Source organism: Corynebacterium sp. p3-SID1761, assembly GCF_055862885.1.
The window spans coordinates 1-57,209 of sequence record NZ_JBSQBJ010000012.1 but is presented as its reverse complement, the minus strand read 5'-3'; the positions used below and the strand labels follow the sequence as shown (position 1 = coordinate 57,209).

51 protein-coding genes (1 of these 51 running past the window's edge) are annotated in these 57,209 nt (G+C 59.9%); 21 read left to right on the top strand and 30 right to left on the bottom strand.

The features are described from left to right. The 7 genes from ACWXWJ_RS07275 to ACWXWJ_RS07245 all read left to right on the top strand — a co-directional run. A protein-coding gene (locus ACWXWJ_RS07275; protein WP_473963998.1) for a lysylphosphatidylglycerol synthase transmembrane domain-containing protein crosses the window boundary here: on the top strand, window positions 1-129 show its end. It extends 942 nt beyond the left edge of the window; only the last 129 of its 1,071 coding nucleotides appear in the window; the start codon falls outside the window, past its left edge; its stop codon occupies window positions 127-129. Between the two features lie 71 nt (window positions 130-200). Further along, window positions 201-629, top strand: coding sequence for a DUF3054 domain-containing protein (locus ACWXWJ_RS07270; RefSeq protein WP_473964009.1), 429 nt, complete (start codon window positions 201-203; stop codon window positions 627-629). Between the two features lie 274 nt (window positions 630-903). Further along, window positions 904-3,009, top strand: coding sequence for a PhoX family protein (locus tag ACWXWJ_RS07265; RefSeq protein WP_473963997.1), 2,106 nt, complete (start codon window positions 904-906; stop codon window positions 3,007-3,009). 150 nt (window positions 3,010-3,159) lie between these two features. Continuing rightward, window positions 3,160-4,422: an MFS transporter gene (locus tag ACWXWJ_RS07260; RefSeq protein ID WP_473963996.1), complete on the top strand. Its 1,263-nt coding sequence runs from the start codon at window positions 3,160-3,162 to the stop codon at window positions 4,420-4,422. 159 nt (window positions 4,423-4,581) lie between these two features. Beyond that, a complete protein-coding gene (locus tag ACWXWJ_RS07255) occupies window positions 4,582-5,151 on the top strand; it encodes a DUF6230 family protein (protein ID WP_473963995.1) in 570 nt (189 codons plus the stop codon). Beyond that, on the top strand, window positions 5,138-5,698 hold the full coding sequence (locus ACWXWJ_RS07250) for a DUF6114 domain-containing protein (protein WP_473963994.1): 561 nt from the start codon (window positions 5,138-5,140) through the stop codon (window positions 5,696-5,698). Before ACWXWJ_RS07255 ends, ACWXWJ_RS07250 begins: the two co-directional genes overlap by 14 nt. Continuing rightward, entirely contained in the window at window positions 5,682-6,434 is a 753-nt protein-coding gene (locus ACWXWJ_RS07245; RefSeq protein ID WP_448306849.1) for a hypothetical protein, read from the top strand. The genes ACWXWJ_RS07250 and ACWXWJ_RS07245 overlap by 17 nt, the downstream gene beginning before the upstream one ends. Window positions 6,435-6,455: 21 nt before the next feature. Here the strand turns inward: ACWXWJ_RS07245 and ACWXWJ_RS07240 are convergent, their stop codons facing one another. The 12 genes from ACWXWJ_RS07240 to ACWXWJ_RS07185 form a co-directional block, all read right to left on the bottom strand. After that, complete coding sequence (locus ACWXWJ_RS07240; RefSeq protein ID WP_473963993.1) at window positions 6,456-8,015, bottom strand: acyl-CoA carboxylase subunit beta; 1,560 nt, start codon at window positions 8,013-8,015, stop codon at window positions 6,456-6,458. Between the two features lie 47 nt (window positions 8,016-8,062). Next, complete coding sequence (gene pks13 / locus ACWXWJ_RS07235; protein ID WP_473963992.1) at window positions 8,063-13,150, bottom strand: polyketide synthase Pks13; 5,088 nt, start codon at window positions 13,148-13,150, stop codon at window positions 8,063-8,065. A gap of 111 nt (window positions 13,151-13,261) precedes the next feature. Then, on the bottom strand, window positions 13,262-15,157 hold the full coding sequence (locus ACWXWJ_RS07230) for a FadD32-like long-chain-fatty-acid--AMP ligase (protein WP_473963991.1): 1,896 nt from the start codon (window positions 15,155-15,157) through the stop codon (window positions 13,262-13,264). A 249-nt stretch (window positions 15,158-15,406) separates the two neighbouring features. Next, window positions 15,407-16,342: a cutinase family protein gene (locus ACWXWJ_RS07225; protein ID WP_473963990.1), complete on the bottom strand. Its 936-nt coding sequence runs from the start codon at window positions 16,340-16,342 to the stop codon at window positions 15,407-15,409. Between the two features lie 47 nt (window positions 16,343-16,389). Further along, window positions 16,390-16,986, bottom strand: a complete 597-nt coding sequence (locus tag ACWXWJ_RS07220; protein WP_473963989.1) for a hypothetical protein — start codon at window positions 16,984-16,986, stop codon at window positions 16,390-16,392. Between the two features lie 2 nt (window positions 16,987-16,988). After that, window positions 16,989-18,974, bottom strand: a complete 1,986-nt coding sequence (locus ACWXWJ_RS07215) for an alpha/beta hydrolase-fold protein (RefSeq protein ID WP_473963988.1) — start codon at window positions 18,972-18,974, stop codon at window positions 16,989-16,991. Window positions 18,975-19,669: 695 nt separating this feature from the next. Then, window positions 19,670-20,683 (bottom strand): alpha/beta hydrolase, encoded by a 1,014-nt coding sequence (locus ACWXWJ_RS07210; protein ID WP_293790481.1) that lies wholly within the window; start codon window positions 20,681-20,683, stop codon window positions 19,670-19,672. A 302-nt stretch (window positions 20,684-20,985) separates the two neighbouring features. Then, window positions 20,986-22,014, bottom strand: coding sequence for a decaprenyl-phosphate phosphoribosyltransferase (locus ACWXWJ_RS07205; protein ID WP_293790478.1), 1,029 nt, complete (start codon window positions 22,012-22,014; stop codon window positions 20,986-20,988). Then, the gene (locus ACWXWJ_RS07200) at window positions 22,011-22,613 is read right to left on the bottom strand and encodes a phosphatase PAP2 family protein (protein ID WP_473963987.1); all 603 of its coding nucleotides are present in this window, start codon (window positions 22,611-22,613) and stop codon (window positions 22,011-22,013) included. Before ACWXWJ_RS07200 ends, ACWXWJ_RS07205 begins: the two co-directional genes overlap by 4 nt. A gap of 69 nt (window positions 22,614-22,682) precedes the next feature. Then, complete coding sequence (locus ACWXWJ_RS07195) at window positions 22,683-24,752, bottom strand: glycosyltransferase (protein WP_293790473.1); 2,070 nt, start codon at window positions 24,750-24,752, stop codon at window positions 22,683-22,685. Between the two features lie 102 nt (window positions 24,753-24,854). Further along, window positions 24,855-25,793 carry an EamA family transporter gene (locus tag ACWXWJ_RS07190; protein ID WP_473963986.1) on the bottom strand — a complete coding sequence of 313 codons (939 nt, stop codon included), beginning with the start codon at window positions 25,791-25,793 and terminating at the stop codon, window positions 24,855-24,857. A 52-nt stretch (window positions 25,794-25,845) separates the two neighbouring features. After that, entirely contained in the window at window positions 25,846-26,418 is a 573-nt protein-coding gene (locus ACWXWJ_RS07185; RefSeq protein WP_448306831.1) for a TetR/AcrR family transcriptional regulator, read from the bottom strand. Between the two features lie 72 nt (window positions 26,419-26,490). Here ACWXWJ_RS07185 and ACWXWJ_RS07180 point away from each other — a divergent pair, with 72 nt between their 5' ends. Then, window positions 26,491-27,171, top strand: a complete 681-nt coding sequence (locus ACWXWJ_RS07180) for a GAP family protein (protein WP_448306829.1) — start codon at window positions 26,491-26,493, stop codon at window positions 27,169-27,171. 43 nt (window positions 27,172-27,214) lie between these two features. Here the strand turns inward: ACWXWJ_RS07180 and glf are convergent, their stop codons facing one another. The 5 genes from glf to serS form a co-directional block, all read right to left on the bottom strand. Then, complete coding sequence (glf, locus tag ACWXWJ_RS07175; protein WP_473963985.1) at window positions 27,215-28,432, bottom strand: UDP-galactopyranose mutase; 1,218 nt, start codon at window positions 28,430-28,432, stop codon at window positions 27,215-27,217. Window positions 28,433-28,512: 80 nt separating this feature from the next. Then, window positions 28,513-28,968, bottom strand: coding sequence for a TIGR02611 family protein (locus tag ACWXWJ_RS07170; RefSeq protein WP_473963984.1), 456 nt, complete (start codon window positions 28,966-28,968; stop codon window positions 28,513-28,515). A gap of 4 nt (window positions 28,969-28,972) precedes the next feature. After that, entirely contained in the window at window positions 28,973-29,791 is an 819-nt protein-coding gene (locus ACWXWJ_RS07165) for an HAD family hydrolase (RefSeq protein WP_293790448.1), read from the bottom strand. Between the two features lie 9 nt (window positions 29,792-29,800). Further along, window positions 29,801-30,751, bottom strand: coding sequence for a lysophospholipid acyltransferase family protein (locus tag ACWXWJ_RS07160; RefSeq protein WP_473963983.1), 951 nt, complete (start codon window positions 30,749-30,751; stop codon window positions 29,801-29,803). A gap of 36 nt (window positions 30,752-30,787) precedes the next feature. Continuing rightward, the gene (gene serS / locus ACWXWJ_RS07155; RefSeq protein WP_473963982.1) at window positions 30,788-32,071 is read right to left on the bottom strand and encodes a serine--tRNA ligase; all 1,284 of its coding nucleotides are present in this window, start codon (window positions 32,069-32,071) and stop codon (window positions 30,788-30,790) included. A 135-nt stretch (window positions 32,072-32,206) separates the two neighbouring features. On the opposite strand from serS, the gene ACWXWJ_RS07150 reads away from it, so the two are divergent. Beyond that, the gene (locus ACWXWJ_RS07150) at window positions 32,207-33,262 is read left to right on the top strand and encodes a septum formation family protein (protein WP_293790439.1); all 1,056 of its coding nucleotides are present in this window, start codon (window positions 32,207-32,209) and stop codon (window positions 33,260-33,262) included. A gap of 14 nt (window positions 33,263-33,276) precedes the next feature. Continuing rightward, window positions 33,277-33,627, top strand: a complete 351-nt coding sequence (locus ACWXWJ_RS07145) for a metallopeptidase family protein (protein ID WP_293790437.1) — start codon at window positions 33,277-33,279, stop codon at window positions 33,625-33,627. 17 nt (window positions 33,628-33,644) lie between these two features. Here the strand turns inward: ACWXWJ_RS07145 and ACWXWJ_RS07140 are convergent, their stop codons facing one another. Together ACWXWJ_RS07140 and pheA are read right to left on the bottom strand one after the other, a co-directional pair. Further along, a complete protein-coding gene (locus ACWXWJ_RS07140; protein ID WP_293790435.1) occupies window positions 33,645-34,499 on the bottom strand; it encodes a histidine phosphatase family protein in 855 nt (284 codons plus the stop codon). A 3-nt stretch (window positions 34,500-34,502) separates the two neighbouring features. Continuing rightward, complete coding sequence (gene pheA / locus ACWXWJ_RS07135) at window positions 34,503-35,498, bottom strand: prephenate dehydratase (RefSeq protein ID WP_473963981.1); 996 nt, start codon at window positions 35,496-35,498, stop codon at window positions 34,503-34,505. Between the two features lie 96 nt (window positions 35,499-35,594). Between pheA and ACWXWJ_RS07130 the strand changes: the two genes are divergently transcribed. Genes ACWXWJ_RS07130 through ACWXWJ_RS07120 form a run of 3 tightly spaced genes read left to right on the top strand, consistent with a single transcriptional unit; the run spans window position 35,595 to window position 39,122 of the window. Continuing rightward, window positions 35,595-36,995 carry an amidase family protein gene (locus ACWXWJ_RS07130; RefSeq protein WP_473963980.1) on the top strand — a complete coding sequence of 467 codons (1,401 nt, stop codon included), beginning with the start codon at window positions 35,595-35,597 and terminating at the stop codon, window positions 36,993-36,995. After that, window positions 36,985-37,722, top strand: coding sequence for a CPBP family intramembrane glutamic endopeptidase (locus tag ACWXWJ_RS07125; RefSeq protein ID WP_473963979.1), 738 nt, complete (start codon window positions 36,985-36,987; stop codon window positions 37,720-37,722). Before ACWXWJ_RS07130 ends, ACWXWJ_RS07125 begins: the two co-directional genes overlap by 11 nt. A 38-nt stretch (window positions 37,723-37,760) precedes the next feature. Continuing rightward, window positions 37,761-39,122, top strand: a complete 1,362-nt coding sequence (locus ACWXWJ_RS07120) for an LCP family protein (RefSeq protein ID WP_473963978.1) — start codon at window positions 37,761-37,763, stop codon at window positions 39,120-39,122. 18 nt (window positions 39,123-39,140) lie between these two features. Here ACWXWJ_RS07120 and ACWXWJ_RS07115 read toward each other — a convergent pair whose 3' ends face one another. The 3 genes from ACWXWJ_RS07115 to ACWXWJ_RS07105 form a co-directional block, all read right to left on the bottom strand. After that, the gene (locus ACWXWJ_RS07115; protein WP_473964008.1) at window positions 39,141-40,013 is read right to left on the bottom strand and encodes a DUF5926 family protein; all 873 of its coding nucleotides are present in this window, start codon (window positions 40,011-40,013) and stop codon (window positions 39,141-39,143) included. Window positions 40,014-40,081: 68 nt separating this feature from the next. Beyond that, the gene (locus ACWXWJ_RS07110) at window positions 40,082-40,993 is read right to left on the bottom strand and encodes a glycerophosphodiester phosphodiesterase (RefSeq protein ID WP_448306809.1); all 912 of its coding nucleotides are present in this window, start codon (window positions 40,991-40,993) and stop codon (window positions 40,082-40,084) included. A 146-nt stretch (window positions 40,994-41,139) separates the two neighbouring features. Beyond that, entirely contained in the window at window positions 41,140-42,144 is a 1,005-nt protein-coding gene (locus ACWXWJ_RS07105; protein WP_473963977.1) for an L-lactate dehydrogenase, read from the bottom strand. 248 nt (window positions 42,145-42,392) lie between these two features. Between ACWXWJ_RS07105 and ACWXWJ_RS07100 the strand changes: the two genes are divergently transcribed. Then, window positions 42,393-42,995, top strand: coding sequence for a superoxide dismutase (locus ACWXWJ_RS07100; protein WP_293790415.1), 603 nt, complete (start codon window positions 42,393-42,395; stop codon window positions 42,993-42,995). Window positions 42,996-43,270: 275 nt separating this feature from the next. Continuing rightward, window positions 43,271-43,912, top strand: coding sequence for an LppP/LprE family lipoprotein (locus ACWXWJ_RS07095; protein WP_473963976.1), 642 nt, complete (start codon window positions 43,271-43,273; stop codon window positions 43,910-43,912). Between the two features lie 24 nt (window positions 43,913-43,936). Here the strand turns inward: ACWXWJ_RS07095 and msrA are convergent, their stop codons facing one another. Both msrA and ACWXWJ_RS07085 read right to left on the bottom strand, forming a co-directional pair. Further along, window positions 43,937-44,659: a peptide-methionine (S)-S-oxide reductase MsrA gene (gene msrA, locus ACWXWJ_RS07090; RefSeq protein WP_473963975.1), complete on the bottom strand. Its 723-nt coding sequence runs from the start codon at window positions 44,657-44,659 to the stop codon at window positions 43,937-43,939. A 32-nt stretch (window positions 44,660-44,691) separates the two neighbouring features. Beyond that, window positions 44,692-46,371: a TM0106 family RecB-like putative nuclease gene (locus ACWXWJ_RS07085; RefSeq protein WP_473963974.1), complete on the bottom strand. Its 1,680-nt coding sequence runs from the start codon at window positions 46,369-46,371 to the stop codon at window positions 44,692-44,694. 142 nt (window positions 46,372-46,513) lie between these two features. Between ACWXWJ_RS07085 and ACWXWJ_RS07080 the strand changes: the two genes are divergently transcribed. The 4 genes from ACWXWJ_RS07080 (at window position 46,514) to ACWXWJ_RS07065 (ending at window position 50,169) form a co-directional block, all read left to right on the top strand. Further along, a complete protein-coding gene (locus ACWXWJ_RS07080; protein ID WP_448306799.1) occupies window positions 46,514-47,140 on the top strand; it encodes a DUF6474 family protein in 627 nt (208 codons plus the stop codon). 58 nt (window positions 47,141-47,198) lie between these two features. Then, on the top strand, window positions 47,199-48,971 hold the full coding sequence (locus tag ACWXWJ_RS07075) for an alkaline phosphatase D family protein (RefSeq protein WP_473963973.1): 1,773 nt from the start codon (window positions 47,199-47,201) through the stop codon (window positions 48,969-48,971). A gap of 213 nt (window positions 48,972-49,184) precedes the next feature. After that, window positions 49,185-49,532: a histone-like nucleoid-structuring protein Lsr2 gene (locus ACWXWJ_RS07070; RefSeq protein ID WP_473963972.1), complete on the top strand. Its 348-nt coding sequence runs from the start codon at window positions 49,185-49,187 to the stop codon at window positions 49,530-49,532. 40 nt (window positions 49,533-49,572) lie between these two features. Then, a complete protein-coding gene (locus ACWXWJ_RS07065) occupies window positions 49,573-50,169 on the top strand; it encodes a DUF2020 domain-containing protein (RefSeq protein WP_473963971.1) in 597 nt (198 codons plus the stop codon). Window positions 50,170-50,207: 38 nt separating this feature from the next. On the opposite strand, the gene ACWXWJ_RS07060 is transcribed toward ACWXWJ_RS07065, so the two are convergent. Beyond that, on the bottom strand, window positions 50,208-50,393 hold the full coding sequence (locus ACWXWJ_RS07060) for a hypothetical protein (protein ID WP_293790394.1): 186 nt from the start codon (window positions 50,391-50,393) through the stop codon (window positions 50,208-50,210). Then, the gene (locus ACWXWJ_RS07055; RefSeq protein WP_473963970.1) at window positions 50,394-51,191 is read right to left on the bottom strand and encodes a class E sortase; all 798 of its coding nucleotides are present in this window, start codon (window positions 51,189-51,191) and stop codon (window positions 50,394-50,396) included. Window positions 51,192-51,329: 138 nt separating this feature from the next. Here ACWXWJ_RS07055 and yidC point away from each other — a divergent pair, with 138 nt between their 5' ends. Continuing rightward, window positions 51,330-52,310, top strand: coding sequence for a membrane protein insertase YidC (yidC, locus tag ACWXWJ_RS07050; protein ID WP_473963969.1), 981 nt, complete (start codon window positions 51,330-51,332; stop codon window positions 52,308-52,310). On the opposite strand, the gene ACWXWJ_RS07045 is transcribed toward yidC, so the two are convergent. The 3 genes from ACWXWJ_RS07045 to ACWXWJ_RS07035 form a co-directional block, all read right to left on the bottom strand. Continuing rightward, the gene (locus ACWXWJ_RS07045) at window positions 52,307-53,071 is read right to left on the bottom strand and encodes a TetR/AcrR family transcriptional regulator (protein ID WP_473963968.1); all 765 of its coding nucleotides are present in this window, start codon (window positions 53,069-53,071) and stop codon (window positions 52,307-52,309) included. The genes yidC and ACWXWJ_RS07045 overlap by 4 nt on opposite strands. A 145-nt stretch (window positions 53,072-53,216) precedes the next feature. After that, window positions 53,217-54,128, bottom strand: a complete 912-nt coding sequence (locus ACWXWJ_RS07040; protein ID WP_293790382.1) for a universal stress protein — start codon at window positions 54,126-54,128, stop codon at window positions 53,217-53,219. A 219-nt stretch (window positions 54,129-54,347) separates the two neighbouring features. Further along, a complete protein-coding gene (locus ACWXWJ_RS07035) occupies window positions 54,348-54,503 on the bottom strand; it encodes a hypothetical protein (RefSeq protein ID WP_448306787.1) in 156 nt (51 codons plus the stop codon). Between the two features lie 21 nt (window positions 54,504-54,524). Here ACWXWJ_RS07035 and ACWXWJ_RS07030 point away from each other — a divergent pair, with 21 nt between their 5' ends. Continuing rightward, window positions 54,525-55,541, top strand: coding sequence for a pseudouridine synthase (locus tag ACWXWJ_RS07030; protein WP_473963967.1), 1,017 nt, complete (start codon window positions 54,525-54,527; stop codon window positions 55,539-55,541). Between the two features lie 15 nt (window positions 55,542-55,556). Here the strand turns inward: ACWXWJ_RS07030 and ACWXWJ_RS07025 are convergent, their stop codons facing one another. Further along, entirely contained in the window at window positions 55,557-57,068 is a 1,512-nt protein-coding gene (locus ACWXWJ_RS07025) for an MFS transporter (RefSeq protein WP_473963966.1), read from the bottom strand. Window positions 57,069-57,209 lie beyond the last annotated feature (141 nt).

Sequence of the window (57,209 nt, the reverse complement as noted above, 5' to 3'; positions counted from 1 at the left end):
ACCCTCGTGGGCTGGATCGTCTTTTTCGCCACCAAGATGGTTAACCCCAAAGGTGCCGATGAAAAGAAAACCGCGGAGACTGGGCGTCAAACAGAAAAGCAAGAAGAACCCGTCGGCCCGGCACAGTAGGATACGAAGCTATGACCACCAACCGCACCTCCACAGGCGATACTCCCGGCACCGTCCAGCGCGCCCCGGGGATGGCGCTGTGCTTCGACGTGCTCGCTGTTCTTTTGTTTGCGCTGCTGGCGCGCATTGCTCATAACACTCCCGAGATGCCGCTGAGCTTCACGGGCTGGCTGGATACCGCCTGGCCATTCCTGATTGGTGTGGCGATCGTATGGGCACTGCTGTGGATTGGTGTGGTACGACCGCGCAGTGGGCACAGTGGACGCAGTGGCTTTGAATTCTCTACGGGCGCGTTGGTGTGGATCGTCAATGTGATCGTCGGCCTGGGCATTTGGGGTGTCCGGCACGGGGAGGTTCCGCATTGGTCGTTCATGATTGTCGCGACGGTGATGAGCGGCCTGCTCCTATTCGGATGGCGCGGAATGTTTCGTCTGGGGAGGATGCGCAGGCTGGGGAGGCTCTCCCGCATGAAGCGCATGGGTCGGATCTTCGGCAAGTGAAGTAGATTTCAGTTGATTTAACCTGGCGTACACCTTTGCGCCACATGGGGTTCGTTCGCATTCCTTAGAGTTTTGCAAGAAGTCCGTACACGCTCATTAGACATCCGGCAGTGACTGGCCGGGCGCGATGAGACGACATGACGAAATGGCATGGCAAAACCAGCGTGTGCAGATGACGATAAAACTCAACAAAAGTTATAGGCCGGCAGCAAAACCGCGGATAAGCACCGTATTTGCGGCTCGGCCGACTACGAACATCGAGGAGAGATCCCCCATGGGCCTTAAGGGTCGTAACCTGCTGAAGAAGATGGACTTCACGTCCAGCCGCTCCCACCGCACCTGCGTTTACAAGTGCGGTGACGCTTGCTCCAAGCCAGTCAACAACAAGTCCGACAACAACTACTTCATGGACTTGATCCAGGGAACCTTCTCCCGTCGTACTGCACTGCGCGCCGGTGGCGCAGCAGTCGTTACCGTCGGTGGCGCTTCTTTCCTGGCAGCCTGCAGCGACGACAATGGCAAGGACGGCGAGGCCAAGGGTGGCAACGGTGAGAACAAGGGCGGCGGCTCCAACGGCGACGTTGATGCACCGGACGGCCTGAAGTTCGAGATGGTCGAGCCGAACACCAAGGACGAGGTCGTTGTTCCGGCTGGCTACAAGTCCGAGGTTGTTATCCGCTGGGGCGACCCGGTTGTCGAGGGCGCTCCTGAGTTCGATGTAGACAAGCAGACCGCCGAGGCCGCCGCAAAGCAGTACGGCTTTAACTGCGACTTCGCAGCCCTGCTACCGATCGAGGGTCAGGACAACCGCTTCCTGCTGGTTTCCAACCACGAGTACACCACCCCGCAGCAGATGATCCCGGACTACGACCTGGAGAACCCCTCCAAGGAGCACGTGGACATCGAGCTGGCCAACCACGGCATGTCCATTGTTGAGGTTGAGGGCAATAGCAAGGATGGCAAGCTGAAGCCTGTTATGGGCAAGTACAACCGCCGCCTGACCGGCACCACCGAGTTCGAGCTGCGCGGTCCGATCGTTGGCCACAAGCTGGTGAAGACCTCTGACGATAAGGAAGGCAAGATCGTCAAGGGCACCTTCAACAACTGCTCCGGTGGCGTCACCCCGTGGGGCACCATCCTCTCCGGTGAGGAGAACGTTGACCAGTACTTCGCAGGTGGCGAGAACGTCAAGGACGAGAAGGTGCGCGAGCGCCTGAGCCGCTACGGCATCGAGGATGCCAAGACTGCGCGTCAGTGGGAGAAGCACTACGACCGCTTCGACGTAACCAAGGAGCCGAACGAGCCACACCGCTTCAACTACGTGGTTGAGGTTAACCCGTGGGATCCGAAGTCCACCCCGGTCAAGCACACCGCTCTGGGTCGCTTCAAGCACGAGGGCTCCAACATTCACGTCACCGACGACGGCACCGTAGTTGCTTACTCCGGCGACGACTCTCGCTTCGAGTACATCTACAAGTTCGTCTCTTCCCGCAAGATCCGCAGCGGTAACTCCGACAAGGATCGCGAAGAGAACATGAAGATCCTGGACGAGGGCACCCTGTACGTTGCTACCTTCGAGGGCAACAACAAGGACTTCGACTCCGAGAACCCGCCGAAGGGCGAGAAGTGCGACGGCACCGGCAAGTGGATCAAGCTGGTTACCGTCAAGGAGGACGGCTCCGCAGAATCCCACGTGGACGGCATGTCTGCTGAAGAGGTCATCGTCTTCACCCGCGAGGCAGGCGACAAAGTCGGCGCTACCAAGATGGACCGCCCAGAGGATGTCGAGCCGCACCCGACCACCGGCAAGATCTACGCTTCGCTGACCAACAACAAGTACCGCGGCGTGCAGGAAGAGGGCAAGGACTACGAAGAGGTCAAGGAGTACGCCCCGGTCAAGGAAAACAAGAACGGCATGGTCATCGAAATCGAGGATGACTTCACCGGCGAGGAACTCAAGTGGAACCTGCTGCTGGTCTGCGGTGACCCAGATGAGGCCGAGACCTACTTCGGCGGTTTCGACAAGTCCAAGGTGTCCCCTATCTCCTGCCCGGACAACGTCACCTTCGACTCCTTCGGCAACCTGTGGGTTTCCACCGACGGCAATGCTCTGGAGTCCAACGACGGCCTGTTCGCTGTAGCCCTGGAGGGCGACTCCCGTGGCCTGACCAAGCAGTTCCTGACCGTACCGGCAGGCGCTGAGACCTGTGGCCCACTGGTCTTCGATAAGCGCGTTATTGTCAACGTTCAGCACCCGGGTGAGGACGAGGAAGCTACCGTCAAGACCTCCAAGTCCCACTGGCCAGACGGCAGCGACTCCATCGCCCGCCCGGCCACCGTGGTGGCTTGGAAGGATGACTTCGGCACCATCGGCGCCTAAGCAGTTTCCTAGGGCTTGAGCCAGCTCCCTCTCGCGTTTCGTCGAGAGGGAGCATTTTTATGCCCGAAATTACCCAGCTTCGGACCCCATCGGTGGCCGGGAGCAAGCTTGCTTATTGAATGTAGCCAATTAGCGTGGGTGTATAACGCTATGTGTGACAGGGTGCCATCAAACAACACGCGACCGAAGAGCAGCCGCAGAAAGGAGCCAACAGCGGTGACCACCGACGTCCGCCCCCTTACTCCGGAGGACTCGGGCTACAAGAAGGCGCTGATTGCCTCCCTTTGTTCCGGTCTGGCTTCGTACAACGCTCTGTACGCCACCCAGGCTGTCCTCCCGGCTCTGTCAGAGGATTTCGGCATCTCCCCTTCCTTGGCGGCACTCACCGTCTCGGCCACCACGGGCGGGCTAGCTCTCATGGTCATCCCGCTAAGCATCGTTTCGGAGCGCTTCGGCCGTCGCCACGTCATCCAAGCTTCCGTCCTGGCGGCTACCATTCTTTCCCTGGCGCTCGTTGCACTCCCCTCGATCCAGTCGATCATCGCAGTGCGGCTTTTACAGGGCATCGCAGTGGCGGGCGTACCTGCCGTGACAATGGCCTTCCTCTCCGAAGAGATCGATCGCCGTTATTTACCCCGCATCATGGGCTTTTATATTGCCGGTAATTCACTCGGCGGCCTCATCGGCAGGCTCATCCCGGGAATCGCTCTTGAGTTCACTAATTGGCGTATCGCAACACTCTTGAGCGCCGTTTTCGCATTCTCGATGGCGCTTCTCACCACCTGGGTTCTGCCCAAGCAGCAGTTCTTCACACCAAAGAAGATCACCCTGTCCCATGAAGTTCAGGCCTTCACCAACCACCTGCGTGATCCGATCCTGCTGAAGCTCTTCCTCCTGCCCTTCCTGCTGATGGGTAGCTTCGTCTCCCTGTACAACTACATGACCTTTCGGCTGATCCATACTTTCGGTCTGCCGGAATCACTGACTGCCCTGGTCTTCATCATCTACCTTTCGGGCACCTGGACCTCCACCCGCACGGGCAAGATGGTCAACAGCTTTGGCCAATCCAAGGTCGTGGTCACGTGCATCGCATTGGCTCTGGTCGGCTTGTTCTTCGCCTTTATCCCGACCATTCCCACCACCTTGGTGGCCGTGCTGCTGTTTACTGCCACCTTCTTCCCCGCTCACTCAATTGCTAGTGCATGGGTCGGCGAAGTCGCGCGGCAGGATCGCGCGGAGGCTTCCAGCCTGTACATCCTGAGCTACTATCTCGGTTCTTCCGTCATTGGCTGGGTGTCCGGCTACTTCTTTGCCCACAGTTGGGGCCTGTTTATCGGGTGGCTGATCCTATTGACCTTTATCGCCCTCGTCACCGCCCTTGCCGCCATGCGACGAGTGAGAGCTGATTCTTAATGACGCCACAATGCCAGCCATAGCCCTTTCAGCAAACACTTAGCGCGTGAACTAAAAATGAGAGCTTTGTTCGCATTGGGGTTCCAAATTATTTAAACCAATACATTTTTTTAGATAAAAAACCTCCTTTCACTCCGATGTGTGTTTAAGATCACTCCCATGGGACATACTCGTAAAGTACGATTCGCATCGATTCTCGGCGTGGGATTGCTAGCCACAGCCGGCATGGGCGTCGCAGTCGCCCAGGGCGGCGTATCCGCCCACCTGGCGCTTTCCGGCACCATCTTCAACATGGAAGTCGGGGAACTGGATGGCAAGGGCTTCGACCTGTTCACCGACGTCGACAAGATGCACAACGGTGATCAAGCAATCTCGCGCCTGCGTATCAAGGATGCCAAGGTAACGGATGTCTGCATGACTGCCCCGATTAACCTACCTGGGGTTGGCGAGAAGAAGTTCCAAATGACCGTTCCAGGTCAGAACTTCTCCGCCGACAACATGCTGATCGGCGCCCGCAAGCTCTCCGGTGACCTGACATTGAAGAACCCGCAGATTGGTGTGGACGCGGGCAAGATCGACAAGGATGCGCCCGACGGTGCCTGGGGCATCTACGCCGACTCCCTGGCAGCGAAGGGCCAGGGCATCGAGGCGACCTCTCTGTCCGCGGATAAGATGACCGCAGGTGGCAGCAAGATCGCGATTGTGGATAAAGACAATGCCGAGTGCTAACTCCAGCACAAACCCCGAGGCAGACCCAACCACCGAGCTGGATCCGAACTACGACCCAGATCTAGATGCAGACCTCGATGCGGAAAGTGCGCCGAACACCGCTGTCGATCAAGACGCAGAGGAGAACCAGGTACCCGCGGTAAAGGACACCCGTGGCTTCACCCGCTGGCGTCGCAGCCGTCCCTTCGCGGCGGGGCTGTTCATGCTTTTGTCGGGCATCATCATGATCGTTCCGGCCTACCTGTCGTTCGAGGTATCGAACATCATTATTCAGGTATCCACGATCTCCGGTGTATCCACGCTACTTATTGGCGCCCTGCTTATTACCTCAGGCCTCATGACATGGTTTAAGCCCGACGCTCGACTGCTCACTGGTGTAGCGTCGCTCATCCTCGGCATTGTGGCGCTCCCAATGTCGAATATCGGTGGCTTTGTCATAGGAACCTTATGTGCCGTTATTGGCGGAGCCTTGGCTCTGTCGTGGACGGATGAAGAAAAGGAGCCTAAGGGCGTCAAGAAAAGGAAGGTCGATGAGCAAGCAGCATAAGCGCGGCGGCATTGCCAAGGCCGTTGTCGCCGCAGCATCGATGTGCGGGCTGGTGGCAGCGATGGCGGTCGAGATGTCGCCAACTGCCGAGGCGCAGCTGCAGCTCCCGCCGCTGCCTCCCCTACCGCAGTCTCCACAGCTGCCACCAGCACCAAAGCTGCCACCGGCGCCAAAGCTGCCACCGCCTCCTTCGCCTCCGAAGGTGCCGGAGAACCTGCGGGTGGATCTCACTCCGCCGGGCCCAATCAAGGGCGAGCGACCTGTGCAGAATGGCACCTACGTGATCAAGAGCGACAACACGCGCCTGCTTGGACACGTAAAGATGTCGCTCGTACAACAGGCCACGCCCCAGGGGCCAAAGCCCGCGCTGCGGATCGACGCCGACAAGGCGATCCTGACGAACCTTTCGGTGCAGTTCCCGACTCCGGGAGCAGGCTCTGGAGGTGGCATTTGGCAGCGGACTGGACCGGGACAGATCACCACGTTGACCGGTAATTTTCACATTGTGGTGAGCTCGCTTAACGTCACCCCGCGCGTGGCCGGACTACCGCTGATCCCGCTGCCCATCGACGCAAACATGGCGCCGAAGGAGCTGCAGGAAGCCGCGAAGAAGATCGGATTGGGCACGCCAGACGCGCTCTCCGAGCACCTGGAGATGACAAACGGCACCATGCAGACGTACTTCGTGAAGGCCGACGAGCTGAAGCTACCCAAGGGCACCCAGATCGGGATGTAAACGCCCCGGCAAGAAGGGCAGCTACATCGGCATAATGGTGTGCTTCTTTGGCGGCTCCAGCACCTGCTTGTTACGCAGTTGGCGCATAGCCTGACGCAGGCGGATGCGGGTCTGATCCGGAGTAATCACGGAATCCACATAACCCCGCTCCGCTGCCACATAAGGGCTGGTCATGTTCGCATTATAGAAGTCCATAAACATCTTCTTCGCCGCCGGGCGCTGCTCCTCTGGCATCGCAGCCAGAGCCTTGCCCTGCATCATCACCACAGCAGCCTCTGCACCCATCACGGCGATCTGCGCAGTCGGCCAGACCAGGTTGATATCCGCGCCCAGGTTCTTCGAACCCATCACGGCATAACCACCACCGAAGGCCTTGCGCACCACCACGGTCACCTTCGGCACCGTGGCTTCCACCGTGGCAAAGCCCAGCTTTGCGCCGCGGTGAATCAGGCCGGCCTTTTCCTGCTCCACGCCCGGCATGTATCCGGGTGTGTCCACGACCCACACGAGGGGGACATTGTAGGCGTCACAAATACGGATAAAGCGCGCAGCCTTATCCGCAGCGTCGGCGTCCAAGCAACCGGCCAGTTCCATCGGCTGGTTGGCCACGACACCCACCGCATGGCCGTCGATACGGGCGAAAGCCGTGACGACATTGGAACCGTAGTCGCCTTGGACCTCCAGCACATTGTCATCATCGAAGATGCGGGTGAGCACCTCCATGATGTCGTAACCCGCGTTCGGGTCATCCGGAATGATGTCGTTGAGCTCAAAGTCGCGCTCGGTCAGCTCGTCATTCGGCGCCCAGAACTCCGGGGTCTCGTCAAAGGTGCTGGCAGGTAGGAAATCCAGCAGATCCTTGACGTAGTTGAAGGCATCCTCTTCGCTGCTTGCGACGTAGGAAACATTGCCGTTGCGGGCTTGTTGACGCGCACCGCCGAGCTCTTCCATCGAGATCTTCTCGCCCGTCACTGATTCGATGACGGCTGGGCCAGTGACGAACATCTGCGTGCGACCTTCGACGGCCACCACGAAGTCGGTGGTCACGGGCGCATACACCGCGCCACCAGCTGAAGGGCCTAGCAGGATGGAGATCTGTGGGGACTGGCCACTTAGAGGTAGCTGTCGGCGCGAGATCTCGGAGTACATTGCCAGGGACATCACGGCGTCCTGAATGCGGGCGCCACCGGAATCGTTAATGCCGATGACGGGGCAGCCAATGCGAATGGCCATGTCCATGACCTCGCAGACCTTCTTACCGAAGGTCTCACCCACAGAGCCGCCATATACCGTCTTATCGTGGGCATATACCGCGACGGTGCGTCCGCCAACCCGGCCATAGCCGGTGACCACGCCATCGCCATAGGGAGCATCCTCTTCGCCTGGAGTGCGCCCCAGCGCCCCGATTTCCACGAACGTGCCCTCGTCGAGAAGCGCGTTGATGCGCTGGCGGGGAGTCGTCAATCCCGCCTTGTCGCGCCTGGCCTTTGCTTTCTCGGAGCCCGGATCCTGCGCCTGTTCCAGCCTGCGGTGCAGTTCCGCCAGCTTTTCGGCGGTTGTGCCCTCGTCGGCAGCAGTCACAATGAATGTCCCTTCTTTTTCTTCGCCGTCTATCCGTGTGTGCGGGGCTAGTTGCCACCCATGATGTGCTCGGCGATTACACGTCCCACTTTAGAGATCTCTGGCTCGTCCACAATAGCTAGGTGGTCGCCACGCAGCTGAATGATCTCCAGGTCCTCGACGATCGCGCCCCAGCCACCGTCTGCGGCAATCTCGACGTACGCTGGTTCGAGCTCGATCGCACCGTCGTGCATCCGCTCCGCGCGGAACAGCGTGACCGGCGCTTTCACGTCGGCCCATGCACCGAAGTCCAGGGATTCCAGGATGCGATTATCCACGAAGCTGGCGCGCTGGTGCTCAAGAACGCCCGCGGGCAACCCCATACCCTTCGCCTCCGGCGATGCCAGGAACTGCTGGAAGAGTTGCATCATCACGCCCTCGCCCTGCTGATCCAGCAGTTCGTGCGGAACCTCTAACGGCAGACCATACGTCTTTTGGGCAAAGGCCGCATAGCGATCCCACCGCGCGTGCATTTCTTCCTTAGTATCCGGAGCGGGGTTCTTTGGCTGCACGGTATCCAGCAGCACAATCCGCTGGATCTCCACGCTCGGCTCCCCCGTGGCAGCACGCTTACCTAACTGGTGAGCGACTTCATAAGCCAGGGCACCACCGAAGCTCCAACCGCCCAACACGACCGGCTGGCCGTCGGCTAGCTCGATGATCTCCTCCAGGTAGGAGGCCGCGCGATCAGCCAGCTCGCCTTCCAGACGCTCCACGCCGTACACCGGAACGTCCTCCGGCAGGCGGCGCATCAGGGGCGCATACACAACAGAGGATCCGCCTGCCGGGTGGAACAGGAACACCGCTGGTCGAGTACTGCCCTCAGAGCGTGCACGGAGAACACGGATATTGCCCTCGACTTCGCTTTCCAGGCTGCTGCGCACCTTCTCGCTCAGCGGCTCCAAAGTGTCGGCGGCCAGTACATCTTCCGCGCTGACCTTTGCACCCGAACGCTCGGAAAGACGTTCCGCGATGCCACGAGCCTGTTCCTCGTCGATACTCGGCAGCTCACTAGTCACGCCCGGAGCGGCCTTGCCGGTTACCTTTGCCCAGGTAGCGAAGACAAGTCGCTCGCTGGCGTCGCGCGGCGCCACGCCACCGCCCGTCGCGGTGTAATCGGTCGCTGCGTCACTGTCGTTGTCTCCGCCGTCGCTGTCTTCACCATTGTTATTGGCGACGCCTCCTTCTCCGCCGGCAGCCGTGTCAGCAGTACCGGCAGCAGCATTCTCAACCGAGTGACGTTCCGCGATCATCTGCTCCACAAGCGCAATCACGTCGTCCACCGAACCATCGCGCAGTGCCTGAACCTGCAGTGGAGGCAGATCGAAATCGTATTCCACGCGGTTCTTAATACGCATGCCCATCAGGGAATCGAGCCCCAGATCGATCAACGGCAGCTCACCAGGCAGGTCCTCAATGTCATAACCCATGGATTCGGAGACAATCGCGCGCAGGCGATCACCGGCGGACTCGCCGGAATTCGGGTCCCAGCGATCCGCGGTCTCATCGACCTCCGGGAGTGTGTTGCCCGCGCTCTCCTTTGCCAGCGCCTGGGCAGCGGGAGCCGCCGGCGCCACGCCGGAATCGGCGGTTCCTGGCGCCTTGGTGGCGTCCATTCCAATACCCTCAGCTACACCACCAAGAGTGGCGATGAATACCTCCGCAACCAGCGGCATTGTCTGCGCACCGGGCGCATCGGCAGCATAGATCGACAACGACCAACCGCCCAACGAACCGGAGGCGATGGTCGTGAGCTGGCCGGCAGTCGGCAACGGGGCGTGGTCGCGGGTGGCGGCTACGGTGGCCTGTCCTGCATCGCCACCGGTCAGCGCCTCAGCCGCGGCCTCGGCCAGCAGCGCAATGCTGGGCACGTCCTCGGCGGGCACGCTGAAGACCACACGACCGTCGGGCAGGTTCACGCGGGTGCCCGGCAAGTCCACAGCGGGCCCGGAGGAGGGGCGGGCGCTGGTCCAGTGGCGCTGCAGGTTCCATTGCGTACCCGGCACCTTCGGCAGCGGGCTACGCGCACCGGTCTTAACCGTCGCCAGATCCTGCGGGGTACGGGACCCAGCGGCCAGGGCCTTCAGGTTGAGATCCGCGCCTTGCACATAAAGCTCCGCGAGGGTGGATAGCAAGGTCTGGGACACTGGCTCCTTGCGCTTGAGCAGGAACAATAGCTTGGAATCGCTGGCGTTGTGGGCGAAGGAGTTATTCATCAAAGGCATTAGCGCCACCGGGTTCGGGGAGAACTCGATAAAGGTGCGATAACCATCGTCGAACTGCTTACCGGTCGCCTCAGAGAACCAGACCGGCTGGCGCGTGCAGCGCAGGAAGTACTCGGCGTCGTGAACGACCTCGCCCGGGGTGTACACACGGCCACGATCCACGGTGGAGTACAGAGGCGTGTGGATGGGCTGCGGATCCAGGTCGCTGATCTCGTAGTGCAGCTCACCCAGGATCGGATCCAGCATCGAGGTATGCCCCGCGCCCTTTACCTTCAGCAGGCGGGCAAACTTGCCCTCGCCTTCCAGGTATTCGACGAGCTTCTGCACCGGCTCGGCGGGCCCACCGACGGTGGTCATGCCCGGCGCGGCGTACACAGCAGGCTCTACCTGGGAGTATTCCGGGTGTTCGGCGGTAAAGGTGGCTAGCTCCTCTACTCCGAACTCGACAACCGCCATGGCGCCCTGCTTGTCCTCTGGGAGGAGGCGCTCGCCCTCGCCCATTAGGCGGGCACGGTGGCAAGCGGTTCGTACGGCCTCTTCGGCGGTGATTCCGCCCACGGCGTAGGCCGCTGCGATCTCACCCATCGACTGGCCGACAACAGCGGCGGGCTTCGTGCCCAGCGCTCGCATTAGGTCATTCAGCGCAATCTGGACGCAGGTGATGCCCACCTGGGCGCGCTCAGTGTCGTAGTTCTGTTCATCGTCCAGCACCATGTCGGTGAAAGACCAGCCGGATTCGGCCAGCACGACCTTATCCAGCTCATCCAGGCGCGCGGCGAAGAACTCAGATAGCTCGTACAAATCCTTGGCCATCTTGCGGAACTGGGAACCGAAGCCGGAGAACACCCACACCGGGCCGTTGGCCGACGGAGAGTCAGCTGTCTTAGCCGTCGCGTTCTGCTTACCTGCAGCGATGCGCTGTAGCCCGGCGATGGCCTCCTCGACCGTCGCTGCGGAAACCACGCCACGAGAGCGGCCATGATTGTGGCCTGCCAGCGCCATGGCCACCCCACGAAGCTGCTCTGGCTCGGCAAAGGATTCCTGGTTCTGCTCCAGGTACTCGGCCAGCGCTGCGGCGGCTTCGCGGCGTCGGGAAGGCAGCAAACCACTCACAGGCAGCAGAACGCGCGGGGCCTCACCCGCTGCATCTGCATGGTCTAGACCGATCGGAGCAACGCCGACGGTGCCCGCGGTGCTGCCCACGCCCGCCGCAGCTTCCTCTTCTAGGTCCGGTGCGGCGATCACGACGTGCGCATTTGTACCGCCGAAGCCAAAGCCGGACACGCCCGCAACGGCGCGGCCGGAATACTCTGGCCATTCGCGCGGATCCTCCACGACCTCCAAGTGCTCGCGGTCAAAGTCAATATAGGGGTTTGGCCCCGTGTAGTTCAGGCTCGGCGGCAGCACACCCTCGCGCATTGCCATCACGACCTTCATGACGCCCGCGACACCCGCGGCAGCCTCCGTGTGTCCGAAGTTCGTCTTCGCACTTCCCAGCAGCAGAGGTTCAGCAATGTCGCGTTCGCGCCCCAAAACGGTACCCAACGCAGTTGCTTCAATCGGGTCGCCCAGGATCGTTCCGGTGCCGTGGGCTTCCACATAGTCCACGGACTGCGGGGCGATTCGTGCATCGGCGTATGCACTGCGCAGCACGTCGACCTGTGCATCCGGGTTCGGGGCGGTCAGGCCGTTGGAACGTCCATCGGAGTTCACCGCCGAGCCCTTAATCACAGCCAGCACGTCATCGCCATCGCGGCGCGCATCCTCCAGTCGCTTCAGTACGACCACACCAGCGCCGTCGGAACGCACAATCCCGTCCGCATCATCACTGAACGCACGAATACCACCCGTCGGGCTGAGCACTCCAAGCTCGGAAAACGCCACCGTTGCAAAGGGACTGCACAGGAGGTTGACGCCACCCGCTACAGCAACATCAGACTCACCATCGCGTAAGGAGCGCACCGCCTGGTGAATTGCTACTAGCGACGACGAGCAGGCCGTATCCATTGCCACGGAAGGCCCCCGGAAATCGAAGGCATAGGACACGCGGTTAGCGATGATGGAACTGGAATTACCCGTCAGGGCATAAGGGTGCGCCTCCGCCGGGTCGGCGGAGATCAACATGCCGTAGTCGTTATTGGTGTTACCCATGAACACGCCGACCTGCTTACCGCGCAGCTGGTTGGCAGGGATATGTGCATCCTCCAATGCCTCCCACGTCAGCTGTAGGATCATGCGCTGCTGCGGATCCATATTCGCAGCCTCCAATGGAGACAGGCCGAAGAACTCCGCGTCGAAGGAGGCAATATCTTCGATATAGCCACCGGTCAGCTGTGCTTGCTCCATGCGGCGCGTCATTTCCGGATCACGGGAATACTCCGACCAGCGACCGGCGGGCAGTTCGCCCACGCCGGAGCGGTAGTTGCAGAACATCTCCCACATCTCATCCGCATTCTCGGCGCCGGGGTAGCGGCCAGCCATGCCAACCACGGCAATATCGCGCTGGCCAAGTGGCAATGGCCCGCCTGCGGCGGAAGCACCGGTTACGGAGCCTGCGGCGTCGCTACCCACAACCGCACCAGTACCGCGACCATTCATCAGGTGCTCTGCCAGTGCGGCGATGGTGTTGAACTCGTAGGCAATCGTGGCGTCTAGGTGGGTGCCGAGCAGGCGCTCAAGGTCACCGGAAAGGACGACGACATCGCGAGAGGATAAGCCGAAATCCTGCATTGAACGCTCATCGGCGATCTCCGTGGCGTCCAGACCAGTGGTATCCGCGACCCAGGTGCGTAACCAGTCCCGCATCTGTTGGATCGTTGCGGGGCGAGAGTGCTGGTCCGCCGAGGGGGCGTCCTGCTGGTTGTCTGCCATGGAAAGTCGCCGATTCCTTTCGTACCTAATGCCTTCGATAAGGCTTAGTGTGGGTCGTGAGTGAGTCCTAACGTAGCGCCATATTTTAACGCGCCGAAGTCGCTTTATGGATTAAGCGTCCAGCGTGCCCTCCAGATACGCCTTCGCTGCCACGCGGCGGGCGATCTTGTTGGCGGAGGAACGCGGCAAAGCGCCCGGCGCGATGATGCGTACATCCGAGGGCTGCACGCCGTGGGTGGCAGTGACGGCAGCGCGCATAGCCTCAATAGCCTCCGCGTCGTCCGCCTCAGCGGCCTCCGGGTCGCGCTCGGCGATGATGACTAGCCCCTCAACGGATTCCCCGTCGGCACCTGCGCCCGCCGTTCCAGCGTCCCCGGCCTGCACGGCAAAAGCGGCGATGACGGCCGGGGCGGTCTGCTCCGTCGCCTCGTCTGCGGTGGCCTCGATGTCCTGGGGGTAGTGGTTACGACCAGCGACGATGATGAGGTCTTTCAGGCGACCAGTGATAAATAGGTGCCCGTCCACAATGACGGCCAGGTCGCCAGTGCGCATCCACTTGTCCTCCGGGACATCGGCTGCACGGCTACCGGACTCCAGCCGGTTGGCCATAGGCAGGTGGTTGCGGAAAGTCTCCTCGGTCTCCTCAGGACGGTTCAGATAACCCGCGGCCATGTTGTCGCCGTGTACCCAGATCTCGCCCACCTGGCCATCGGCAAGTTCCTTGCCCGACTCCGGATCCACAATGGCGATTGCCTGCGGTTCGCACACCTGGCCGAGTGAAACTAGGGAGAGGCTGTCTGCGTCGTCCTCCGAGCCCTCCACTACCGTGCCCGCGGACAACTCATCGCGCTTGAACCACTTCGTCAGCGGACGCTCATCGGTCTGTGGGGTGGTGACGATCAGGGTTGCCTCGGCCAGCCCATAGGACGGGCGCATTGCTTCCCTCTTGAGCCCATAAGGGGCGAAGGTATCCAGGAATTTCTTTACGGAGCTGTGGTGCACCGGTTCCGAGCCATTGATGATGCCATCGATAGTGGACAGGTCGACTTCACCCAAGTCTGCGACCTTTGCCGGGTCGGCATAGCGCACTGCCAGCTCCAACGCGAAGTTGGGAACCACGGTGTAGACGTTCTCGTCCTCGCTTTTCCGGTTAAGCTGACGAACCCAGCGGGCCGGATCTTGGATGAAGTCGCGTGGGGACATCAGATCAAAGGGCAGCCCCAGGATGATGACGAACGCAGACAGGATCACGCCCATGTCATGGTGTAACGGTAGCCAGGTCACCAGACGCAGCGGGGACTTCAGGTTCACGGCTTTAAAGATCTGCAACACATTGGTGACGATCGACTTGTGCGTAAGCACCACGCCCGCCGGGGTACGGGTGGAGCCGGAGGTGTACTGCAAGAAGGCTTCTTCACTGGACTTTGGAGCCAGTGACGGATCCGCCATGATGGCGGCCATCGGGTTGACCCAGTCTTCCGCCAGTGCATCCGGCAGGGCGTCAATCGTCAGCACGCGCGGGCGTTCGGTGGCGGGAATGGAGGCAAAGTGCTTGCGCACTGCCGTGGCGGAGCGCTTGTTCGTCAGTACAACGGTCGGCTCAGAGGAACCCAGCACAGCTGTCAGGTGACCGGTGTGACCCGGCTCGTTAGGATCGTAGAGCGGAACCGGCACCATGCGGGCGTACATGGCGCCAAGGAAGGCGTACATGTACTCAGGGGAGTTATTCGCCAAAATGGCCACACGGTCGCCGGGCTTGGCAATCTGCTGCAGGCGTACGCACACGGCCTTGATACGAGTATTGACCTGCGCACGGGTAATCTCATGCACCTTCCCCTCGCGCGATTCGGAGAAGTCCCAGTAGCGGATCAACACGTTTTCTGCTGTACCGTCCATCTGCGCCATGGTGTACAGCATCTCGCACATGCCGGAAAGGGTCATCTGATCAGGGACGTTGATGTTGCCCTGCTCGTCATAAAACTGCCCCATTGCTGCAGTGATATCCACGTGGTCTCCTCTACTTGTTATCTACTTGCTGTCCGCTTGTCGTTCGCTTGTTGTCCGCTTGCTTTAACTAGTTTCTCGCTAGTCGCATAGCTCTAACGCAATAAGCATTTAGTTTTACTTGTAAAACACATCGTACCGGCAGGCAGGATCGTTACTCTGCAAATTCGAACTGCCGTGTCACGGTTGTCCCCGCACCAAAACGCCAGCAAGCGCTAACGCGACCAAGGCACCACAGTCGCGGGTGCCGAGCTACTTCCCCAGCCGCTCGTTAATCAGGCCGCGAGCCCAACCCACGATATGCTGCGGCACGGTCTGCCCCTCCACGACCTTTCCATTCGTCGCATACTCAGCGTGCACCGCGTTGGCGGCCACCAAATCCTTGGCTCGGACGATAGCGTTGCCCAGATTCGCTGGGGCGTCACAAATAAGATCGGCAGGGGCACAGTAGTTGTTCACTCGATCGTTGAGTTCGCCAAAGCCATCCGGCCGCGGGCCGCGCATCGTCGCCCCGGGGACGATCCCCTGTATAAGACCGCTTACCGGGTTCAGTGCGATCTCCGCACCCGTCCCGCGAATCCCCTTGGCACCGACAAGGTTGCCCTTGTCGAGCTCCTGGCGACCATCAGCGATCAGCGATACACCCAAAACAGAATTGGCCGGAACCGGGCCACGCTCATTGCCGATTTCTCCCGCCAAATCACCAGCGATCACAGCACCCTGGCTAAAGCCGACAAGCACAAAGGACGTTGCTGGGCAGGCCTTATGAGTTGCGCGCAGCTCCTCCTTCATCCGGCCGAAGCCTTCATTGCGCGAATCGTCATAGCTCTTCTCACCCTGCGCATTCATATTGCGGAACTGGGCAGTGTAAGGCAGAGTCCATACCTTCACCTTGCTGGGGTCGAACTCATCAGCCAGCGGGCGGGTGACGTTCAGCAGCAGCGACCGCGGATGTGAGTGAGGCGCCAACGGGTCGTCATTGGGCGACGACTCCCAAGTACCCGGCGCAGCCAGTACTTCGACATCCACGCAACCGGGCGGGTTCTGCGCCTCCGAGCTAGGCGGCGGCGTCGGCTTCCCCGGCTTAGGACCGCCGGCGCCGTCATTTGTAAGCAGCCAATTCCCCACGCCCACGACAATGAGCGCAAGGACGACCAGAGCAGCAAGGATCGTTAAGACCTTTTTCATAACTTCCTAGTTGTAAGGCAAGTCGGTTAATGGGATACAAGTGACCATTAACAATACGCTGATTTCGCAGCCTCGCGGATTGCGTCTTCGGCCTTCTTCGGGTCTCCGTCGATCACGCCATTAGTCTGCAATTGGCCTGCAGCTAGCGGAGTGTAGACGTCCTCCTTGCCGCCGCCTTCCGCGGTGCAGTGCGCATGACCAGCGGCAATAACCTGGTCCTCCAGGCCACCGATGTCTGCTGCATCATCAGCCTTTGCCAGGTCGACACCGCCGTCCTTCAAGCGCTTCAGGAAGTCCTTGTCTTTATCGCTGCGCTGCGTGCCAGACGGAATTTCATCTACCTCGTCAACGGCGCCATCATGTGCCGGTGCGCCACCGCCCTCAGCAGCGGACGACGGGGCGTCGCTACTGTCCGAAGAGTCAGAATCATCGTCCTTAGACTTGTCTGACTTGTCCGACTCATCAGACTCTCCAGACTTTGCAGTCTCCGAGGTGGACTCCGTCACCGAAGGTACCGTTGTCGAGTCAGCTGAGTTATCGACCGTCTCATCGCCACCACAGGCCGTCAAAGTGCCGAGCGACAGCAGCGCCGCGCATGCAGCACCGGCGATTGCAGTTGCCTTCCTACTCTTTGTGACGCCCACAGTTAGCGCACCTCAACGCGTCCGTTGACTTCGCGGATCTCGCCGTGCTGGAACTTGATCTGAGTTCCGCCCGCCGGGATGTCCTCGTGGTCGCTGGTCGGGTAGCCGAGCTTGCCCTGCTCCCAGCCGTTCTTACCCCACTCGTCGAACACGTTTCCGTAGTAGATCACGTGCGCGCCGGTGGTCGGGGACCAGTAGATGTTGCCGTGCTCGAACTGAGTGAAGCGACCGCCCTTGATGGCCAGTTCGCCACTGGTCGGGTTGCCCAGCTTGGAGGTCACGCCGCCCAGCTGCAGGTACTTCTCAGCGATCTTGCCCTGGACGTAGTTGGTCTTATTGTCCTTGTTGCGAACGATGACGCCGTTCTGGAACTTCTGCATGTAGCTGTCGCCGACCTTCTCAACGTCTGCGATCGGGAAGCCCAGCGGGCCGTTCTCCCACTTGGTCTTGCCCCACTCGTCGATGAAGTCCTTCGGCACCGCGAAGGCGCCGGTTTCTGCGGTCCAGTAGATCGCGCCGTTCTCGAAGGAGGTGAAGCGGCCACGGCCACCAGCGATGACGTGTTCCTCGGAGGTCGGGTAGCCCAGCCAGGACTCCGGGCCGTTCATGGAAGCGTAGCGGGCGCCGATGCGACCCCATACGAAGTGAGCACCGGTCTTCGGGGACCAGTAGGCGCGGCCTCCGCGGAAGTCCTGTACCTTGCCGCCGTCCTTAGCGTCGTACTCGTTGGAGATGCAGGCACCCATGTTCGGAGCGTTCTTAATGTTCTCCGCGATAGCTCCGCCGACCTGGCACTTTGCACCGCGGTCAGCTTCCGGAATACCCAGGGCGTTCGCGATGTGCGGCCATGCCTGAATCATCTCGTACTGCCAGTACGGCCAGTCGTGAGTACCCGAGGGGCGGAAAGCAGTGATCGGCTTGATGCCGGCCTTCTTGGCACGCTTCACGAAAGTCTCGGTGGTCATGCGGGACATTGCCTCCAGGCCGAAGCCTGCCATGTTGGCGGGCAGGCCGGGGATGGAGCCCGGCTTGTCATACTTACCCGCGTTGCCGTTACCCGCAGAGACGTAAACGGTCATGTCCTTTAGAGCGTCCACACCCAGCTTCGGGTCGTGGTCGATCCAGTCCTGTGAGCCGTAATCGCCCCACATCTTCCTTGCGTCGTAGCCGTTGCCGTCCTTAGTGGCGTAGGCGATAGCTTCCGGCATGCCGTAGGAGGTCGTGTCCAGGTAGCCAGAGAAGGAACCTACGAACTTCCACATCTTCGGGAAGCGCTCAGCCAGGTTCATTGCGGCGGTGCCGCCCATGGAAAGGCCAGTGATCGCGCGGTCTTCGTTGGCGCGCCACCCCTCGCGGAGCACAGCGGGCAGCTCCTTGGTCAGGAAGGTCTCCCACTTGTAGTGCTTGCCATTGTCCGGCTTCTGCCAATCGGTGTAGAAGGAGGACTCGCCACCGACGGGCAGGACCACGTTGACGTTACGGTCGGCGTACTGGGAGGCGATGTTGGTGGACAGGGTCCAGCCGGACTCGTCCTCGCGGGCGCGCAGGCCGTCCAGAGACCAAACGGTCGGGAACTTACGGTCTGGCTGGGAGTACCAGTCGCGAGCCAGCAGAATCTGTACCTTGATCGGCTTGCCCGGCATTGCGGCGGAATTGATATAGACATTGGCCCAGCGCTCAGTGATCCACTCGACGCGATCCACGCTGACGCCTTCCGGCAGGCCCTGCAGGTTCTGCTCGGTGACCTGGCGCGGCGTACGCTTCGGAATGCTGTCCGGGTCCAGGTAGCTCGTGCCGGAGCCCGGGCCCATCGAGCCGCCAAGCGGGCTCTGAGCAGTAGCGGATGGCATCAGTGGCATTGCCAGTGCAACGGAAAGCGGCAGAGCCAGGAGGGCCGTGCTCTTACGGCCGAGGATGCTGCTGTTCTTGCTACCGGTCTTGCTGCTGGCGGAGCGAGTGCGACGGGAGAGGTTCGCTGCAAGGCGCATAGTCTTTATTCTTTCTGTTGCTTCTTTTAAGTGTGTTGAATTGTGGTCTGGCTAGGTCGGGCGCGCTTCAGCGCTACTTCTAGCCTGTGTTGGCCGTGATTAGCCGTGTGAGGTTTGAAGTGCTGTTTTCAGCGAGTGTTGGCCGGAGCAGGTTCCCCTCCTGCTTCGACTTCACCGATCGCTTTTGTGGCCATTCTCTATTCACGTTTTCGTCTATCGCGATCTGTGGGGGTTCTACTTTTTGATTTGTAGCTGGCACCCACAGTTTCGCTGCTAGCACGTGAGCAATTATGGCAAGCAAAAGCGTTTTCACATGGACAACACGCGGAACATTTAAAGTTTTACTTTAGGGTTAGCCTAGCATGTTGCCATTGTTACTTATGTGGCTCTTGTGATTCTTTCTTTTGACGCCACCACGCATCCGCCGCACCCGAATGTCGTTAAAACGGGAATCTGTTACAGCCAATCATTTTCACCACCATAAAACCGCAGGTCAGCACGTTGAGCCAATCGCATGCACACTTTGCAGGTGTAGCACTTTCCCGTTCTAGCGACATTCCCCCTTTTACCCCACTCAACACCCCACCCATACATACAAACCCAGGCATACAAAAAAGCCACCCCCAAAGGCATCTGACCTTAAAGGTCAGCACCTCAGGCGGCGGCTTTAAATAGCGCCCGTAGGCAACTCCAGGCTATGCGCCCAGTGCGCGCAGGATGTGCGGGCGAGCCTTGGACAGCTCCGCATCCCAGTAAGGCCATGCGTGCAGGCCGGTCATTGGGTAGCTCACGACCGGGCGTGCGCCAACTGCACGGGCAGCCATCTCAAACTTCGCAGTGGACGTACGTGCCATCCACTCCAAGCCGATGCCTGCTGCAACGCCCCGCGGGTTCTCCAGGAACTTCTCGCCACGAGACGGCACACCACCGGAAGCAGCCAGGTACAGCGGCATACCGCTGAAACGACCAGCCTGAACCGTCGGGTCATTGCGGAAACGGCGCGGATCAACCGGGCTGCCCCACATGTCCCAGATGTTGGCACCCTTAGCAGCATCATTCATTGCGTACTGGATTCCGGCGTACATACCCGGCCAAGTCGGGTTCAGGTAACCAGACAGGGAGGTAGCCTGCTTGAACTGATTACGGTGCCATGCCGCCAGGTTCATCGCAGCGGTACCGCCCATGGACAGACCAACAATGGAGTTGCGGGTCGGGCTCACGCCGAAGTTGCGCTGCAGGTAGCCCGGCAGCTCGCGAGTCAGGAAGGTCTCCCAACGCGGCTTCTTCGGGCCACCAGTACCGCGGTACGGCCCCATCCAGTCCGTGTAGAACTGCGCCTGACCACCGACCGGCATAACCAGGGTCACGTTGTCGTTGACGAACTTCTTTACAGCATTACCGGACCAAACCCATGCGTTGTAGTCCTGGCGTGCGCGCAGACCATCCAGCATGTAGACGCCAGCGCTACCACCACGGGAAGCAGGCTTGATCTGCACCTGGATCTTCTGGCCCATTGCCGGGGAGTAAACCCAGCAGTTCTGCAGGTAGTACTTGTGCTTGCTCCAGTGGCAGCCCGGACGCAGGTAGCCACGGTTATCAGCTGCAGCCGAAGGAGCTGTGACCACTGCCATACCCAGCGCAGTGGCAACTGCAACCAGGAAGGCGGTGAGCTTGGCTCCCAGACCCTTAGTCTTCATAGTCGTGTTCATGTAGTCCTAAACAGTCGCGAAACAACAGTCTTGAAACGAAAAAATCACGGGGTCAGAGGGCGACCCCGAAACCTAAGATGGGTGTACGTTACCAAATCTTTACGTTCTCCCTCAAAGTAATAATCGATTCCCGCCCCCAAAGCGCTACATCTTCCGAATCTCTTTTTCTCCCCCTTCTCCCCCATGCTCCTGAGTCACACAGAGCACATCTGCCGCAGGATGTCACCGAATTTTACCCCTGAATGTGTTAAACGCCGACTGCCCGCGGCGGACAAGTCGGCGTCAAAAACCTAAAGAAGTACCTAGAACAGCGGCACGATGTACACCGCCATCGCCACGCAGAACAGCCATGCCAGTGCCAGCAGCTGCAGAGTGCGATCCTCCAGAGCGATCTCATCCGGGGCGCCACCCTCACCGCGGTCAACATCAGCCGCGTAGCGCAGAATCGCGATCGTAAACGGCACCATCGAGACCTGGTACCACACAGCCGCCACGCCAGACTCCACCGTCTGCGCCAGACCAAAGCCCCATAGCGCGTAGCTCAGCACCACTGCGGTCGCAGCCAAAGTCCACACAAAGCGCAGGTAGGTCGGGGTGTAGCTCTCCAGCGACTTGCGGATCTTCGCGCCCGAACGCAGAGAAAGCTTCAGCTCCGCATAGCGCTTACCCGCAGCCATGAACAGGGAACCAAACGCCGCGACCAGCAGGAACCACTGCGACAGCAGAATCGCCGCTGCCACGCCACCAGCCATTGCACGCAGCATAAAACCGGAGCTCACCAGCGCAATATCGATCACCGGCTGATGCTTCCAGCCGAAGCAATAACCCAGCTGCAGCGAAATATACACAGACACCACGATCGCCAGGTTCGTACCCGACGATGCCAGCAGCGAGCCACCAATCGCCGCGATGATCAGCACCACTGACATCGCATACGCCAACCCCACCGGCAGCACGCCTGCTGCAATCGGGCGGAAGCGCTTGGTCGGGTGCGCGCGGTCTGCCTCCACGTCGCGGGCATCGTTGATCAGGTAGATGGAGCTGGCCGCCAGGCAGAAGGCCACAAAGGCGATCAGCACATCCAGCAGAACGCGGGTGTGGAAGAGCATGTCGCCACCGGCAGCTGCAGGAGCCGCGATCACCAGGACGTTCTTCACCCACTGCTTCGGGCGCAGAGCTTTAATCATCGCCTCCGGCAGGTTGCGCGGCGGGCGCAACTTCTTCGTGTCGGTGGCGGTGCTGGTCGCCTGGTTCGGATCTTCCAGCCCGGACGTGTGCGGCTCCGCGCCGATCAGCGGCTCTGGTCGGCCTTCGCTACGCTGTTCGCTCACTGGCTTTTCTCCTCACTGTTCTTCTTTGTGACGCCCCCACGTCCCCCATCGACAACCCTGCGCACGGCAATGGCCGTGGCAGCACCGATGCAACTTCCGAGAGCTACGTCAGAGGGATAGTGTACGCCCAACACCATGCGGGACAGCGCCATCGCTGGGATACCAGCCAGGGGTAGCGCCCCTGTGTGGTTGTTCGCCGACTGGGCAAAGGCCACGAGGGCCGCGGTGGAGCTGGTCGCGTGCGACGAGGGGAAGCTCAACTTCGAGGGTGTTCCGACGCCGATCTTAATCCGCGGATCATGCGGGCGTGGACGGCGGACGATGCGCTTGAGCACCACGCTTGCCGCGTGGGCGATAAAGGCGCTGACCCCCATGGTCAGCCAGCCGCGGCGTTCCGGGCTATCGGCGGGCTTGTTTCGGACAGTGGCCAGGCTGTACCCCAGGGAAGCGGTGCCCATCCAGCCGAGGGCGTGCTCGCCGAAATGGCTCATCCCCCGGGCGACTGGGAGAACTCCCGGCTTATCAGTCAGCTGCTTCTGCAGCGCAACCAGGAGTTCGGATTCGCCCAGTGGGTCGCCGCTTACGCGTATGGAGCTCATTGTCTTTGCGATGTCCTTAGCTTTTGTCGCGGGGGTTGGGTTGTTCGAGTTTGGGTTGGTCGGGCCTGCCTAGGCTTGCTCGGTGGCAGCGGGCTCGGGCTCGAAGATCTGCGCCCAGCCCTCTTGGCTGGTCAGGTGCGGGTGGGCCGCACGATAAGCATTGCGTAGCTCGTCAAAGCGGTTATAAACCTGCTTTTCCAGGCGCGCAAACTCCTTGACCAGTGCCAACATCTGACCGCGGTCACGCTTGCGGTAGAACACGCCCTTGCCATCAGCAGTGGTCACGGTCGCGCCGTCGATGCGGGAAAGGCTGAACCAACGAGCCTCGACAGGGGGGAGGTTCACCTGCGGTGCGTGGTGGTGACGGGCATCGGCAGGCTTGGCGTTGTTCAACAGCCCCTTGGCGAGCGTGACGATTTTCGCCTTCTTGCTCAGCGGAATGCGCGTCAGGTCCGCCGGGCCGCCCGTTGCTGGGGGCAGCTCCGTGGCGGAAGGGACGACCACCGCATCGGAGTAGTTCTTGCGCAGCTTCGCGATGCGCGGCAGGGAGGTATCCAGAATGTCGAAAAGCTGATCCGGGCCGGCCAGGAAGTCCTTCATCGCCTCAATATGCAGGGCGACGGTGGAGTATTCCAGGCACAGCAGGTGCTTGGCTGCAGCCTTGGCCAGGGAAGTCAGCAGGCCACGCGGGGAGCCCTCCAGCTGCATAGCTGCCACGATCAGGCGATTGCGGATGTGGAAATAAGCCTGCCAGTCGATAGCATCGTCCTTGTTTGCCCAGGCCATGTGCCAAATTGCAATGCCCGGCCAGGAGGCCGTGGGGAAGCCAGCGTCCTTTGCGCGCAGGCCGTACTCGGCGTCATCCCACTTGATAAAGAGCGGCAGGGGCTGGCCAATACGATCAGCGACAAAGCGCGGGATCAGGCACATCCACCAGCCGTTGTAATCAACGTCAATGCGGCGGTGCAGATCCTTGGAGTTCTCCGCGTTGTTTGGGGTGCCGTAGCCCTTGTTGATCACGTCCCGGGCCACAGGCGCGATGGGCTGACCTGCCGCATTGTGGGCAGTGCCATCGCCCAGGTCGCGGAGCGGGTGGCGGTAAAAATCGTGAGTGTAGTGGGTGTGCGGTGCGGCACCCCACATAAATACGTCGCGGTGGACGACCTCGCCCATGCTGTGCAGGTAGCTGCGCTCCTGGAGGTCCAGCATCTGGCCGCCGATCAGCATCGGAGACTTCGCGTAGCGAGCGGCCGCCAGGGCACGCAATACGCTATCGGGCTCGATGGCGATGTCGTCGTCCATGTACAGGATGTACGGGCTGGTGGTGCCGCGCTCGGGGTGGCGAGCCTCGTACATGATGCGGGAGTAGCCACCGGAGCCGCCGAGGTTGCCCTGGCTGACAATGCGCAGACGGTCGCCGAAGTGCTCCGCAACCTCGTCGAAGTCCGGCTCGTCGGCGGGGTGCTTGTCGCCCTGGTCGGGCATGATGATGGCCTCGATGCGACCGTCAACCTCCGGGTCGGAAGCCAGCGCGTGCAGCGCAGCCACAGCGTCCGTCGGACGGTTGAAGGTCGGGATGCCGATGGTGACGCTTGGCTCGGTGACCGGCAGCGTTTCGCCCTCGAAGGTCTGCTCGCCGGCCTCGACGGTGGCGAACCAACCTGCTGAGTGCAGGCGGGTTTCCTTCTCACAGGTCAGGTCGAACCAGATCCAGCCGCCATCTTCGAACGGAGCCAGGGAGATGGTGAACTCGGCGATACCGTGGCCGTTTTCGTCGGTTTCAATCTGGGCTCCCTCGATACCAATGCGGGAGCCGTCGTACTTGGAGCGGTACAGGTCTACGCGTGCCTCACCGGTGATCTCGATACGAAGCTTGACCTCGTCCAGCTGGGACCAGCGGCGCCAGTAGGAGGCGGGGAAGGCGTTGAAGTAGGTCTCGAAAGAAATCTCACTGCCTGCGGGAAGAATCGCCTCGGTACGGGAAACGGCGTTGACGCGGCCAGGGGTGGTGGCCTCGTTCTCCACGATGTACAGCGAGCGCACATTGCGGGGCTCGCCACGCTTCGGCAGCAGGATGCGCGCCAAGCGGGTGGCGTCGAACTGAGAATCGGACTGGGCTTTCACTGGCTGAGCGTTCATACGCTGAACACAGACCTCCGCATAGGAATTAAAGACATTGGAATATATCCGATTATCCATGAAAGCCGGGCGCAAGGGCTTGCGCGACACAGCCCCAATTGGCTACGCCGTTGCTTCGCCCAACCGTCGTAGTTGCCGTGACTCCTGTGCCCCTCGCCACGTAATAATCGCGCCAGCCATGGCAATCAGCACGATTCCGAGCGCCATGGACCACGTCAACTGATCGCCGGAGAACACCCACCCCAGGATCGCGCCAATCACCGGGTCCAATGCAAAGAGCGTGCCGACAACCGCCGCCGAGACAATTCCCGCGGCGATCGTATCCACCACATAGGGAACAACGGCGCCGATGAAACCAGAGATGACAATGATGCCCCACATCGAGCCGTCAACATGCGGCACCGCCGGGACAGAGAACGGTGCGAGCACGAGTGCAGCGACGACCACAGACAGCGCCAGATCCGGCATGCCACCACCCTCGGTTTTGCCAACGCGGGCAGCAAACAGCGTGTAGGCGCCGAAGAAAACCGCACCGACAGCGCCGAATCCAATACCGACGATGTCCAGGTCATTGGAGGGTTGCGCGATCAGAGCAACGCCGACGAAAGCGGCGATGGCCCACAGGCGGGAGCGCCACATGGTCAACCCCAGAAAAGACACGACGCAGGGGCCAAGGAAGTCGATAGTGACGGCGACGCCTTGGGGCAGCCGAGCGATGGCTGCATAAACCATCATGTTCATCATGCCAATGGCGATGCCGTAGACCACGATGTTGAGGGCGCGGGTGCGCGTCATGCCAGACAGCTTCGGGCGGAAGATGACCACCATGATGATGGCGGCGGCGGTCATACGCAGGCCCGATACGCCCGGCGCGCCGACCGTTGAAAGCATGTCTGTGACCAGTACCGCCGCGGTTTGGGTGCCGATCGAGCCGATGAGAACCAGGAGGACCGGCGCCACTGGCAGGGTGAGGAACTTGCTCACTCCCTGCGACGACAGCTTTTGCTGGCTTTCCTTTGTTTGGGTTTTCTCACGCGGCACTCGTGCAATATTAGTGCAGCAAAGTACGGTGCCATCGTTCGAGCCAACAGGTCTAGTCACCGACGATTAGGCGCAAACCCTCACGAAGGTCTCCGACAATGCGATCTGCGTCCGTTACGGGGGCCCGCAGATTATCAAGAGTTAAACCGTTGACGAGTGCTGTGATCAATCGCCCTCTAAGAGCAGCGTGATCCATGCCATCAAGTACCTTTGTGACAGCTCCTTGAAAATAGCGGAGAACTTGATCGTAGAGGTCGGCCATCCAATCACGTGTGGCCGATGCCGAGCCATACGTAACCCACATCGCAGCGTCTTCGGACCGTTCGCCCCCGAGAGGGAGAAGCTCAGCAAACCTCACTACATGCGCCTCCAACCTGTCGTCTGGCACTGATACTTCTTTCAGACGAGCGGTTTGCCGTTGAAAGGAGCGAATGAACGCGTGAGCAAGCAGAATTTCCTTGTTGGGAGCGTGGTATTGCACAGATCCCGGGGCAAATCCGGACTCTTTAGCGACTTCGCGCACGCTTACCGCATCGAGACCTCTGGAAGCAATGATTCTTATGGTCGCATCCGCGATAAGAGCTGATGATTCTGAGAACTGATGATCCAACGAAACATTTTCCATGATTGCACACCAGCCTAGCCTGTCATACACTCGTACGAGCACCATACAATCGTACGACACATTGGAGTACCAATGGGATCAGTCATTGCAGTCTTTGGATTGGCACTACTCGACAGTCTGAGCATCGGCACGCTCGTGATTCCCCTCGCACTCATCATTCGATGGCGCACGGTGAAAACCCCCGCCCTGACGGTCTATCTATCTACAGTCGCAGCCGTTTACTTCCTCTTGGGCATAGCCATACTGCTCGGCTTCTCGGGTCTAAGTACCTTCCCCAAGCAATTCACACAGACCAGCTTCTTCCCATGGATAACTCTGATACTCGGCGTCGCCCTTGCCGGCTTCGGAGTCTTTGCACGCACCCCGCGAAAGCCGAATCCGGGAGAAATGCCAAAACAGGTACCGAACCCCCGAAACGGTGTGTCCGGAATGCTCGCTCTCGGACTCGGCGCGTCGCTCACTGAAGCTGCGACGATGCTCCCTTACATCGCCGCCATGGGCATTATCAGCAGCTGGGACGTATCGCCAGTCGCTAAGGCCTCAACCGTGGGAATCTACTGCCTAGTCATGGTTATTCCCGCACTCACTTTTGTAGCCCTTGCACTAGCATTCAAAGAAAAGGTTCTTCCTCTACTCGAACGTATTGCCCCTCGAATGGAATACGAGGCAAAAGTGACGTTACTGTGGGTCGCCGCGATTGTCGGAATCTACATGGTAGTGAACAGCATTGGCATGCTGAATCTAGGAGCCTAATCGGCCCCACTTGTCGCCTATGGCCCCTACCTCACTAATCGCCTTAGTGCCCGCGCTCCTGCTCGATCGCCTGGCCATCGTTGAAGTACGGCGCCAGCTTGTTGTCGTACATCGACAGCGCAGCGCCGATGGCCATGTGCATGTCCAGGTACTGGTAGGTTCCCAGGCGGCCGCCGAACAGCACCTTGTTCTGTGCGGCTTCCTCAGCGGCCAGCTTGCGGTAGGCCTCCAGCTTCTCGCGGTCCTCCGGAGTGTTGATCGGGTAGTACGGCTCGTCGCCCTCCTCCGCGAAGCGGGAGAACTCCTTCATGATGACCGTCTTGTCCTTCGGGTACTTGTCGCCCCGCTCCGGGTGGAAGTGGCGGAACTCGTGGATGCGGGTGTAGGGGAACTCGGCATCGTTGTAGTTCATCACCGGGGTGCCCTGGAAATCACCGGTGTTCAGCACCTCGGTCTCGAAGTCGAGGGTGCGCCAGCCCAGGTGGCCTTCGGCGTAGTCGAAGTAGCGGTCCAGCGGGCCGGTGTACACCACGGGCGCGTCCGGGTTGGCTGCGCGGATCTCATCGCGGATCTCGAACCAGTCGGTATCCAGGCGCACCTCGATCTTCTCGTCGGCTGCCATGTTCTCCAGCCACGCGGTGTAGCCTTCCACCGGCAGGCCCTCGTAGGTGTCGTTGAAGTAGCGGTTGTTGAAGGTGTAGCGCACCGGCAGGCGGGAGATGTTGGAAGCGGGCAGGTCCTTCGGGTCGGTCTGCCACTGCTTGGCGGTGTAATCGCGCACAAAAGCCTCGTACAGCGGGCGGCCGATCAGGGAGATTCCCTTTTCCTCGAGGTTCTTCGCCTCTGCTGGATCCAGCCCGTCGGTCTGGTCCTTAATCAGCTGGCGAGCCTCGTCCGGGCTGTAGTACTTGCCGAAGAACTGGTTGATCAGCCCCAGACCCATCGGGAACTGGTAGGCCGTGCCCTTGTGCATGGCAAACACGCGGTGCTGGTAGTCGGTGAAGTCCGTGAACTGGTTGACGTAATCCCACACGCGCTTGTTGGAGGTGTGGAACAGGTGCGCACCGTACTTGTGGACCTCGATGCCCGTTTCCGGCTCGGCCTCGGAGTATGCATTGCCGCCGATGTGGGCTCGCTTCTCCACCACCAGCACGTTCTTGCCGGCCTGGGTTGCCGCGCGCTCGGCCACGGTGAGGCCGAAGAAGCCGCTGCCGACAACGATGAGGTCGTAGTTCTGTCCGCTGTGTGTCTGCTCAGTCATGTCTGCCAGGGTACCGCGCTCACTCGTGGTTGTTTGGGCACGACGCCACCTCGGTGTGCCGCCCGGCTAATGGCCTCAAGCTAGCGGTTTTTAAACCCGGCCCAGTCGGGAAGCGTATTCACCCAGTCCGCCAACCAGGGTTCCGCCAAGCTAAGCATTCCGGTGTTCCACATGATCCAGAAGATGCCCGTGAACACCACGGCACAGCCCAGCAAGAAGATCACTAGGATCAGGGCTTTCATACCCTTGCCTTGGCGCTTCCAATACTCCTCAGCGCTGTCGTATTTCCGCAGTCCATAGTCCAGCAGCCGGTTAGGCCAGGCCAGTTCGAAGGAGAGCACCCCGATGCCGAAGAAAAGTAGGAACCACCCCGGCCCGGGCGTGGGGATGATGAGGATGCCGACGACCACAAATAGCCAGCCCGCCAGGAGGGTCAGCGGACGAACTAGGAAACCATAGCTGCGCTTTTTCAGCCCCTCGTGATGTACCTGCAGTTCGGAAACTTTCCGACGGACGTTTTCGCTCAGCTTCGACATGGGACTAGAACCACCGCTCAAGTACGGCGGCTACACCGTCCTCATCATTGGTCAGGGTGACTTCATCGGCGATGCCCTTCAAGGACTCCTCGGCATTGCCCATGGCCACCCCGTGGCCGGCCCATGAGAGCATTTCTGTGTCGTTCGGCATGTCCCCAAAAGCGATGGCCTGAGAGGCTTCCACCCCGATCTGTTCCGCTATCCACTCCAACGCGGAGCGCTTGGAGATCCCCGCCGCCGCGACCTCGACCAGCCCACCTTCATAGCTGTATGTCGCTTTCGCTTGGGTGGCGTCAATAAAAGGACTCACCGCGGCGTAGAGTTCGGCAGAGGTACGGCGGGGGTCGCGCACCAGCAGCTTCACCACCGGGGTGGCCGCGAGTTCGTCAATATTCTGTACGGCGTGCTCGGTGGAGTCCCAGGCATGGTCATAGCCGGGAGAGACGGAAAAGAGCTCGTCGGCGCGGTCAAAAGCGCTGGTACCGGCCCGCTCGACGGCGAACCCCACGCCGGGAACAGCCTCGGCGAGCTGATCAATAAGTGCCCTCACCAGGGCGGGCTTGAGGGTTGCGGCGTGCAGTATCTGATCCCGGTTGGCGTCATAAATAATGGCGCCATTGGCACAGGCGCAGACGGGACGGACAGGCAGCTGCTCGAAGACGGGCATGAGCCAGCGTGGCGGTCGGCCGGTCGCAAGGGTAAACACGGTGCCCTGGTGCAGCATCGAGTTCACTGCGCGACGCATGCGCTGCGAGACTCGCTCCCTGCTGTTTAGTAGAGTGCCGTCAACGTCGCTGACAACCAGCAACGGGGATTCCTGCATTTCTCCGTCCTATTTTTTGCGTAGACGCTTAAGGCGCTGACGCAGAGGAACCAAAACCTTGTTAACGCCAGTGGCCTCGTCACGCTCGCGTGCCTCGGACGCTGCCCGGCGTTCAGCTTCGGCCTTCTCCTGGGCGCGCTTTTCCTTGCGGGCGGCAGCGTCTGCGCGATCCTGAACAGTGGCGTCTTCCAAGGTAGGGGCACTGCCACCCAGGACCGCGGGCACCCAGAACTCGCCCTTGGGCATGGGGCCGAAGCGCTCCTCCCAGCGGTCACGGGTAAAGTCCAACTGCTCGACCATGGTCTGGTGCAGAAGCGCAGTGGTAGCCTCCGCATCATCGGTGACTTCGATCGGCTTGCCGACGGTAATCACCAGCTCAGTTTTCTTGGGCTTCCAGATCGGCTTACGCCCCTTCGTCCACACGCGCTGTGAACCCCAGATCGTCAACGGGATCAGGGGTACGTCAGCTGCATGGGCAATGCGGGCTGCACCCTGGCGGAACTCCTTGACCTCGAAGGAACGAGAAATAGTGGCCTCCGGGAAGATACCCACCAAATCGCCGGCGCGCAGCTGCTTAATGGCCTGGTCGACTGAGCCTTGTCCATCGGCACGATCCACTGGAATGTGGTGATAAGAGCTCATCAGCATTCCCACACCCTTGACGTCGAAGATCTCCTTCTTCGCCATGAAGCGCACCAGGCGGCCACCGCGTACATGTGCCGGAACGCCACCGTAGGTGAAGTCCCAATAGCCCGTGTGATTCACGGCGATCATGGCGGGGCCATCGGCGGGAATATTCTCCGCACCGTAGACCGCGCAATCCAAGTTTTGCATGTAGCGGAACCACAGCTTGGCAATACCGATGGTCGGGAAACCATAGGGGAATTCCTTGGCCTCTTTGTGGCCGGTGGTTACTGGCTGGTAGCCATCGGGAAAGCTGAAGCTATCGAGCAGCGACATGGGTGGCGGTTACCTCTCCTGGAAGTCTAAAGCGCTTTAGGCGCCGGATTCTTTAGGCTTCAGAATATCTTTACCAACGAAAGGACGCAGAGCCTTCGGCACCACCACGGAGCCATCGGCCTGCTGGTGGTTCTCCAAAATAGCCACCAGCCAGCGGGTTGTAGCCAGGGTGCCGTTCAGGGTGGCGGCGGTTTGCGCCTTGCCGTCGGCATCGCGGTAGCGGGTCTTTAGACGGCGCGCCTGGAAAGTGGTGCAGTTGGAGGTACTGGTCAGCTCGCGATAGGTCTGTTGGGTGGGAACCCAAGCCTCCGTGTCGAACTTGCGGGCAGCCGAGGAACCTAGGTCGCCACCGGCGACGTCGATCACGCGGTAGGGCACCTCGATGGCAGCCAGCATTTCGCGTTCCATGGCCAGCAATTGCTGGTGGATTTCGGTGGCCTCCTCCGGCTTGCAGTAAACGAACATTTCGACCTTGTCGAACTGGTGCACGCGGATAATGCCGCGGGTGTCCTTGCCATAGGAACCAGCCTCGCGACGGAAGCAGGAAGACCAACCGGCGTAACGCAGCGGGCCGTCGGACAGGTTAATGATCTCCTCGGAGTGATAGCCGGCCAGCGCCACCTCAGAGGTGCCAACCAGGTACATATCGTCCTCTTCCAGACGATAAATCTCATCGGCGTGCGCACCCAGGAAACCGGTACCGGACATAACCTCCGGGCGCACCAGCACCGGTGGGATCATCAGCTTAAAACCATGCTCCACAGCCTTCTGGGCAGCCAATTGCAGCATGCCCAGCTGCAAAAGAGCACCGTCGCCGGTGAGGAAGTAGAAGCGAGCGCCAGAGACCTTGGTGCCGCGCTTCATGTCGATCAGCCCCAGAGACTCGCCAAGCTCCAGGTGATCCTTTGGCTCGAAGTCGAACTGTGGCGGCTCACCCACCACATCGAGGGTGACAAAGTCATCCTCGCCGCCCGCTGGCGCGCCGTCTTCCACGATGTTGGAAATCTGCATCTGCAGGTCGTTGACGGCCTGCTCAGCCTTCGTCTGCTCCTCCTCCAACTTCTTGACGGAGTCGGCCTTCTTCTTGCCCTCCTCACGCAGAGCCTGCTTTTCCTCGTCAGAGGCAGAGCGCATCTTCTGCCCCATCTCCTTGGAGAAAGCCTTTTGCTCCGCGCGGGCAGCATCGGCGGCGCTGATAGCCTCGCGGCGCTGTGCATCGGCTTCCAGCAGCTGGTCAACCAGTGCTGGGTCCTCCCCGCGAGTGCGCTGGGATTCTCGGACTACATCGGGGTTATCGCGCAGAAGCTTCAGATCAATCATGGTGTTTAGCTTAGCGGGTTCGGCTCCGCACTTGTCCGCCTAGTTCCCCCTGAGGCACAACCCCTACTAGACTAGCCTCGAAGTACCTAGCCTCAAGTAGCAGTCGAACCCGAGTCGGATTAGAGCGAGCCTTTCATGACCACCAGCGAAGCGAAGAATCAACGCAGAGCCCGCAGCATCACTGTCGCACTGTTCGCCGCCCTCTGCGGAGGTGTCAGCGCAGCTGCGTTCGCCTTGGTCGCGCCCGAGGGTAGCTCACCTTTGGTTCCCATTACTGATGAGAAGCAGGGCCAGCATGTCGACAACACCACCTTCACCCAGGCCAGCCACGGCGATTGTGTGAATTGGAAGCCCGGCGCGAACGGCGTAAACACCGAGTTCTCCACCGTCAACTGCGAGCAGCCCCACCGCTTCGAGGTCAGCTCCCGCGAAGATCTCAGCCAGTACCCCACAAGCGAGTTTGGTCCGAACGCGAAGCAGCCGGACTTGAAGCGTCAAGAAGAACTAACCAATGAGCTCTGCACCGGCCCCACGATGCAGTACCTCAAGGGAAAGCTCGATCCAGAGGGACGCTACTCAATCTCCCCCATCTTGCCGCCACAGTCCGCCTGGAATGACGGCGACCGCACGATGCTATGCGGTGTGATGGTGCCCGATTCGACCGGGCGCACTACAGAGACCACGGGTTTTGCGGCGAAGCAGGATCAGGCACGCTACTTCGAGAAGGATCGCTGTGTGCGGGTCGATGGCCAGCTGACCAATGAAGTGCCATGTACGGAAAACCACGCCTGGCAGGTAACCTCCGTGGTCAACCTAGGTACACAGTTCCCCGGCGCATGGCCGGACCTGAAGAAGCAGAATGAGTTCCTGAATAAGGTCTGCACCAAGGCCGCGCAGGACTACCTCGGTGGCGACGATGCGCTGTACAACTCCACGCTCACACCGTTCTGGAATACGCTCCAGCGCCAGTCCTGGGATGCCGGTTCCCGCACCGTGAATTGTGCGCTTACCTTTGGTCGCCCTGGTGGCGGCTTCGCGGCTCTCAATGGCGACGTGCGCAATAAGTTCACCATCGACGGCAAGGCTCCGGCCACCCCGCCGAAGCGGAATCCGCTGCGCCAGGATGCGAAGCCGGGCGAGGAGACGAAGCCGAGCGCTGCCCCCAGCGCGAACCCGACCCCAGCGCCCTAGGGTTCCTAAAGCCAATGGCCATTGACGTTTCTCCGGAGCGCTTCGAAGACCTCGTTGACTTGGGTTTAAGGCGCATCCCGCGCGAGCTGCTGGATAATGTCAGCAATGTCGCCATCGTCACGGAGGACTATAACCCCGAAAGCCCGCATATTCTGGGGCTTTATGAGGGCATCGCGCTTACTGAGCGCACCTCCGAGTACACCTCCGCCTTGCCGGACAAAATCACGATCTATCGTCATGCTCTAGAGGACATCTGCGATAGCGAGGAAGAGCTTATCGAGCAGGTCGCCATCACCGTCATTCACGAGCTTGGCCATCATTTCGGCATCGACGACGATCGCCTGCACGAACTCGGTTGGGGTTAGCGGCACCCGCCCCTGCCCTAAAGGGTGGCTTCGCCCCACCCCAGGATCTCGAAGGTTCCTTCCAGGCTGTCGAGCACACCGGTCTGCGCCGCACTATTTAATGCAGCACTATTTACTGCCGCGCTGTCTTGTTGGTCGCCCTTATTTTGTGACGCCCCAGGCCGCCCTTCTGCCACATCAGCCAACTCGGCAATGTTGTCTGGTACGCGGAGGGTGATGACATTGCCATTGGCCAGATAGTGCATGAAGGCCCATTCCGGATCCACCCCGCCCAGGAAGCGGGCGACCAGGCGAATCACGGCACCGTGGCTGACCAGGGCAATATCGCTGGGGTTCGCTGCCGTGTGGTTGTCGGCGAGCGCCCGCAGCAGTGTCGCGAGATATTCGCGCAGCACTTCTGCGCCGGAAAGTCCGCCCGGGACTGCTTTATCCACCCGACCGAGCATCCACGTCCCCAGGATGGAGTGATAGGCCTCGTGGGAGTCCTCGTCGTTTTTCATCTCGTATCGTCCGGCAGGAATCTCCGATACCCGTGGTAGGCGCTGGAGTGAAGCCTTAATAGGATCCGCGGCCTTGTCGAGGGCTGTGGCGTCATCCAATGCCTCACCATGTGAGAACTCCGCGGGCACGAGCTCACCGCTGAAAGCACCGGCCACGCCCACGGCGGTCTGCTGTGCACGCGCGGCAAAGGAGGAGGCGATTTTTAAGCGCCCAGTACGTTCGTTGAGCCATCGACCTGCCTCGGCAGCTTGCTGCCATCCCAGGTCGGTGAGGCTGGCGCCCGGCAGTGCAGTGTCCAAAGCATGAATGGCATTGGAGGTTGTCTGGCCGTGCCTAACCAGGAAAAGCCGTGTCGATTGTGCCTGCGCCATTGGCTAGGTGCCCTTTCCGCCGCGTTTAAGTTCCTCGATCCACCTACTGGATTCAGCGTAGTTCGGCGGGGCACTGCCCGCATGACGGCGCAGCGGATAGCTGGAATGCGTTGCAGCCTCTGGCAACGGCTCGGCTGAGGGCCAGCTGCCCAGGAAACGCACCTCCTCAGCGCGGCGGTACAGGCCAGCCAGAGCTTCGGCGACTGCGTCGTCCTCGATATGGCCGACGACGCCGATATGGAAGACATAGTTTCCATTAGCCGCCCCTTCTCCCCTGGCCCCGGTGCGGCGGGGTCGCGAGCCGATGCGAGCCATATCCACCTGTCGGGTGGACAATTCCGCAATAGCATCTAACAAGCTGGAAGGCACATTCGGCAGCCAGAGGATCATGCCGCTACGGTCGTTCCCCGTGCGCGCGGTAGGTTTGCTGGGTTTTCCGACCAGAATGAATCGGGTCTGTGCACCCGCGACATCCGCCACACCCTCCGCCAGTGCATCTAGACCATGAATCTCGCCAGCACGGGCCGGGGCGGCGGCGGCATCAGCCCGCCCGGCCTTGACTGCAGCAGCAGCCGCTCCGTTGCTGGCGGCGGGGACAAAGTCGACGTCCGGCAGATTCTCGGCTACCCAATTGCGCACCTGTGCTTCGGCGACGGGGTGGGTGGTCAGAGTCTTAATATCTCGCAGCTCAGTACCAGGTTGTACCAGGATGGAAAACACGACCGGAACCAAAACCTCGCGGTAGATCTGCAGGGGCGTGCCGTAGGTCAGTGCGTCTTCCGTCTGCGACACCGGACCGTCAACCGAGCTTTCCAACGCCACGCACGCGAAATCGGCCTCTCCGTCACGCACCATGTCCAGCGCCGCCCGTGGCGAGACGACCGGAATTTCAGTGGCGTCCTCCGGCAGCGCACCGAGCTCTTTGAACTGCTTCAGTGCCTGCTCCGTGAAGGTGCCCTCAGGCCCTAAAAAGGCAACGCGTGCGGAAGAATCACTCATGCAACGCAGTCTAATGGAGACCCCCGCAGCCTCGGCGAGGGTGTAATCGCGCCTGCGCCTGGCCGCTTCTTCCGCGGGGTATATCCTTGGGAATCAATGAACTGCACCTCCGACATCCTCAGCGAGCAAGGTGGCACTAACACTTTTGCCACCCGCCTCGCCCGTGCCCGGCGCGACACGGGTCTTAACAACGCCCAACTGGGCGTCACCCGTATCTACGACAACCCGCACGGCTATGACTTTCTGCGTGGCCACCCCGGCCTTCCTCTAAGCGGCGAGGAAGTACTAATCAAGGATCTGCAGCAAGTCGCGGGTGAGGTCACGACGATGGGGTCGGTGCACCATAGCTTTGTCGCGGACTATCACGATACGACCGCACACAGGCTACTGGCTGCCGGGGCAACGCTGGTTGGCGCCTCTGCTTCTGCCGAGTTTGGCACCACCGCTTACACCGAGCCGATTGGGATGCCCGAGCCGGTAAATCCGCTGCATCCGGGCATGATGGTCGGCGGCTCCTCCGGCGGCGCAGCGGTGGCTGTCGCCCGTGGATTGGTGAACATCGCCCATGCCACCGATGGTGGTGGCTCCATCCGCATCCCCGCGGCATGCTGTGGCCTGGCGGCGCTCAAGCCCGCCCACAATCACCAATTCGGCACTTTTTCGCCGGTAGCTCAAGGTTTTATCGCCGCGGATCTCCCGACTACCGCCCGTGCCTATGGCCTCCCCGCGCCCGACAACAGCACGCTGTACCGTTCTTCGCCGCTGCGTATCGGCTACACGAACCAGCCTTTCCACACTCGCAGTCGCGTCTCCCCCGACATTGCCGCAGCCACCGCCGCAGCCACTGCCCTAGCCACCACCCATCCGCTTGTCGAATCCGTCACGCAGGCGCCCGCTCCCTACCCGCCGGCTACCTTCCAGCTTTTCCGCGAGCTCATCGCCTCCCGCTGTGCGGATCTTCCCGGCAAACTATCGCCGATCACCGCGTGGCTGCGCGAGGAGGGTCGGCAGGTACCGGCATGGCGGCGTCAACAATTAGAAGAACAGATTATCGGCCTCGACCCACAGCGGGTATGGCCCGAGTTCGATATCGTCGCGACCCCGACCCTCGCGTGCGCGCCACCAACACCCGGTGCATTTTCGCAGTTCACACCAGTCGATAACTTTTGGGCGCAGACCGCCTGGACTCCCTGGGGCACTTTGTGGAACCTCACGGGTTGGGCCAGCGTCACCGTGCCGCTAGTCTCCCCGGAGCGCGTCCCTGGTCGTTGGCCCATCGCCCTCATGCTGGGCGCGGTGGGCAATCGGGTCAGCGCGGAGACATTGCTCTCGCTGGCGGCCTTTATTATGGACGCCACCTCACAGCTCCCCGTCGACAATCTCAGCGTTGCGGTTCCGGGCGATATCGAGGCATTGGATTTTCGCGCGAAGCCGGACAACCGCCACAGTCACGAACACGGTCACAGCCACAGCCACGGTCACAGTCATGAGCACTAGTACAAGCGACAATCGCACCGCGCTGCGCTGGGAAATCCTGCTTTTACTCGTTGTCACCTTTGGCACTAGCGGACTGCGGGCTATCGCGCGTCTTGTCGAGGCGGTGGTCAGCCCGGAGGCGCTCAACGAGCAGTCGACTACCCTGAACCGCACACAATCGGAACTACCGTGGTTGGATCCGATTCTGCAGCTGCTTTCCAGCGGGGCACTCTTCGCCTGGGGCGGGCTGGCAATGTTTCTGCTCATACGGCACCTGCCTACTCCCGCACTGGTGCGCACCTGGCGTCTAAAAACAGGCGATTGGCTCCACGGTGCGGGCCTGGCTGCGGTCATTGGCCTTCCTGGCCTGGCCTTCTATTTCGCCGCCGTGCACCTTGGGCTCTCCAAGCAGGTCGTTCCCAGTGGTCTGGACGACACATGGTGGCGTTTGCCGCTTCTAGTGGTGAACTCTTGGGCAAACGGTTTCGCGGAGGAACTGGTGGTCGTAGCCTGGCTAAGCACCCGTCTGAGACAGCTGCGCATCAGTTGGCCATGGGTCTTCGCCGCGTCCGCGCTGCTGCGGGGAAGCTATCACCTCTACCAGGGCTATTCCGCCGGAGTGGGCAACATCATCATGGGCGTGGTGTACCTCTGGTACTTCAAGAAGACGGGACGCATTTGGCCGCTAGTGATCGGCCACGGGCTGATCGATACCGTCGCATTCGTAGGCTATGCCACATTCTTCTAACTCAATCCGGCGCCGATTGACCAGTTATTATTGTGCCCATGAATTCTCGCGACAATTTCGGCTCCGGGCGCTCCGGCGAAGGTTCTGGCGCTAACAACCGTGCAAACGGCACGGAGATCGCCCGGGACCGGCACGGCAAGCCCCTTCTGGATCGCTATGGGAGACCCGTGCGTAGGGGCGTCATTCCTCCGAGCACTACCGAGCCTCCCCGCCGCGAACAACCGAGCAGCCCGGAACAGCCCGAAAAGCCGCACTACCGCCGTGCCGAACCGTTGCCTCCGCGCGACAGCAGCCAGGAATACCAGGGCTACAGAGCCCCCCAGGACTACCAGCCCAGTCCATCCCAGCAACCCCGACAGGGCCAGCCTTTCGGCGACCCGCAGTTCGGTAACTACTCCGGTCGCTCTGCGCGTCCGGGCTCCCGCGAAACCCCACGTCCTTCTCGACGCCCCCGCGGCCGCACCGCCCCGCGCCCCAAAAGGCGCAAGCGTTTCGGCTTCTTCAAGATTGTGGGAATGCTGCTGGCCATCGTTCTCGCGCTGAGCATCGGCGCTGCTGTGTGGGTGGATTCCAAGTTGCAGCGAATTGACGCCTTGCAGGATTATGACGGCCGCCTGGGCGGCACCTCCGGCACGAACTGGCTACTGGTGGGTTCGGACTCCCGCGCGGGGCTGAGCAAGGAAGACGGCGACCGCCTGATGGCCGGCGAGCTGAACGATTCGGTCGGTCGCACTGACACGATCATGGTGGTGCACATTCCTCGCTTCGGCGGACAAGCAACTATGCTCTCGCTGCCGCGCGACAGCTGGGTGGACATCCCCGGAAACGGAAAGAACAAGCTCAACCAGGCCTTTTCCATCGGTGGCTCGGCGCTTCTGCAGCAAACCGTAGAGCAGGCGACGGGTATCCACCTCGACCACTACGCAGAGGTTGGGTTTGGCGGTTTCGCCAATGTCGTTGACGCTGTCGGTGGCGTGGAGATGTGCCTGGATGAGCCGTTGGACGACCCCATGGCAGGCATTAAACTGCAGGCCGGATGCCAGGAGCTCGATGGGCCGACGGCGCTGGGTTATGTACGTTCCCGCTACACCTCTGCGCAGGGCGACCTGGATCGTGTGGAACGCCAGCGCAAGTTCTTGGCTGCGCTGTCGCAGAAAATCAAGTCGCCAGGCACCCTGCTCAACCCGTTTAGGAACCTAAAGGTTGCCGATTCCTTGAGCTCGAACATGAAGGTCAACGAGGGTGACCATGTGTGGCACCTCGCTTCGCTGGGAATGGCTATGGCCGGCGGTGCGAAGCAGGAGACGGTGCCGATCGCGGGCTACGAAGACACGTACGCCGGCAACGTCGCATTGTGGGACGATGCCGGCGCAGAGGAAATGTTTTCTCAGCTCCGATAGTTAGTCGGATAGCCGCTCTTAGCGGATGGTGACCTCGCGGGACTGGATGGTCTGCTTGGCCTTCTGCTCGTCGGCGGTCAGCGGAGTGTCCTTGGCCAGGGCTTCTTCGATCTTCGGATCCAGGGCCTCCAAGCCTTCCTTCCAGGACGCTGCCTCGCGGGTACGATCCAGATCCCACACCGGAACCAGGATGCCGTGGGTGCGGAACACACCGGCGAGCTTGGAGCCCTCACCCAGGTGCAGCTCACCAGCTGCGTGCAGGCGTGCCAGTGCATTGAGCAGCTGCTCTTCGCCCTCCTGGCGCACCCAGCGGATGTGTGCCTTGTCAGAGGGGTCAATCCACCATGCCGCGCCCTTGATGTTCGCGTCGATCCGCTCGGAAGGTAGCACGGAATCGTTGGCACGCTGCAGGGTGGCAGCGATCTGCGGGTTGTTGCGGTTCTCCTCGGTCAGCCACCAACCGAAGTCCTGCGCAACGGTGATGTCCGCCTCGGTGTCCTTGTTCAGGATGTCCTCGAGGGCGGGCTCGGTGCCGTCGGACACGCCAACCTCCAGGGACTGTCCCGGCTCGGCCTGCTTCACCCAGTTCAGGGCATATGCCAGGTCGCGGTTCGGGTTATCGCCCCGGCGCTGGGTCTGCAGCGCAACGAAGGCCTCCCCGCCGTCTTCCTCAGAACGGCGCAGGGCAGCGACAGCACCCGGCAGGACAGTAACGATGGAGATCTTGTGCTCCGCGTCCTTCACATCGGCAACGAAGTGCGCCGAGGGGACGAATTCCTGCAAGGCGATAAGATCGGCCTCCATGGCAAAACCATCGAAGGGGCGGGGATCCTTCTGCAGCTTCGCACGCTCGGCGGCGCGGGCAGCGAGCTTAGCCTGACGGCGGCTCATGCCCTCGGGCAGGTTCTCTTGGTTCTTTTTCTTCTTAGCCACGGTGATTTATTGTACCTGGGCTGCGCTTAAGAAATAGCAGCAGCGCCTGTTTCTTCTACTACGTCGGCTCTGCTCACTGTGCGCACTTTGCCCGCTGTGTTCACTGTGCCCGCTGTGCTGCCCCACCCCAGCTCGTCGTCGCGCCACATCCGTGCCCGCCCTGGGTAATTCGTCGCCAGCCACGTCACGCCCTGTCGCGCGGCCCAGCGCACCTCGTCTTCCTTATCCGCGGTCCAGACATACGTGCCATCGCCAAAGCGACCGATAATGTCCGGACGAATCCGTCCCCGTGCGACGGACAGACCGTGGGCGTCGACAACATGCAGTGCCTGAAGCCCCGGATTCAGCATGCGTTGATACTCACGTCGCAGCAAAATGCGGTGGATAGCTGGGTTAATCATCTTAAAGCGCACCAGCGACTGGGGGCTGAAGCTGATCAGGTGCACGTGCGCACTATCCGCCAGGCGTGCCCGCTGCAGCTCGTAGTGCAGGGCGTGTTCGACCTTGGGGCCATAACGGTTCGGGTGCTTGGTCTCGATGAATAGCTCTTTCTTTAACGACGCCCCGTCCTCCGCGTCCGCATCGCCAACCCTCTGGCTATGCTCCTGCCCGGCAGCAGTGCGTGAAGAGTTGACATCGTTGAAGAATGTCAGAAGCTCGCGAAGAGTCAGCACCTGCGCTGGCTCCTCGGGTGTACCGACGTTGAGTTCCCGCAGCTCTGCCAGCGTCATCTCGCTGACTACGCCACTTGACTTCGTTGGTTTTTCCACCGCCACGCGGTCGATGGTGCGGTCGTGCAGGCACACGAGTTCCCCGTCGCGTGTTAGACGGATGTCGCACTCGAAGCCATCGGCGCCCCTCTGCTCGGCCAGTTCGTAGGCTGCCAGAGTGTGTTCTGGGCGTTCCTTGGAGGCTCCGCGGTGGGCGACAATTTTCATACCCTCCATTCTTAGTGCGCCGGAGGGCAACCGGCATCCGCTAACGGCGGGGCGAACGCAAGTTTCATCTGTTGTTTACTTACGCAGCCCCGTCCTACTCAGTGCCATTTACGGCCCCGCTGCATTCAAGAGCTGAGTTAGCTGGCTTACTCGAGGAGTCCAGTTTCCTCCATAACCTTGCGCAGCACGGTTGCAGAGTGGTCGAACTTTTCTTTCTCCTCGTCGTTTAGCTGCAGCTCGACCGCGTGGCGCACGCCCTGGCGGTTGATCACGGCGGGAGTGCCGATGTAAATATCCTCGAATCCGTACTCCCCTTCCAGCAACGTGGAAATCGGCAGTACAACGTCCTGGTTGCTGAAGACCGCCTGGGTGATGCGTGCCAGCCCCATACCGATGCCGAAGCTGGTGGAGCCCTTGGCCTGGATAATCTCGTAGGCCGCGTCGCGGGTCTTGACGAAAATCTCGTCTACATCCTCGCCTGCGGATTCGCCCATCTTTTCGAGTCGGTGGTGAATCGAGGTGCCCGCCACAGAACCTGCCGACAAAACTGGCAATTCGGTATCGCCGTGCTCGCCGATCACGTAGGCGTGCACCGAGGTCGGCGCAAGGCCGAAGTACTGCCCCAGTCCATAACGGAAACGGGCGGTATCCAGGATCGTGCCGGAGCCGATCACGCGGCTGGAATCCAGTCCGGAAAACTTCCACGTTGCGTAGCTCAGGATGTCCACTGGATTGCTGGCAACCAGGAAAATTCCGTCAAAGCCATGCTCCATCACATCGCCGACGATCTTGCGGAAAATGGAGGTGTTCTTGGCAACGAGGTCGAGTCGGGTCTCCCCCGGCTTCTGTGCCGCACCCGCGCAGATGCAGACCATTGCGGCATCGCGGCAGTCTTCGTAGGTGCCGACAGTCACGCGGGTGTTGTGATGGGACCACGGCACTGCGTGGTTCAGATCCTGTACGTGACCCCAGGTCTTGCGCTCGTCCAGGTCGATGATGGCGAGGTGATCGGTGAGCCCCTGATTGACCAGGGTGTATGCATAAGCGATACCAACGTCACCCGCGCCGATCAGGACGATCTTGGAGCCGGGGGTTGGTGCTGCGGTGTTGTTGCGGTTAAGCGGTTGTTCTTGCCCAGTAGATGCCGTCAACGTCTTGGCCTTCTTCCTTGCTAGGTGCTGCTGGTTGCTAGTTGGTAGCTGCCGTTTTTTCTGACGCCACCGGCCAGCATAGCGACACGTCCAACCAACCTCACCTCAAAGGTTTCTGAATATTGAACTTTTGGAATACGGCGTCAATAATTAAGAAGTTCATGAGAAAAAACCTTGCAGGAACAGTTTTTTGCCGTCACACTTGTTGTCACAGGCACTTCCAACGTGTGAAAGGATCAAGAGAAACCATGGCTAAGTACGAACTGCCCGAGCTGGATTACGCTTACGACGCTCTGGAGCCCCACATCTCTGGCGAGATTATGGAGCTGCACCACACCAAGCACCACCAGAACTACGTCAATGGCGCTAATGCTGCTCTGGAAAAGCTGGAGGCCGCCCGTAAGGATGGCTCCATCGCTGGCGTAGTTACCGCACTGTCCAAGGATCTGGCCTTCAACCTGGGTGGCCACACCAACCACTCCCTGTTCTGGAAGAACCTGTCCCCGAATGGCGGCGGCGAGCCAACTGGTGAGCTGGCCGAGGCCATTAACCGTGACTTTGGCTCTTTCGAGGCCTTCAAGGATCACTTCTCCGGCGCTGCTCTGGGTCTGCAGGGCTCCGGTTGGGCGGTTCTGGGTTACGACCACATCGCTGGCAACCTGGTTGTTGAGCAGATGACCGATCAGCATGGTAACCTGTCCATCAACCTGACCCCGCTGCTGCTGCTGGATATGTGGGAGCACGCTTTCTACCTGCAGTACAAGAACGTTAAGGCAGATTACGTCAAGGCTGTCTGGAACGTCTTCAACTGGGATGAGGTTGCCAAGCGCTACGAGGCTGCCAAGAAGTAGCCCGAAGCACTCTACAACTCCATAGCGCTAGAACTACATACATAACTTCATAATTTCCCAACTGAATAAGGCAGGCCCTATATCCGCCGGAGAAAAATTCTGGCAATCGATATGGGGCCTTTTGCGTCCCCAGCCATCAAGGTGGGCGGGGTTTCAACTCACTCGACTCCCACATTCTCGCTCACCCAGCTGAGGAAGCATCCACAGCATGGGTCGGTTTTCATGCCTGGCCTATGCAGACAGTCACTCGCACACTTCCAAGATTGGAGAGAACGATGAAGACTCCGACCACCCACAACACTTTTCGCACCCGTCGTACACGTCTGATCGGCACCGCAATCGCCATGTCCGGTCTGCTGCTGGGCACTGCTGCCTGCGGTGATGAGAAGGCACCCGAGGACGCAGCGGCTCCCACCGCATCCGCCAATGCCAAGACGTACAACGCCGCAGCCTCCAGCCCCCGCACAGGCAATGGCACCCACGGAGCTCAGGATTGCCCGATAGATTCGAACGCTCCGGAGATCACTGAAAACATCAGCAAGCTCCCTCATAACCCTTACGGTTGGAAGCTGACGAATCAGACCAACTACAACCCGTGCTCCGATCTCAGCTACGCGCTGATCACTCAGGCAAGGCAGGGTAATGCTCAATTCGCCACGCAGCTGATGCTCTTCCACAAGGGCAAGTACATCGGCATTGCGTCCGACACGATTCAGCAAACTGAGATCCTCCGCACCACCCCCAACTCCGTCAAGGTGCGTATGCGCGACTGGGAGGCATTGCGCGAATCGGGCGAGGCCAATGTCATGGCCGGCAAGTACTTCTCTGATGTCACCTTCCGCTGGGATGGCAGCAAGGTCGTGCCCGAAGGCCGCATCCCGAACCAGAACCTCCCCAAGGAAATCGGAGGCCACTAAGGTACAAACGCTAGCTAGTCACAGCTAGTCACCCAACACCCCGACGGGGCAGCTCACGCCATTAGAGCCGTGGTTGCAATACCCGTCGGGGTGCTTGTGTAGGTACTGCTGATGCTCATCTTCGGCGAGGTAGTAATTACCGTCACCCGCATTAGCCAGCTCAGCGATTTCGGTAGTGATCTCCCCGAAACCCGCATCGGTAAAGCGCTGCTGCCAACCATCGACGGCTCGTTGCACCCGAGCTAACTGCTCAGCATCCTGGGCGTACACGCAAGAGCGATATTGCGTCCCCACGTCATTGCCCTGGCGATCCCCCTGGGTTGGGTCGTGATTCTCGAAGGCGATCTGCAACAGCTGCTCCACGCTCACTACTGCTTCGTCGAACACGATGCGCACCGCTTCCGCATGTCCCGTTCGCCCCGTACACACCTCGCGATAGGTCGGGTTAGGAGTGTAGCCACCCGCGTAGCCCACGGAAGTTCCCCACACTCCGTCCACTCCCCAGTACATGCGCTCCACTCCCCAGAAGCAGCCCAATCCGCAGACGATCTGCGCTGGTTTTTGCAGGTTCTCCGCCCAGTAGGCATCCTCTAACCCACTTAGCGGGGTTCCCAGCACCACATTCGGCTGCGGATCCGCCAACACAGGAGTCCGACCGCCCTTTAGTGCGTCCTCCGGGCCGACCCGCTCGGCCCGATACGGCCCTTGGGCGTTGAGCGCCATGATGCGGTCAAAGAAGTTGGTCATGCTCGGATACTCTCCCTCTTGCGCTTCTTACTCTATTGACGCCGCAGTTCCTGTAGCCCCGGCGCGCCCCTTCGCAGCCACGCGCGAACTGTCGAGGTAGCTACGCAGTCATCGGCGTTGTAGCGCTCCAGCTTACGCCGGGCGGCTTGCGCAGTGCCGCGAGATCCGCCGATGGCCTGCTCAAAAAGCTCCACCGCAGCCTTTCCGTTAATGCCGGCCTGACTGAATTCAAAGCCTGCCAACGGGGCCACCGTCTTTAATCCCAGAGAATCCGTGGGCGCCAGTGCTTTCTTCACTAAGCTGAAGCAATCGCACCAGTGTTCTGAGGCAATGAAGGCATTGACTTGCTCCAGCGTTGGCATTGTTACCTGCTGGTTCATCCCATCGATCTTGTAGCGGCGCCCACCATAGCGCTCGGCTGCGTGGCGTAGCCAATAGTTTTCCCCCTGGGCTGCGTACACCCAAACTTGGAAGTTTTTGCCAGCGGCCACCGCGTGGTCTTTGCGTGCTTGCATCCAATGCCAAAACTCCGCAACGTGCTGGCCTTCGTCTCCCTCGCGGCTAAAGTCTCCGAAACCGATATAGCGCGAACCGTCGAAGGTTCCCCAGAGGAATGTGCCACGGTTCGGGTGGGCCTCCATATCCACGTCGATCTCCACCCAGTCCCGCAGGCCACCGTCAGTGTTTCGCTTTGCTCCACCCCACAGTTCCGGTTGTTCGAACCAGCGTTCCTGTGGACGGCGAAGTGCAGCCTGCCCGTCCATCCATGCCTGTGCTAACTGCGGATGTTCCCCATTGCCCGAGGCCGCCAGCTGCGGAAGGGTTTCAATCCCCTTCTCTCGCCAGCTGCGGGCTTTATCCCCCGGCAACAACAGACTGATTTCTAGTTCCTGCAGAAGCTGAGCTCGGCAGTGGTTGTGAAACTCGCAAGTCTGGCACTCCTTAATCCGCCGCGGACCGCTCGGAATCGGTTCTTCCAACGCAGCCTGCAATCCGGGGAGGACAGAGGGGGCGTCAAAAAAGAAACAGCGCGGCCTACCGGGCCCGGCGCGGCCGATCAGCGCCACGGTGTCGGCTGCAAAGCCCCACTGCTGGAGCACAACGTGAGCCATGGCGACCTTTTGAGCATCTCCGGCAGCGGCGCGGTGGCGAAAATTGATCGGGACGGGCACTGCTAACCCCAATGCGCCGATGTCCGTTACCCGACAGTCCGCAAGCTGCGTGGACTTCGCGCGGCGCGCCACGGAATGCGAAGATATGGCGACGGGCGTGTACTGCATAAACTCGTCGACCCCCTTGCCGAGGTCGGCGCGGACCAGGAGGTCCAGCTCCACACGAAAAGGTTCTTCGGCCACAACGGGTCGCGTAATCAAACGCACCCCGGCAGCCATCGCTTCCAGAGTTTGTTCAACGGCTGTTTCGGGATCAGCCGGGTCGATATTCACCCGGCTGGGGAATACCTTGTCGCCTATGCGCGGCACATTGGGAAGGCATTGGAAAACCATCTCCCGGCGAATCGTCGCATTGACCTTGTGCTGGATCGCCTCGGTGTAAGCCTCGAGGTCTTGCGGAATGTGGAGACGCGGAGCAGCCTGTTGTGTCTGCTGTTTTTGTTGTGCCTGCGGATCTTTGTGACGCCGAAGTGCCGCACGGTGGCGGCAGCCCACTAGGTCACGGGGGCTGAGCGGCGGAAGTTCTTCAAGCAGGCTCACAATAGTTTCTAAGCCTAGCGCGTCGGCCGGTTGGGTTGCGCGCCTCCCCAGGGTGTCGAAGTACAGTGAAGCGCGTACAGTAAAGATGTTTGTTAAGTAATCTGGTTGAACAGTAAGACAGATCAATTCGCATCGGAGTGACATGGGACTGCTCAGCGGTATGCGCAAGCGCCGTCAGGAAAAGAAGGCCATCCAAAAGGCTGCGAAGGTTCGCGCCAAGGCACAGGTAAAGGCCGACTCTAAGCTAGAAAAGCGCAAGGAAGCCTACCTGCGTAAGACGGCCAAACAGGTGCGCAAGATGGATGCCAAGGAGCTCAAGGCGCAGCGCAAGCACAACGAGAAGATGGCGAAGGCCTCTCTGGAGCAAATCAAGGCCGGTCGTTTTAATTCCAAGAGGGTGCTCCGGGTCGTCGGCGCCGCCCGCGTTGCCGCACCTTTTGCGATCCCGCTGTTCTACCGCAGCGTGACCATGCTGCAGGAGGCCTCGAACGACGCTGCCGCCCGTCGCATGGGCCTGACCCCCAAGGCCAACGCACAATTCCCTGGTGACGGTGGAATGCAGCAGGCACGCATCAAGAAGATCCGCCAGTCCTTGGACAAGAGTGTTCCTGGTGGCTTTGCAAAGGACATCTCCGATCGTCTTGACGACCTGGATAAGGCTATCGAGAACTCGAAGTCCATGGACACGGGTCCGGGTAAGCGCGTGCTGCGCTCCGTCTCCAATGAGCTGGACTTGGTAGAGGCACAGCTCAAGGCCAAGAAAAAGTAGAATCCAGCTTTGGACCCTTGTCCAGCAAAACTCAACTGAGCGTGGTTTCATAAGGGTTATGACGAACAACCCTCAGGAACATTCCACTCCGGCTCCGTCCGGGCAATTTACTCGCCGTCAGGTTCTCCAGACTGGCGCCGCCGGTGCAGCCGCAGTTGGCATCGGCACCGTCGCTGCTAATTCCACTGCTTCCGCCGCTCCGCTCGGTTCGTCGAAGCCAGCGGACAAGCCGATCAATATGAAGATGGGCAAGGCGGCCTTCCAACATGGCGTTGCATCCGGCGACCCTTATCCCGACAGTGTGCTGCTGTGGACCCGCGTGACCTCTAATGAGAACGACTACCCGGGCCTGGAGAAGGGCAACGCCACCACCGTGAAGTGGGAACTTGCCACCGATAGCAAGTTCACCCAGATCGTTACCTCTGGCACCGCGAAGGCAGAACCCTCGCGCGACATGACGGTGAAGGTCGAGGCACGCGGCCTGAAGCCTTACACCGGCTACTTCTACCGCTTCACCACCACCGATGGCCCGCGCAAGGGTCAGACCTCCCCGGTTGGCCAAACCCGCACCGCACCGGCTCGGGGCGCGGACATCTCCGAACTTCGCTTCGCCCTGTTCAGCTGCTCCAACTGGGAGGCTGGCTACTTCAGCGCATACCGCGACATGGCTAAGCGTGGCGATATCGATTACGCCCTGCACGTCGGCGACTACATCTACGAGTACCCACGCGGTGAGTACACGGGAAAGACCGGTTCGGTTCGCCTGCACGAGCCGGCTAACGAGATCGTCTCCCTGGCTGATTACCGCCAGCGCTACGCGCTGCACCACACCGACGCTGACCTGCAGGCTGCGCACGCTGTTTGCCCGTGGATCGTCACCTGGGATGACCACGAGGTCGCAAACGACAACTGGGCGCACGGTGCGGAGAATCACCAGCCCAACAAGGAGCGCGACTTCCACGCCCGCCGCAACAACGCGATGCAGGCATACCTCGAGTGGTTGCCGATTCGCGCCACCCCGCTGTCTGAAAAGGGCCACATCTACCGGAATCTGTCCTTCGGCAACCTGGTTGAGCTGAATATGCTGGACCTGCGCACCTACCGCAACGAAAAGCCCAGCTTCACTTCCGCTCGCAAAACCGACGACGCCTCCCGCAGTATGCTTGGCTCTGAACAGTTCGGATGGCTGACCAAGAAGCTGTCCACCTCCACGGCCCGCTGGAACTTCATCGGCAACTCCGTAATGTTCAGCCCGGTGCTGATCCCGCCGCTGGATCCGCAGGCCACCAAGGCTGTCACGCAGCTGCTGGGGCTGCCGGAGGAGGGCATGCCATACAACTTTGACCAGTGGGATGGCTACGCCGCAGAACGTCGCCGCGTGATCAAGTACTTGATGGACAACAAGATCCGCAACACCGTGTGGCTCACGGGCGATATTCACTCTTCGTGGGCTAACGATATTCCGGCTGTCCCGGGCACGTACCCGAACGGCGGCACCGCCGGCGTCGAAATCGTCTGCACCTCCGTCACCTCGTCCAACATCGACGACATCCTAAAGCTGCCGGAGGATAACGCTCTGTCCCACACCGTGGAGTACGCGTTTACAAACATGAACCGCCACGTGAAGTACCTGGACTTCGACTCCCACGGCTACACGGTCGTGCGCGTGACGAAGGACGCAGTGGATGCTAACTGGTTGGCTCTCGGACCAGACGGCAAGCTCAAGCCGAATCAGCCGCTGCACTTCGCCAAGGCTGCAAGCACCAAGTGGGGCGAGGGCATCCACACGTCCAATGTACGCATTGACCCGGCTCAGCACTCCGCTCGCTAATCCGAGTTAGGCTGCCTCTTAAATACCCTCAGGTTCACCCCTGGGGGTATTTTTCTATTTATCTCTTTCTTTACGACGCCTCATTTCCAGCATTTTTATCATTAAAATACTAATTCATTTTCATTCCATTGAAATTTGTTGATCTAGCGCTACACTTGTTACTGAAAAACATTGGCCTAGGCCACAAACCCTTTAACTGGAAGGAATATACAGATGGCTCGCCGCGAAATTACCCAGTTCTTCGATGATCTAGACGACACGCCACTTTCCGAGGACGAAGTCAACGTTGTTGACTTCAGCCTCAATGGCATCGATTACACCCTTGATTTGTCCGCTAAGAACCGTGATGCTTTTGACAAGGCTTTGGCTCCCTTTGTCCAGGTTGCACGCCGCAAGACCCGTGGCGGCGCCGCTGGCCGTCGCACGGCAAACCGAAGCGCCAATCCAGAGCGCAACCGTATGATCCGCGAATGGGCACGAGAGAATAACGTGGAAGTCTCCGAGCGAGGCCGCATTTCCGCCGATGTCATCGAGAAGTTCGAAAAGGCGCAGGGCAAGTAAAAAGCGACGATAAATCCCGCTTAAACAGGAGATTCGAGGTTTGTCGAAGTTGGGGCGTCATAAAGCAAAAAAGGCATCTCTCGCGCTCGTAGCAGGGGTCGCACTAGCCTTTAACGTAAGTGCCTGCGGGGGCGAATCGGGAGACGATTCCCCAACATCCGAATCTTCAACGGAGCGCACCGTCGATCCGGTAAAAGGAACAGATCTTCCTATCGAGGCAGCACCAGAGCATGTGGGCCAAGGCGGCCAAGAGGTGTGCCCCTACCTGAACGGCGAGTGGTTGCAGAACACCAACGGGCAGCGCTTGACCGGCACGGGTACCGACGAACGCTTCGACCCGCCTGCCTGCGTGTTCTGGTCCTACGAAGATTACCCACAGGCCACGGTAATGGTCAGGCACATGCGCACTAATTCGGATGCCATAGCCGTGGTGGATCACGCTGCACCGATCGATTCCACGCTGAAGGCCCTCGAGCCAAAGGGGTGGAGCGGCGGGCGTCGCGGTGGTGACGGCAAGTCCGGCGCGGTGTACGCAGTGTGGAAGGACGAAACGGCGGTCGTGGTGACCACGGCTCAGGAACAGTCCGTGAAGGCTCAGAAGATCGCCGAAGAGACGATCAAGAACCTTAAGCTCTAGGTTCGCTAGATCGCTCTAGGTCTTGTTCTAGTCAGGTTCTAAGTATCGCTGGCGATTCGTAGCAGTCCCTCGGCGACTCCCACGTCAGTCCAGGGCATCATTGGGCCGATCCAGGGGAATACGACTTCCATCAATAGGAAAAAGATCCCCACTAATAGCGCCAAAACGATGAATAGTTTGACCCACCACGGCCCCGGCAGGTTCCGCCATAGCATTGCGTACATTTAGGCTCCCTCCGTCAATTCTTTGGGCATCTTCCCATCCTTCTTGGACTCGGAACGAACGAGAGCCGCGTGGACGATCATGCGCTCCTTATTGGAAAACTGCGGGTGGCAAGTAGTCATCGTCAGCAGTGCAGCATCGTCCGGATGCACCTCAATACGCGACTGGCCGGGAATAGGATTAATGACGTTAATGTCGTTCGGGGTGGTGATATAGCGGCCATTAACGCCCGCATATTCACCGCTAGACACTTTCTGCGCCAACTCGGGGGACATACACTTCTCAGCCTCCGACTTGCGATTACCAGGAGCCGCATCGATGGGCAGCACGCGATAAATATTCCAACTTCCTGCAGTTTCCACCACAACGGAATCGCAGGTCGTTAGCAGGCCGAGGTCATTGAAGGGGGAGCCACGGCCCACTCGGTGACCGGCCATGGCGAAGTTTCCAGGCTGACCGGGCGCCTGACTGTCCTGATAGTGCCCGGGTCCCTTGGACAGGTCTCCATCGGCGACCCCCTTGACCACGGAGAAATTGAAATCCGAACCGAAAGAAGGGATAAACAGGCGCGCGAACGCGGTGCCTTCCGCCGGCTCAGTTAATGGGCGGGGGTTCTTCTCGTCCCACTGCTCATCTAACTGGTGGGCAACGGCTGCCTGCTCGCGACCGGATTGGATATCCGTCCAAAAGACGTCCCAGAAACCAAAAAGTAGGGCAACTACACCGAACGTAATAAGGATTTCGCCAAAAACACTAATCGGGTCGAGTCGTGTTTTTGCCTGGCGCCGGTGCTTTCCCATGCGTCACATGGTACTACGTTAAGGCATTATTTCCGGTGTTAGCTACAGGCTCTTTCGTTTCTCCCACGCTTCTCCCCCACCACTCCCACGACACAGCCTATCCCGCAACTACCTGAGGTGGCGGGTAAGCTCGCCTGCATGAAGATAGTCGAGTATCCCGTTGCCCTATTCCTCAAGGCATGGCATTACCTATTCGCCGATATTTTCGGTTGGGATGCGGCTCAATCTTGGTTGCTGGCACTTGTTCTCATGATCGTCACCGTACGCGGTCTGCTTTTGCCTTTTGTTTATCGGCAGGCTTATTCCAGCCGCATTCTGGTGAACATTCGTCCTAAGGTTTATCGCTTAGAGCAGGAATACAGCGACAATACGCCGGAGGCTCGCAAGGAACTGGCCAAGAAGCGGCGCGAACTGCAAAAAGAGCACGAATACCGTTTTTCGGATGGTTGTGTTCCTATGCTTGTGCAGCTCCCCGTGCTGTTGGGTCTGTACCGCATGCTTATCCACGTCACCAGTCCGGATCCGGAGGTTAATGCGTCGGTCAATGGCTTCGGCCCGCTGAATGCCGAAGAGGTTCAATCGTTGCTCTCTGCGAAGCTTTTCGACGTACCACTCGCTGCCTATGTGCAGATGTCGGAGTCGCAGTTCGCGGAGATTCATACCACTATGGATCAAGTCTTTTGGGTCGTATTCCCCATGGCCATCGTGGCTGCAGTCTTTACAACCTCCAACTGGGCGTACTCGATGTACCGCAATTACCTCACGGTGGATCACAATTCCGCAATGGCTCGGTGGCTTCTCAAGCTCATGTGGCTCATCGGCCCCATCGTGCTTATCGCCCCGTTCACCATTGCCCTGGGTGCGGTTGGCCCGGTGGCGCTGATGGTCTACTGGGTGGGTAACAACCTATGGACCACCGCGCAGACGATATCCATCCAGCGGATTCTAGACCGCAAGATCCCCTACTCCGAAGAGTTCCTTGAGCACCGCAATGCTATGAAGGAGAAACACGTCGAGCGGAAGAAGGAAAAGAAGCTGGCGCGCAAGTCCAAGAAGAATGGGCAGCCCACCGCGATCGCAGAGCAGGAAAAGCCTGCTGCGGAAGATCAGAATAACTAGATGTTATAGCTCATTGGCACCGTCAATAGCAGTTGCTTCGCCAGCCCCCGCGCGGTCTCCAGAGGCACAGTATTGCGGGACATTTTGGCGCCGCTCAGGCCACCGTCCATGAAGACCATGAGCTGGTCAGCGAGTGTTTGTGAAGCATAGCCGAAGCGTTCGGTGAGTAGCTCGGCCATCGTGTCACGGCACCAGCGACGGTATTCCATCGCAGCGTCGCGGATACGTTGTTCCGAGTCAGTCTGGGGGCGTGGGTATTCGCTGGCGGCGTTTTGAAAGTGGGAACCACGGAAATTGTTGTCAGGCTCCTGCTGTATGCACAGATCGAAAAAGGCGATGATGCGATCCTCCGGGCTCTCCCGTGGATCCGCCAGTTCGTGCCAGTCAGCTCGCCATTTTTGATCCAGTTCCTGTAGGTATGCCACCACCAGGTTGTCCTTGGAACCGAACAGCGAGTAAAGGCTGGCCTTTGCCACGTCTGCATCGCGCAGGATGCGATCAATACCGATCACACGGATTCCCTGCGTCGTAAACAGGTTCGTGGCGCTGGCCAACAGACGTTGGCGTGGTCCGGGACGATTGCGGCGACTCGATCGCGTCGCTTGTTTCGTGGCCTTCTTAGTTGTTTTCTTCGCCGCAGACTTCTTTGCCGCGGTTTTGGTAGTCGCCTTTTTTGTTGACGCCCCGTCGTGTGCAGCGGCGGAGGAGTCAGTAGAGGTTGCGGAGCCCGCCGTGCGGGAATTTTCCTCTGCGGTTGCCATCTACCTAACTCCTTATCGTAAAGATCGTAAAGATCTATTTGAAAGCTTTGGGGCGCTCGTACCAGCCCCAAGTTTACAAAATCCTGCAAAGCCCATTGGACTCTACAGGATCTGAATTATATAGCCAGCAATTGCCGGCAATTTTCTACTTGTGCTTCTTGTCCTTCGGACGGACAACCATCATTGGGCACGGTGCATACTGCAGCAGGGTGCGGGAGGTTGATCCCAGCAGCATTCCCTTGAAGCCGCCGCGTCCGTGAGAACCGACAATCAACAGCTGAGCATCCTTCGCTGCCTCGGTCAGGGACTGTACTGGACGTTCGCGCTCAACGATCTCCTCGACCTGTACGCTCGGGTACTCCTTGATGAGATCCTTCAGCTCGTCTTCCATCATGTCCTGGCGCTCGACGATCATCCGATCCATCTGGTTCTGGGCGTCCACCAGGCCTACATAGGAAGTGTGGATCTGGTTATCCGTCCAGGAGTGGATTGCGCGCAGCAGGGCGCCACGAGCCTCGGCCTCACGGAAGGCGATCTTCAGAGCTTGGCGGGAAATCTCGGAGCCATCCACGCCGACCACAACCGGGCCGTATTTATTGTCAGCGGTGACGTCGTTGTCCTTGCGCACAACCACTACAGGACAATCAGCGTGAGAAACTACGGCGCTGGAGACAGAACCCATAACCAGGCCAGACAGGCCGCCCAGGCCACGCGATCCCATAACGATCATTTCTGCGGTCTCGGATAGATCCAGCAGGGTATCGATCGGGGCGCCTTCCTTAACCAGGTAGCTGACCTCAATGTCGGAGCTAAAGTCGGTGACGATCTTGCGGGCGTTTTCAATCTTGTCGCCAGCTTCGCTCTCGAGCTCGTCGTACAGCTCCTGCGGCGGAACCATTCCGTCGGCGTACATGAACTGAGGCATGGTATAGGCGCTCACCAGCTTCAGCGGCTGCTTGCGCTTCAGGGCAGCGTTTGCAGCCCAGCGAACGGCCTCGTTGCTGGCGTCAGAGCCATCAACTGCGACGATGATTTCCTTATCGCTCGTGGTAGCCATTGGGAAACGATCCTTCCTTGCAGGGGGATTTTTCGATTGATCCTCTAACACTTTCCATTATCCTCAAAAGCCCTAATGAATGCAGAAAAGGCGCCCATTTGCCCCTATTCTCGGGACAATGTGGACACCTTGTGAGTGGAAATTTAAGTAGTCGTGTAGTCGTCGTGTGGTAGTCGTGGCAGTTGCGCGATAGGCGCAAATCTTTTCCTTTAAGGAAAACTAGCCCCGAGTGTTGGGCAGCGGAACGTCGTCAGCAGCGGGTGCGTTGGAGGGAGAGAAGAACTCGAGGAGGGTGCGGAAGATGTTCAGCAGAACACCGCCAAGCTCGCTCTTGAACAGGTTGGTCAGGGAACCGGTAATTGCAGCAATATCCATGCCGGGTAGCATATCGGATTGATGGGACCGTTACCAGTAAAAAAGGGACTTAATCCTACGCGGATTCTTGTTCCCCCAGCTACCGACACGCCGTGGGTGGCAAAAGATTTTTTGTGGCACCTCATTTCCGCCCAACGCCACCGAGCAAAAGATGATAATTTTAGCGCCGTTTTAGAACGCTTCGCCGCCGGCGAAGTACGCCTCGACTCCGGTGAGCCACTCGCGCCCGACGATATTCTGCGCCCCGGTAGTTTTATCAATTTCTATCGTCGCCCCGCACCCGAACGCCCCGTGCCGGGTGAGATCGCGGTGCTTCACCAGGATGCGGATATCGTCGTCGTTGATAAGCCACCATTTCTCGCCACTCTCCCGCGCGGTCAGCACATTACGGAAACTGCTTTGGTAAAGGCACGGGTACAGCTCGGCATTCCGGAGCTTTCCCCCTCCCATCGCCTCGACCGCTTGACCCGTGGGGTGCTGCTAATGACCGCCCGTCCGGAGATCCGGGGTGCCTATCAGACGATGTTCGAGCTCCGTATCCCCCACAAGGTCTACGAGGCACTTACTCCTCTCCCCGAGGAGACCCCCTTCGACCCTATTGCCCCACTGGCTGCCTGGCGCTCGTGGGATCTTCCGACACCAGAGCATCCGTGGCAGCTGGAGCACAGCATGTCCAAAACACGCGGGCATCTCAGCACAATCTTGACCGCGGGACCTCCGAATGCCGTCACGCTTGTTACTGGTCTGCGTACGGAGCAGCGCGATGGTCGCGAAGTCTTGGTCTGGCGCCTGGAGCCACGTACCGGAAAAACGCACCAGTTGCGAGTCGTGCTACGTTCGCTGGGCCTGCCGATCATCAACGACCCTTTGTATAGCGATCTTTCGGATGATGCTCTCTTTAGTATGGACGCCCCAACTCCCCGGCCGGTTTACGTGGAAGACGAGGACTTTGCTACCCCCATGGGTCTTATTGCAAAGGAGCTGCACTTCCCCGATCCACTGACCGGTGAACCGCGGACATTTATTAGCCGCTTTTAGAGGCGGGGGCCCGCGTCAGTCTTCCAGCTTCACTGTTACGCCCCGCAGAATACGAGCCGTATAGAGGGAACCTGCTGCCAGCACGATGACGACTAATGCAGAGATGAGAGCATAGGCCTGTGAGTAGGCCGTATCGGCTGCAGCGAGGAGGGGGTCTGCCCAGCTTGCCTCTGCAGCGTGTGTCAGGTGCACCGCCGAGTGCAGGCTCTCCTGTGCCTCCGCAGGAGCGTCTGTGGGAATGTTAATCAGCAGTGAATAGAAAAATGTCACGAGGCTTCCTAGCACCGCAATTGAGGTTAGTGAACCGAACTCATAGCTGACTTCCTCTACTGCTGAGGCCATTCCCGCTCGGTGGCTCGGCACACCTGAGACCATCGCAATGGAGGCTACCGACATCACAGCGCCGAGCCCCACGCCCATGATGAATTGGCCGCTGAGAAGAAGGGGCGTCGATCCCACAAGACCGTAGAGGCACAGAACTACGCCCCCGAGCGTGGCGACCCCCATTCCCCCGGCTATCAGCCGTCTAATGCCGAGACTGGCTAAGCGCGCTCCTGCGTAGATCGACGTCACCAATGCACCCAATGCAGCAAAGGTCACGTACACGCCCGAACGCAACGGGCTAAGGCCATCGGCGAGCTGCAGCTTCTGAGTGGTGATATATTGCAACCCCGCAAGCGCGAACATCGACAAGGCTGCGCCAAGAGCCCCGGAGCGGAAAGCTGGGTAACGGAAAATGTCGAGGGTAATTAGGGGTTGTGCAATTATTTCTTGACGCCGCGCGAAGGCCCATCCGCCGGCGAAGAACAGTACGACAGCAACCCCAATGACTGGCCAGTTCTGTGGTACGTGAGTGCTCTCTTTAATGACGAGAACGGCACTGACGAGGGTAACCATTGCATATATAGAAGAGACCAGATCCCAGTGTTTATTGGGATTTGGATTCTCGGATATAGACACAAAAGGCAGAGCCACCAGGGCAGCAAAAACAAGCGGAACGTTGACGAGGAAGCACGATCCCCACCAGAATGCTTCGAGGAGCAAGCCGCCGACGATGGGGCCAAGAGCCGCAGAGATGGTGGAAAGGCTCGCCCAGATTCCGATTGCAAGATTAAGCTCTCGGGGATTGGTAAAAGTCAATCGAATGAGTGACAGAGTCGAGGGCATCATAATTGCCGCACCCACTGCCAACAGTGCGCGGCCGAGAATAAGGACGGCGGCACTATAGGAAAAGGCAGCCAAGAAGGATGCCACACCGAAGATAATCAGTCCGGTAATGAACATTCGACGGTGACCGATCTTGTCTCCGAGAGTCCCGGTACCGAGCAAAAGGCCAGCGATGACGACAGGGTAGGCGTTGACAATCCACAGTTGTTGGGTACTGGTTGCGCCAAGGTCCTCAACCAGACTGGGAAGCACCGTATAGAGGATCGTATTGTCGAGCGTAATTATGGTGATGCCTACGCAAACTACAGCGAGGAGTAGCCAGCGTTGGAGTGGTGAATTTGTAGCTGGCTTATCAGTCATAGTTAAAACTCTACCAATCCGAATTTGGGCATAAAAAAAGGGAGTGTGTGCGAATTAACGCACACACTCCCTTAAATTAAGTTTTGATGCCGGCGGTGACTTACTCTCCCACACCCTCCCAGGTGCAGTACCATCAGCGCA

Excerpts from the sequence above, each read along its gene's own strand:
- ACWXWJ_RS07270 (WP_473964009.1), top strand. The coding sequence starts at position 201 with ATGGCGCTGTGCTTCGACGTGCTCGCTGTTCTTTTGTTTGCGCTGCTG.
- ACWXWJ_RS07265 (WP_473963997.1), top strand. The coding sequence starts at position 904 with ATGGGCCTTAAGGGTCGTAACCTGCTGAAGAAGATGGACTTCACGTCC.
- ACWXWJ_RS07260 (WP_473963996.1), top strand. The coding sequence starts at position 3,160 with ATGTGTGACAGGGTGCCATCAAACAACACGCGACCGAAGAGCAGCCGC.
- ACWXWJ_RS07255 (WP_473963995.1), top strand. The coding sequence starts at position 4,582 with ATGGGACATACTCGTAAAGTACGATTCGCATCGATTCTCGGCGTGGGA.
- ACWXWJ_RS07250 (WP_473963994.1), top strand. The coding sequence starts at position 5,138 with ATGCCGAGTGCTAACTCCAGCACAAACCCCGAGGCAGACCCAACCACC.
- ACWXWJ_RS07245 (WP_448306849.1), top strand. The coding sequence starts at position 5,682 with ATGAGCAAGCAGCATAAGCGCGGCGGCATTGCCAAGGCCGTTGTCGCC.
- pks13 (WP_473963992.1), bottom strand. The coding sequence starts at position 13,150 with ATGGCAGACAACCAGCAGGACGCCCCCTCGGCGGACCAGCACTCTCGC.
- ACWXWJ_RS07225 (WP_473963990.1), bottom strand. The coding sequence starts at position 16,342 with ATGAAAAAGGTCTTAACGATCCTTGCTGCTCTGGTCGTCCTTGCGCTC.
- ACWXWJ_RS07215 (WP_473963988.1), bottom strand. The coding sequence starts at position 18,974 with ATGCGCCTTGCAGCGAACCTCTCCCGTCGCACTCGCTCCGCCAGCAGC.
- ACWXWJ_RS07210 (WP_293790481.1), bottom strand. The coding sequence starts at position 20,683 with ATGAACACGACTATGAAGACTAAGGGTCTGGGAGCCAAGCTCACCGCC.
- ACWXWJ_RS07200 (WP_473963987.1), bottom strand. The coding sequence starts at position 22,613 with ATGAGCTCCATACGCGTAAGCGGCGACCCACTGGGCGAATCCGAACTC.
- ACWXWJ_RS07195 (WP_293790473.1), bottom strand. The coding sequence starts at position 24,752 with ATGAACGCTCAGCCAGTGAAAGCCCAGTCCGATTCTCAGTTCGACGCC.
- ACWXWJ_RS07185 (WP_448306831.1), bottom strand. The coding sequence starts at position 26,418 with ATGGAAAATGTTTCGTTGGATCATCAGTTCTCAGAATCATCAGCTCTT.
- ACWXWJ_RS07180 (WP_448306829.1), top strand. The coding sequence starts at position 26,491 with ATGGGATCAGTCATTGCAGTCTTTGGATTGGCACTACTCGACAGTCTG.
- glf (WP_473963985.1), bottom strand. The coding sequence starts at position 28,432 with ATGACTGAGCAGACACACAGCGGACAGAACTACGACCTCATCGTTGTC.
- ACWXWJ_RS07170 (WP_473963984.1), bottom strand. The coding sequence starts at position 28,968 with ATGTCGAAGCTGAGCGAAAACGTCCGTCGGAAAGTTTCCGAACTGCAG.
- ACWXWJ_RS07165 (WP_293790448.1), bottom strand. The coding sequence starts at position 29,791 with ATGCAGGAATCCCCGTTGCTGGTTGTCAGCGACGTTGACGGCACTCTA.
- ACWXWJ_RS07160 (WP_473963983.1), bottom strand. The coding sequence starts at position 30,751 with ATGTCGCTGCTCGATAGCTTCAGCTTTCCCGATGGCTACCAGCCAGTA.
- serS (WP_473963982.1), bottom strand. The coding sequence starts at position 32,071 with ATGATTGATCTGAAGCTTCTGCGCGATAACCCCGATGTAGTCCGAGAA.
- ACWXWJ_RS07150 (WP_293790439.1), top strand. The coding sequence starts at position 32,207 with ATGACCACCAGCGAAGCGAAGAATCAACGCAGAGCCCGCAGCATCACT.
- ACWXWJ_RS07145 (WP_293790437.1), top strand. The coding sequence starts at position 33,277 with ATGGCCATTGACGTTTCTCCGGAGCGCTTCGAAGACCTCGTTGACTTG.
- ACWXWJ_RS07140 (WP_293790435.1), bottom strand. The coding sequence starts at position 34,499 with ATGGCGCAGGCACAATCGACACGGCTTTTCCTGGTTAGGCACGGCCAG.
- pheA (WP_473963981.1), bottom strand. The coding sequence starts at position 35,498 with ATGAGTGATTCTTCCGCACGCGTTGCCTTTTTAGGGCCTGAGGGCACC.
- ACWXWJ_RS07130 (WP_473963980.1), top strand. The coding sequence starts at position 35,595 with ATGAACTGCACCTCCGACATCCTCAGCGAGCAAGGTGGCACTAACACT.
- ACWXWJ_RS07125 (WP_473963979.1), top strand. The coding sequence starts at position 36,985 with ATGAGCACTAGTACAAGCGACAATCGCACCGCGCTGCGCTGGGAAATC.
- ACWXWJ_RS07120 (WP_473963978.1), top strand. The coding sequence starts at position 37,761 with ATGAATTCTCGCGACAATTTCGGCTCCGGGCGCTCCGGCGAAGGTTCT.
- ACWXWJ_RS07115 (WP_473964008.1), bottom strand. The coding sequence starts at position 40,013 with ATGAGCCGCCGTCAGGCTAAGCTCGCTGCCCGCGCCGCCGAGCGTGCG.
- ACWXWJ_RS07110 (WP_448306809.1), bottom strand. The coding sequence starts at position 40,993 with ATGAAAATTGTCGCCCACCGCGGAGCCTCCAAGGAACGCCCAGAACAC.
- ACWXWJ_RS07100 (WP_293790415.1), top strand. The coding sequence starts at position 42,393 with ATGGCTAAGTACGAACTGCCCGAGCTGGATTACGCTTACGACGCTCTG.
- ACWXWJ_RS07095 (WP_473963976.1), top strand. The coding sequence starts at position 43,271 with ATGAAGACTCCGACCACCCACAACACTTTTCGCACCCGTCGTACACGT.
- msrA (WP_473963975.1), bottom strand. The coding sequence starts at position 44,659 with ATGACCAACTTCTTTGACCGCATCATGGCGCTCAACGCCCAAGGGCCG.
- ACWXWJ_RS07080 (WP_448306799.1), top strand. The coding sequence starts at position 46,514 with ATGGGACTGCTCAGCGGTATGCGCAAGCGCCGTCAGGAAAAGAAGGCC.
- ACWXWJ_RS07075 (WP_473963973.1), top strand. The coding sequence starts at position 47,199 with ATGACGAACAACCCTCAGGAACATTCCACTCCGGCTCCGTCCGGGCAA.
- ACWXWJ_RS07070 (WP_473963972.1), top strand. The coding sequence starts at position 49,185 with ATGGCTCGCCGCGAAATTACCCAGTTCTTCGATGATCTAGACGACACG.
- ACWXWJ_RS07060 (WP_293790394.1), bottom strand. The coding sequence starts at position 50,393 with ATGTACGCAATGCTATGGCGGAACCTGCCGGGGCCGTGGTGGGTCAAA.
- ACWXWJ_RS07055 (WP_473963970.1), bottom strand. The coding sequence starts at position 51,191 with ATGGGAAAGCACCGGCGCCAGGCAAAAACACGACTCGACCCGATTAGT.
- yidC (WP_473963969.1), top strand. The coding sequence starts at position 51,330 with ATGAAGATAGTCGAGTATCCCGTTGCCCTATTCCTCAAGGCATGGCAT.
- ACWXWJ_RS07045 (WP_473963968.1), bottom strand. The coding sequence starts at position 53,071 with ATGGCAACCGCAGAGGAAAATTCCCGCACGGCGGGCTCCGCAACCTCT.
- ACWXWJ_RS07040 (WP_293790382.1), bottom strand. The coding sequence starts at position 54,128 with ATGGCTACCACGAGCGATAAGGAAATCATCGTCGCAGTTGATGGCTCT.
- ACWXWJ_RS07035 (WP_448306787.1), bottom strand. The coding sequence starts at position 54,503 with ATGGATATTGCTGCAATTACCGGTTCCCTGACCAACCTGTTCAAGAGC.
- ACWXWJ_RS07030 (WP_473963967.1), top strand. The coding sequence starts at position 54,525 with ATGGGACCGTTACCAGTAAAAAAGGGACTTAATCCTACGCGGATTCTT.
- ACWXWJ_RS07025 (WP_473963966.1), bottom strand. The coding sequence starts at position 57,068 with ATGACTGATAAGCCAGCTACAAATTCACCACTCCAACGCTGGCTACTC.